The 55,650-nt window shown below is 69.6% G+C and carries 52 protein-coding genes (2 of these 52 running past the window's edge); 39 read left to right on the top strand and 13 right to left on the bottom strand.

Features of this window, described 5'->3' with window-relative positions:
• Positions 1-1,537, bottom strand: the 5' portion of a protein-coding gene (locus tag ACSQ2F_RS13045; RefSeq protein WP_436023428.1) for an HrpF/NolX family T3SS translocon protein. Its footprint begins 464 nt before the window's first position; 1,537 of the gene's 2,001 nt are visible here — the first part of the coding sequence; the start codon lies at positions 1,535-1,537; the stop codon falls past the left edge of the window.
• Positions 1,538-1,896: 359 nt separating this feature from the next.
• On the opposite strand from ACSQ2F_RS13045, the gene ACSQ2F_RS13040 reads away from it, so the two are divergent.
• Positions 1,897-2,148, top strand: a complete 252-nt coding sequence (locus ACSQ2F_RS13040) for a hypothetical protein (RefSeq protein ID WP_436023426.1) — start codon at positions 1,897-1,899, stop codon at positions 2,146-2,148.
• On the opposite strand, the gene ACSQ2F_RS13035 is transcribed toward ACSQ2F_RS13040, so the two are convergent.
• Positions 2,120-4,579, bottom strand: a complete 2,460-nt coding sequence (locus ACSQ2F_RS13035; protein WP_436023424.1) for an ATP-binding protein — start codon at positions 4,577-4,579, stop codon at positions 2,120-2,122. The two genes, ACSQ2F_RS13040 and ACSQ2F_RS13035, sit on opposite strands and share 29 nt — an antisense overlap.
• 155 nt (positions 4,580-4,734) lie before the next feature.
• Positions 4,735-6,018 carry a hypothetical protein gene (locus ACSQ2F_RS13030; protein ID WP_436023422.1) on the bottom strand — a complete coding sequence of 428 codons (1,284 nt, stop codon included), beginning with the start codon at positions 6,016-6,018 and terminating at the stop codon, positions 4,735-4,737.
• Positions 6,019-6,219: 201 nt separating this feature from the next.
• Here ACSQ2F_RS13030 and ACSQ2F_RS13025 point away from each other — a divergent pair, with 201 nt between their 5' ends.
• The 18 genes from ACSQ2F_RS13025 to ACSQ2F_RS12940 all read left to right on the top strand — a co-directional run bounded on the left by ACSQ2F_RS13025 (position 6,220) and on the right by ACSQ2F_RS12940 (position 21,228).
• A complete protein-coding gene (locus tag ACSQ2F_RS13025) occupies positions 6,220-7,749 on the top strand; it encodes a class I SAM-dependent methyltransferase (RefSeq protein ID WP_436023420.1) in 1,530 nt (509 codons plus the stop codon).
• 134 nt (positions 7,750-7,883) lie between these two features.
• On the top strand, positions 7,884-9,815 hold the full coding sequence (gene sctC / locus ACSQ2F_RS13020) for a type III secretion system outer membrane ring subunit SctC (RefSeq protein ID WP_436023418.1): 1,932 nt from the start codon (positions 7,884-7,886) through the stop codon (positions 9,813-9,815).
• Positions 9,812-10,888 (top strand): hypothetical protein, encoded by a 1,077-nt coding sequence (locus tag ACSQ2F_RS13015; RefSeq protein ID WP_436023416.1) that lies wholly within the window; start codon positions 9,812-9,814, stop codon positions 10,886-10,888. Before sctC ends, ACSQ2F_RS13015 begins: the two co-directional genes overlap by 4 nt.
• Positions 10,885-11,157, top strand: coding sequence for a hypothetical protein (locus tag ACSQ2F_RS13010; RefSeq protein ID WP_436023414.1), 273 nt, complete (start codon positions 10,885-10,887; stop codon positions 11,155-11,157). The genes ACSQ2F_RS13015 and ACSQ2F_RS13010 overlap by 4 nt, the downstream gene beginning before the upstream one ends.
• A gap of 52 nt (positions 11,158-11,209) precedes the next feature.
• Positions 11,210-11,662 (top strand): HrpB1 family type III secretion system apparatus protein, encoded by a 453-nt coding sequence (locus tag ACSQ2F_RS13005; protein ID WP_436023413.1) that lies wholly within the window; start codon positions 11,210-11,212, stop codon positions 11,660-11,662.
• Between the two features lie 86 nt (positions 11,663-11,748).
• Entirely contained in the window at positions 11,749-11,991 is a 243-nt protein-coding gene (locus tag ACSQ2F_RS13000; protein WP_436023411.1) for a hypothetical protein, read from the top strand.
• Between the two features lie 49 nt (positions 11,992-12,040).
• Positions 12,041-12,250 carry a hypothetical protein gene (locus ACSQ2F_RS12995; protein WP_436023409.1) on the top strand — a complete coding sequence of 70 codons (210 nt, stop codon included), beginning with the start codon at positions 12,041-12,043 and terminating at the stop codon, positions 12,248-12,250.
• 37 nt (positions 12,251-12,287) lie between these two features.
• Positions 12,288-12,740 carry a hypothetical protein gene (locus ACSQ2F_RS12990; protein ID WP_436023407.1) on the top strand — a complete coding sequence of 151 codons (453 nt, stop codon included), beginning with the start codon at positions 12,288-12,290 and terminating at the stop codon, positions 12,738-12,740.
• A gap of 109 nt (positions 12,741-12,849) precedes the next feature.
• The gene (locus tag ACSQ2F_RS12985; RefSeq protein ID WP_436023405.1) at positions 12,850-13,332 is read left to right on the top strand and encodes an HrpB1 family type III secretion system apparatus protein; all 483 of its coding nucleotides are present in this window, start codon (positions 12,850-12,852) and stop codon (positions 13,330-13,332) included.
• A 43-nt stretch (positions 13,333-13,375) separates the two neighbouring features.
• The gene (locus ACSQ2F_RS12980; protein ID WP_436023403.1) at positions 13,376-13,795 is read left to right on the top strand and encodes a hypothetical protein; all 420 of its coding nucleotides are present in this window, start codon (positions 13,376-13,378) and stop codon (positions 13,793-13,795) included.
• 14 nt (positions 13,796-13,809) lie between these two features.
• Positions 13,810-14,604, top strand: coding sequence for a type III secretion system inner membrane ring lipoprotein SctJ (gene sctJ, locus ACSQ2F_RS12975; RefSeq protein WP_436023401.1), 795 nt, complete (start codon positions 13,810-13,812; stop codon positions 14,602-14,604).
• Positions 14,601-15,302 carry a type III secretion protein HrpB4 gene (locus ACSQ2F_RS12970; protein WP_436023399.1) on the top strand — a complete coding sequence of 234 codons (702 nt, stop codon included), beginning with the start codon at positions 14,601-14,603 and terminating at the stop codon, positions 15,300-15,302. Before sctJ ends, ACSQ2F_RS12970 begins: the two co-directional genes overlap by 4 nt.
• The gene (locus tag ACSQ2F_RS12965; protein ID WP_436023397.1) at positions 15,221-16,045 is read left to right on the top strand and encodes a FliH/SctL family protein; all 825 of its coding nucleotides are present in this window, start codon (positions 15,221-15,223) and stop codon (positions 16,043-16,045) included. The genes ACSQ2F_RS12970 and ACSQ2F_RS12965 overlap by 82 nt, the downstream gene beginning before the upstream one ends.
• A gap of 107 nt (positions 16,046-16,152) precedes the next feature.
• Positions 16,153-17,472 (top strand): type III secretion system ATPase SctN, encoded by a 1,320-nt coding sequence (sctN, locus tag ACSQ2F_RS12960; protein ID WP_436023395.1) that lies wholly within the window; start codon positions 16,153-16,155, stop codon positions 17,470-17,472.
• Positions 17,473-17,479: 7 nt separating this feature from the next.
• A complete protein-coding gene (locus tag ACSQ2F_RS12955; RefSeq protein WP_436023393.1) occupies positions 17,480-17,998 on the top strand; it encodes a hypothetical protein in 519 nt (172 codons plus the stop codon).
• Complete coding sequence (sctT, locus tag ACSQ2F_RS12950) at positions 17,991-18,794, top strand: type III secretion system export apparatus subunit SctT (RefSeq protein WP_436023391.1); 804 nt, start codon at positions 17,991-17,993, stop codon at positions 18,792-18,794. The genes ACSQ2F_RS12955 and sctT overlap by 8 nt, the downstream gene beginning before the upstream one ends.
• A 303-nt stretch (positions 18,795-19,097) precedes the next feature.
• On the top strand, positions 19,098-20,579 hold the full coding sequence (locus ACSQ2F_RS12945; RefSeq protein WP_436023389.1) for a helix-turn-helix transcriptional regulator: 1,482 nt from the start codon (positions 19,098-19,100) through the stop codon (positions 20,577-20,579).
• Positions 20,572-21,228: a lytic transglycosylase domain-containing protein gene (locus ACSQ2F_RS12940; protein ID WP_436023387.1), complete on the top strand. Its 657-nt coding sequence runs from the start codon at positions 20,572-20,574 to the stop codon at positions 21,226-21,228. The genes ACSQ2F_RS12945 and ACSQ2F_RS12940 overlap by 8 nt, the downstream gene beginning before the upstream one ends.
• Here the strand turns inward: ACSQ2F_RS12940 and ACSQ2F_RS12935 are convergent.
• A complete protein-coding gene (locus ACSQ2F_RS12935) occupies positions 21,212-22,933 on the bottom strand; it encodes a hypothetical protein (RefSeq protein WP_436023385.1) in 1,722 nt (573 codons plus the stop codon). The genes ACSQ2F_RS12940 and ACSQ2F_RS12935 overlap by 17 nt on opposite strands.
• Before the next feature lie 194 nt (positions 22,934-23,127).
• Between ACSQ2F_RS12935 and sctU the strand changes: the two genes are divergently transcribed.
• From sctU to ACSQ2F_RS12880, 11 genes are all read left to right on the top strand, one after another.
• Positions 23,128-24,207: a type III secretion system export apparatus subunit SctU gene (gene sctU, locus ACSQ2F_RS12930; RefSeq protein ID WP_436023383.1), complete on the top strand. Its 1,080-nt coding sequence runs from the start codon at positions 23,128-23,130 to the stop codon at positions 24,205-24,207.
• A gap of 8 nt (positions 24,208-24,215) precedes the next feature.
• Entirely contained in the window at positions 24,216-26,270 is a 2,055-nt protein-coding gene (gene sctV, locus ACSQ2F_RS12925; protein ID WP_436026812.1) for a type III secretion system export apparatus subunit SctV, read from the top strand.
• A 178-nt stretch (positions 26,271-26,448) separates the two neighbouring features.
• Positions 26,449-26,913: a type III secretion HpaP family protein gene (locus ACSQ2F_RS12920; protein ID WP_436023381.1), complete on the top strand. Its 465-nt coding sequence runs from the start codon at positions 26,449-26,451 to the stop codon at positions 26,911-26,913.
• Between the two features lie 17 nt (positions 26,914-26,930).
• Complete coding sequence (gene sctQ, locus ACSQ2F_RS12915) at positions 26,931-27,977, top strand: type III secretion system cytoplasmic ring protein SctQ (protein WP_436023379.1); 1,047 nt, start codon at positions 26,931-26,933, stop codon at positions 27,975-27,977.
• The gene (gene sctR, locus ACSQ2F_RS12910; RefSeq protein ID WP_436023377.1) at positions 27,955-28,614 is read left to right on the top strand and encodes a type III secretion system export apparatus subunit SctR; all 660 of its coding nucleotides are present in this window, start codon (positions 27,955-27,957) and stop codon (positions 28,612-28,614) included. The genes sctQ and sctR overlap by 23 nt, the downstream gene beginning before the upstream one ends.
• A 7-nt stretch (positions 28,615-28,621) precedes the next feature.
• Positions 28,622-28,882, top strand: a complete 261-nt coding sequence (sctS, locus tag ACSQ2F_RS12905) for a type III secretion system export apparatus subunit SctS (protein WP_436023375.1) — start codon at positions 28,622-28,624, stop codon at positions 28,880-28,882.
• A 17-nt stretch (positions 28,883-28,899) separates the two neighbouring features.
• A complete protein-coding gene (locus ACSQ2F_RS12900) occupies positions 28,900-29,820 on the top strand; it encodes a hypothetical protein (protein WP_436023373.1) in 921 nt (306 codons plus the stop codon).
• A complete protein-coding gene (locus ACSQ2F_RS12895; RefSeq protein ID WP_436023371.1) occupies positions 29,817-30,272 on the top strand; it encodes a CesT family type III secretion system chaperone in 456 nt (151 codons plus the stop codon). Before ACSQ2F_RS12900 ends, ACSQ2F_RS12895 begins: the two co-directional genes overlap by 4 nt.
• Positions 30,273-30,442: 170 nt before the next feature.
• The gene (locus ACSQ2F_RS12890; protein WP_436023369.1) at positions 30,443-32,215 is read left to right on the top strand and encodes a sensor histidine kinase; all 1,773 of its coding nucleotides are present in this window, start codon (positions 30,443-30,445) and stop codon (positions 32,213-32,215) included.
• Positions 32,212-33,582, top strand: coding sequence for a sigma-54-dependent transcriptional regulator (locus ACSQ2F_RS12885; protein ID WP_436023367.1), 1,371 nt, complete (start codon positions 32,212-32,214; stop codon positions 33,580-33,582). Before ACSQ2F_RS12890 ends, ACSQ2F_RS12885 begins: the two co-directional genes overlap by 4 nt.
• Positions 33,583-33,916: 334 nt before the next feature.
• Positions 33,917-34,630 carry a response regulator transcription factor gene (locus ACSQ2F_RS12880; protein ID WP_436023365.1) on the top strand — a complete coding sequence of 238 codons (714 nt, stop codon included), beginning with the start codon at positions 33,917-33,919 and terminating at the stop codon, positions 34,628-34,630.
• A 34-nt stretch (positions 34,631-34,664) separates the two neighbouring features.
• Here ACSQ2F_RS12880 and ACSQ2F_RS12875 read toward each other — a convergent pair whose 3' ends face one another.
• From ACSQ2F_RS12875 to ACSQ2F_RS12855, 5 genes are all read right to left on the bottom strand, one after another.
• Positions 34,665-36,080, bottom strand: coding sequence for an ATP-binding protein (locus ACSQ2F_RS12875; protein WP_436023363.1), 1,416 nt, complete (start codon positions 36,078-36,080; stop codon positions 34,665-34,667).
• A 198-nt stretch (positions 36,081-36,278) separates the two neighbouring features.
• Entirely contained in the window at positions 36,279-38,366 is a 2,088-nt protein-coding gene (locus ACSQ2F_RS12870; protein ID WP_436023361.1) for a hypothetical protein, read from the bottom strand.
• A gap of 221 nt (positions 38,367-38,587) precedes the next feature.
• Positions 38,588-40,234: an alanine racemase gene (locus ACSQ2F_RS12865; protein WP_436023359.1), complete on the bottom strand. Its 1,647-nt coding sequence runs from the start codon at positions 40,232-40,234 to the stop codon at positions 38,588-38,590.
• A 31-nt stretch (positions 40,235-40,265) separates the two neighbouring features.
• Positions 40,266-42,254 (bottom strand): hypothetical protein, encoded by a 1,989-nt coding sequence (locus ACSQ2F_RS12860; RefSeq protein WP_436023357.1) that lies wholly within the window; start codon positions 42,252-42,254, stop codon positions 40,266-40,268.
• Between the two features lie 126 nt (positions 42,255-42,380).
• Positions 42,381-43,478: a GlxA family transcriptional regulator gene (locus ACSQ2F_RS12855; RefSeq protein WP_436023355.1), complete on the bottom strand. Its 1,098-nt coding sequence runs from the start codon at positions 43,476-43,478 to the stop codon at positions 42,381-42,383.
• A gap of 90 nt (positions 43,479-43,568) precedes the next feature.
• On the opposite strand from ACSQ2F_RS12855, the gene ACSQ2F_RS12850 reads away from it, so the two are divergent.
• From ACSQ2F_RS12850 to ACSQ2F_RS12820, 7 genes are all read left to right on the top strand, one after another.
• Entirely contained in the window at positions 43,569-44,366 is a 798-nt protein-coding gene (locus ACSQ2F_RS12850) for an amino acid ABC transporter ATP-binding protein (protein ID WP_436023353.1), read from the top strand.
• Entirely contained in the window at positions 44,366-45,016 is a 651-nt protein-coding gene (locus ACSQ2F_RS12845; RefSeq protein ID WP_436023351.1) for an amino acid ABC transporter permease, read from the top strand. The genes ACSQ2F_RS12850 and ACSQ2F_RS12845 overlap by 1 nt, the downstream gene beginning before the upstream one ends.
• Positions 45,013-45,699: an amino acid ABC transporter permease gene (locus ACSQ2F_RS12840; RefSeq protein ID WP_436023349.1), complete on the top strand. Its 687-nt coding sequence runs from the start codon at positions 45,013-45,015 to the stop codon at positions 45,697-45,699. The genes ACSQ2F_RS12845 and ACSQ2F_RS12840 overlap by 4 nt, the downstream gene beginning before the upstream one ends.
• On the top strand, positions 45,696-47,099 hold the full coding sequence (locus tag ACSQ2F_RS12835; protein WP_436023347.1) for an amidase: 1,404 nt from the start codon (positions 45,696-45,698) through the stop codon (positions 47,097-47,099). Before ACSQ2F_RS12840 ends, ACSQ2F_RS12835 begins: the two co-directional genes overlap by 4 nt.
• A gap of 26 nt (positions 47,100-47,125) precedes the next feature.
• On the top strand, positions 47,126-48,082 hold the full coding sequence (locus ACSQ2F_RS12830) for an ornithine cyclodeaminase family protein (protein ID WP_436023345.1): 957 nt from the start codon (positions 47,126-47,128) through the stop codon (positions 48,080-48,082).
• The gene (locus ACSQ2F_RS12825; protein ID WP_436023343.1) at positions 48,079-49,290 is read left to right on the top strand and encodes an FAD-dependent oxidoreductase; all 1,212 of its coding nucleotides are present in this window, start codon (positions 48,079-48,081) and stop codon (positions 49,288-49,290) included. The genes ACSQ2F_RS12830 and ACSQ2F_RS12825 overlap by 4 nt, the downstream gene beginning before the upstream one ends.
• Before the next feature lie 220 nt (positions 49,291-49,510).
• Positions 49,511-50,392, top strand: a complete 882-nt coding sequence (locus ACSQ2F_RS12820; protein WP_436023341.1) for a substrate-binding periplasmic protein — start codon at positions 49,511-49,513, stop codon at positions 50,390-50,392.
• Between the two features lie 46 nt (positions 50,393-50,438).
• Here ACSQ2F_RS12820 and thyA read toward each other — a convergent pair whose 3' ends face one another.
• Positions 50,439-51,335, bottom strand: a complete 897-nt coding sequence (gene thyA / locus ACSQ2F_RS12815; RefSeq protein ID WP_436023339.1) for a thymidylate synthase — start codon at positions 51,333-51,335, stop codon at positions 50,439-50,441.
• Between the two features lie 475 nt (positions 51,336-51,810).
• Here thyA and ACSQ2F_RS12810 point away from each other — a divergent pair, with 475 nt between their 5' ends.
• Positions 51,811-52,407, top strand: coding sequence for a hypothetical protein (locus ACSQ2F_RS12810; protein WP_436023337.1), 597 nt, complete (start codon positions 51,811-51,813; stop codon positions 52,405-52,407).
• Between the two features lie 120 nt (positions 52,408-52,527).
• Here the strand turns inward: ACSQ2F_RS12810 and ACSQ2F_RS12805 are convergent, their stop codons facing one another.
• The gene (locus tag ACSQ2F_RS12805) at positions 52,528-52,905 is read right to left on the bottom strand and encodes a hypothetical protein (protein ID WP_436023335.1); all 378 of its coding nucleotides are present in this window, start codon (positions 52,903-52,905) and stop codon (positions 52,528-52,530) included.
• Positions 52,906-53,078: 173 nt separating this feature from the next.
• On the opposite strand from ACSQ2F_RS12805, the gene ACSQ2F_RS12800 reads away from it, so the two are divergent.
• Positions 53,079-53,972 (top strand): transglycosylase SLT domain-containing protein, encoded by an 894-nt coding sequence (locus tag ACSQ2F_RS12800; protein WP_436023333.1) that lies wholly within the window; start codon positions 53,079-53,081, stop codon positions 53,970-53,972.
• Positions 53,973-54,062: 90 nt separating this feature from the next.
• Here the strand turns inward: ACSQ2F_RS12800 and ACSQ2F_RS12795 are convergent, their stop codons facing one another.
• The gene (locus ACSQ2F_RS12795) at positions 54,063-54,719 is read right to left on the bottom strand and encodes an OmpA family protein (protein ID WP_436023331.1); all 657 of its coding nucleotides are present in this window, start codon (positions 54,717-54,719) and stop codon (positions 54,063-54,065) included.
• A 123-nt stretch (positions 54,720-54,842) separates the two neighbouring features.
• Positions 54,843-55,650: the final stretch of an ABC transporter transmembrane domain-containing protein gene (locus ACSQ2F_RS12790; protein WP_436023329.1), read on the bottom strand. Its footprint extends 1,010 nt past the window's final position; the window shows 808 of its 1,818 coding nt (coding positions 1,011-1,818); its start codon lies off the right edge, out of view; the stop codon is at positions 54,843-54,845.

Below are 55,650 nucleotides of genomic sequence, written 5' to 3'. Positions count from 1 at the left end.
TGAAGGAGTAGGCCTTCAGGAAGAAGTTGGCGATGTCACGCAACTGCCCGCCCTTCTTCGTCTTGTTGTCGGGCTGGTTGTAGGTTCCGTCGGACATGTCCTGGGCGGCCTGGGCGGCTGCCGTGGGCGCGGCGCGCCCTGACTGCGCCGTCTTGGCGGTCTTCTCGGCGGCCGCGAGCTCGGCCGCGCTGGCCGTCTTCTCTGCCGGTGCAATCGTCTTGTTGCGCTGCTCCAGCACGCGGTTCAGGTCGCCCTGGCCGATGCTGCGGTCGTTGGCCGCGTGGATGATGTTGCCGCCATGGCCGTGCTTGCCGTTGTCCAGCATGGCATGGAGCAGCGAGCCCTTCTTGTCCTGCAGCGCGCGTGCGGCGTCGCGGACTTCCGGCTTTGCCGCCGGGTCCTCGGCGATCTGCTTGAGCTTGGCGTCCGTGAGGTTGCCCTTGCCGAAGAAGGTGCTGCGGTTCTCGTCGAGCACCTTGAGGGTCTTGTCCTCCTCGGCGGTCAGTTCCATCGACTTGGCAAAGCGGTTGCAGATGCCGTCCTTGCGAATCGACTCGTCCGGGCCCTTGCCCATGTCCTTTTCCCAGGCGGCCGGGTTGTCGACGTAGAACTTCGCGGCGGCCACGAGCTGCGGCGGGCACTTGCCCTGCTCGGCCGTGCCGTCGACGATCTTCTGCAGGCTCTCGCGGGACACATGCTTGGGCAGGTAGTCGGAGTAGCGGAACAGTTCGCGCTGGGCGTCGTTGTTGGTGATCGGCCTCGGCTTGGCGTTCGGATCCTTGTTGTCCGACGGGATGTAGGTCTGCTCGAAGTCCTCCGCCTTCTGTTCGGCGAACGCCTTGTTGGCCGAGTTCGATTGCAGGATGTTGATGTCCTTGGCGCTGATCTTGCCGTCGGTCTTGCCCGTCTTGGCCTTGTCCAGCGCCTCCATCATCTGCGGGTCGGCCTTGAGGTCCTGGATGGCGCGCTTGAGGTCCGGCGGCGTCTTCTCGTCCTTCAGCATTTTGTCGAGGCCGTTGCTGTCGACGGCCTTCTTGAACTTGCCTTCATGGCGACCGAGGATCGCGATGGTCTCCATGCGCTTTTGCTCCACCGCCGGGTCGACGGCATCGGCCTCGGGACGGGCCAGGCAGGGATCGCCCTCTTGTTGCGACTGCCCGACGCTGATGCCCGAGCCCGCGCTGAAGGCCGAGTTGCAAAGCTGGCGCACGAGTTCGACGAACTTGGCGAAATCGAGCTCGCCCTGTTGGGGCCGGGCCGCCGGCTTGTCATTCACATTCTCAAGCGCGGGCGAGGCCGTCGGCTTGTCGAGGGCGCCGCCGGCCGCACCGCAGCCGGCGCCAGCCCCCTGGGCGCCCTGGGCGCCTTGCAGCTGCGACTTGAGCATCATCATGGCCGCGCCCCAGATGGCGGCCGCCAGGGGAGACGGCATGGCGGGGTTGCGTTGCGAGGCGGGCTGCCGCGTGCAACCCTGCATCGCGGCGCCGTGCGCTGCGAACTGGGCCGATGGCGGATGCCGCGAGACGGTCGTGTTCATGGAAGGTCCTTCGGTGGTTGGAGGGGAACGCCGGTCGCGCCGGTGCGGATCGACGACGGCCGAAGCCGACGCGGACCAGCCCGGCGAGCGGGCCCTCCATGCCGCCTTGCGGTCAGTCGCGATGTTGGGACGGTAGGGGCGGGGCCCCGGACCGGACGTCCCGATCACGAAGCCGCGTTGCGCGGTCCGAAGTGCGGACCATGGGTGCGTCATTCGGCACAGGAATCTGCGCCCGCAGGACGGGCCGATCTTGCAATTCGACGCAGATCTTCAGAACGATTCATCCCGCTTTGAGGACGATTTAGCGCGATGTGCGGACACTCGTTGCTCAGCAGTCACAACAATTCCAGGAGTCGACGATGAGTTTTTCGCCCCTCTTCCAGCGGGACCTGTTCGCCGGCGACGCCGGACTGTCGGGCTGGCCGTCGGACGGGCTCGACGACATGCCGCCATCCCTGGGGGCAGCAGCGGAACTGCGTGCGTCTTCCGCCCAGGCGCTGCGGGTGGTGCTGGGTCGAGCCCGTCCGGACTGGCAGGAAGAGTTGGCGCTGGCACCCGCTGCACCGAGCCGCCCCCCGGACCTCAAGCCACCGGTGAATCCGGCGCGCTGACCACCAGCAGGCGGCGCACGTCATCGGCCTGAAGGCTTCGACCTCGGGCGCGGGTGGCGTCGAAGCGATCACTCCCCAGCGCTGGCCTCGCCAGCGCTTCTGCCTGACGCGTCGCAGCCAACTCGTTCGCCACGCGAGCCGTGTGATAGGCCTCGTAGCCCGCATCACCGAAGCCCAGGAGCAGCGCGGCGTCCGCGGGCCGTCCCGCCTTCGCGCAGGCCAGCGCAAGGTGGTCCGCCCAGTAGGGCTGAAGGCCTTCGGCCACGGCGAGGGGCCACGCTTCGCGTGCGAGGGCCAACGCCTCGCACGTCGCACCCTTGACGGCGTGGGCCGCGGCCAGGTTGAGCTGGGCCACGCCGAGGAGCCCGTGACGGCGTGCCTCCTTCAACTGGGCCACCACGGCCTTGCCCTGCGAGATCGCCTCATCGACACGACCCTGGCCCAGTGCGGTATCGAGCAGGTTGATGCGGGCGTTGGCCACGTTCAGCGAGTCGCCCATCAAATGGGCGAGGGCCAGCGTCTCGGTGAGGAAGGTCGTTGCGGCTTCGGCGTTGCCCTCGACCGCGGCGGCGATGGCGCGGGCCGATGCGGCGTGGCGCCTGGACTCGAGCGACAGGCCGGGTTGCATGCTGTCGGCGAGCCTCGCGCGCCGGGCTTCCACGCCTTCGCTCCGCCGTGCTGCCACGACCAGCAGCGCAGCAAGGGCGGCATGGTGGCCGTTGGCATCGCCGAGCGCGTCGAAGAGGGCGGCCGCGCGGGTGGCCGAACGATCCATGGCGTCGACGTCGCGGTTCCACCAGAACAGCGCCAGGCCCAGGTCCCAGGCGGCGCGCACCGGCACCGGGAGCTCGTCCTGCAGCAGCAACGCCGTGGCCTCCCACAGGGCGCGGATCTCCTGGAAGCGGGACTCCGCCGCGGCGAAGCTCAGGGCGGGCATCAACGAGCATGCGGCAACGGCGTCGTGCGCGAGACTCCACGCCATCGCCGCCATGGCATTGTCGAGGTCCGCTTCGAGTGCGGCCCTCAGGTGGTCGAGTCGCACCCCGGGCCGATGCAAGTCACCCAGCGCCGCGGCGAAGCGAGCGACCACCGCCCCGGCGTGTCGCTGCCGCATCGCGTCGAGCTCGCCGGCCTCCTGCAGGTGTTCCTGGGCGAGGGAGCGGGTGGATTCGAGCAGTCGAAAGCGCTCGGTGCCCGTGGCGTCGAGGTGCACGAGGGACTTGTCGACCAGCGAGCGCAATGCGGCGAGCACGGCTTCCGCGCCAAGTCCATCCGTGGCGGCCACCGTGACCAGCATGTCGCTCGAGAACCCGCGCTGGAACACGGCGGCACGCCGGAACACCACCCGTTCGTTGGGCGAAAGCATGCCGAGGCTCCACTCCAGCGCCGAACGCAAGGTGGCGTGCCGCGCCGAGATGGACCGGTTGAACGAGCGCAACAGGCGGAAGCGATGGTCGAGCAGGCCGGCCAGCGCACCGGTTCCCAGTGTGGGCGCCCTTGCGGCGGCGAGTTCGATGGCCAGCGGGATGCCGTCGAGGCGACGGCAGATGGTGATGACGTCGGCCACGTTGGCGTCCGTGAGGCCGAACCCCTCGGCGCCCTGCGCGGCCCGTCGCGCGAACAGCTGCACCGAGCCGTGTTCGAGCGCCTGCGCCGCCGTGGCCGTGGAGGCCGGGATCGACAAGGGCTGCAGCCGCAGCACCTGCTCGTCGTCGAGCCGAAGGGGCGACTGGCTGGTCACGAGAAAACGGACCCCAGGGGCCGCGCGCATGAGCAGGCTCACGAGGCGAGCCACTTCGTCGACCACCCGTTCGACCCCGTCGAGTACGAGCAGCAGGGAAAGCGGACGCAGGGCCTCCGCAATCGCCTCGGGCAGGTCGCCTGCTGGCTGGCGCAGCGCCAGCGCCCGGGCGATGCAGCCGGCCACGGACGCCGGTTCCACGACGGCATCGAGGTCGCACCAGGCCGCCCCGTGGAGGAAGGTGTCCCGATGCTCCTGTACGAGCCGCAGGGCGAGCGCCGACTTGCCGATGCCGGCGGCGCCCACCAGGCTGACGAGTGGCCGGTGGTGCACCAGCTCGCGAAGGGATTCCAGATCGAGGTCCCGACCCACCAGCGCGAGGGGCGGCATCGCCGGTGGCGCGCCCGGCGCCGACAGGCTCTGCGCCGCGGTCACCGGAAGGGTCAACCGGTAACCGCTGCCGGGCACCGTGGAGATCGCACCGGGCCCGAGCAGCCGACGCAAGGCGCTGATGTGGACCGCCAGATTGTTGTCATCGACGACATATCCCGGCCAGACCGCCGCCATGATGTCATTTCTTGTCACCACCTCGCCGGGCCGGGACAGCAGCGTCAGCAGGATGTCGAAGGCTCGGGAGCCGACGCGTACGCGGTCGCCATCGACCAGCAGTTGGCGCTGGTCAACGAGCACGGTACAGCGGTCGGAGAGGTGCAGGACGGTCAGGCGCTGGCATCCGACCGGATAGGCGCAGGGGACGGTAAAAACGAACGGGCGCGCGGTCGGAGCGGGCCGGACTTGCAACACACGTGCCATCGACGGCCGGGCCCGCGGCCGGCCGGCTCAGGTCATCCCGCGATGGCACGCCGATTCGCATCGTACTGGTTGAACTCGATCTCGTTGAGGTCGAGCGTGGTGAGGTTGGTGTCGAAGCCGCCGAGCCGCACCTGGACATTGGCCGGGCGCATCGGGTTCTGGCGCGACTTCTCCCAGGCCAGGTACTGAAGCACGTCGAAGTCGCGGTTGGCGATGCCGTGCTGCTGCTGGAATGCGCGGGTGTCCCGGCGCGACAGGCGGATCTCCACCGGCTGGCCGTTATACCGGCCGCCGATCATGGCGATCGTGTTGGGCTCGGGGCGCGCCTTCACTTCGCTCACCTTGGAGCCACCGAAGAAGCTGCGCAGCGCCTGGCGGAAGGACGAGCGCTTGGGTTGCGACTCCAGCGCATGGGGCCGCGCCGCAGCCACAGGCGTCGAGGCGGGTGCCGCGGCGGCCGCCGGCGTCTGCAGCGCCTGGCGCGGTGGCAGCACGGGAGGCCTCGGCTGAGGGCGCGCATGCGCCGGGTTCGCGGGGTCATGGGCGGAGACCCAGGTGCCGTCCGGCTTCATGAACGGCAGTGCATCCGGGTTGAGCGTCTGGGGGCGCGCCGGCCCGGGGCGCGCTGGGCGGGCAAACTGCTGCATGTCGGCGGGCTGGTCGAACGGGCGGTCGAGTCGCGCAGAGGTGAGCGGCGCGTCCTGGCGTCCCGCCGGCGCAGGCCGGTGATGGGCCGGGTTCGACGGGTCGTTCGCCGAGACCCACGTTCCGTCGTCCTTCATGAAGGGCAGGGCATCGGGATTGAGGTGCTGGGGCTGCGGTTTCGCGGCCGGCTGGTGCACCGCGGTCGGGACCTGGGCGGGCATGTCGAACGGCCGGTCGAGCCGCGCCGTCGTGGCGTTCGAATACGTGGGCGGTTCGGCCGGAAAGTTCGGCGGGCCATCCAGTCGCCCCGACATGGCCTGCTCATAGCTGGGCGGCAGGTCCGCATCGGTGGTCAACCGACCATGCCGGCCTGTCTGGGACTGTTCGTACGTCGGGGGCGGCAGGTCACCGGGCTGCGACTGTGACTCCGGTGCTGCATTGCGCACGACGAGGTGCTTGCGCGGCGCCATGGTCTGGCCGGTGCCGCTGTCGCTCGTACGCGCTGCCGGACGGCCATTGTCAAGTCCCTGCAGGGCCTTCTGGGTGAGCCGCTCGGCGGTGCTGGTGGCCGCGGTCTTGGCGATGTCGCGAGCGGTCTCCGACTGCGCTACGCGGGTGGCGAGTTGGCTGATGGCAGCGCCGGCGGCGCTGGCGGCGGCTGGAACCGGCATGGTCACGCTCCCGAAGTGATGGTGCAGCCACCTTAGGCGTCGGCAGCGGAGGCACGGGCCGCGGTGGCGAAGCGATGTGGTGGCGGGCGAAGGCGGCATCCCCGGTTCGCATGGCCGGCGTCCGCTTCGGTCCGTCGCTCCCGAGCGCCGCCCCGGCTCGCGAGACTGCGGTCACCGCAATCGACACAGAGGAGCGACGAGATGGCTTGGAACGAAGGCTACGTGGTCGAAGAGGCCTACACGAGCGGGTTCTTCCGCAAACAGAGCCCGGTCCACCTGAGCGTGGCCTGCGCGCTCAACGGGTTCGAGCCCGTCGACACCCGCAAACCGTTCACCTACCTGGAGCTCGGGTCGGGTCAGGGCTTCACGGCCAACGTGCTGGCTGCGGCGAATCCGCATGCGAAGTTCTACGCGGCGGACTTCATGCCGGGCCACGTGGTAACGGCGCAGGAACTGGCCGGCGCGGCATCGCTCGACAACGTGACCCACCTCGAGAACAGCTTTGCCGAACTGGCGGCCGGTGCCGCCGACCTTCCGCCGCTCGACTTCATCACGATGCACGGCGTCTACTCGTGGGTGAATCCCGAGAACCGGCGACACATCGTCGACCTGGTGGCGCGCTATCTCAAGCCCGGTGGCATTCTCTATGTCAGCTACAACGCGATGCCTGGCTGGTCGGCGGCGACGCCGCTTCAGCGCCTGGTGATCGAGCACGCACGTGCCCATCCACGGCGCCTGGGTGCCCAGGTCTCGCAGGCCAAGGCATTGATCGACCAGCTCGTCGACGCCAAGGCGTACTACTTCGCCTCCAACCAGGACAGCACGGTGCTGCGAAGCCGGCTCGATTCCTGGGCCAAGGACAAGCCGGTGTACCTGGCGCACGAGTACCTCAACGCCTCGTGGCAGGCGCTCTATCACGCCGACGTGGTACGCGACTTCGCCGCCGCCAAGCTGGACTTCGCCGCGTCGGCCGAGCTGTGCATGAACGTCGATCCGAAGCAGCTGCCCGATGACCAGCGCACCATCGTGGAAGCGATCGACGACCCGCTCCTGCGGGAGACCGTGCTCGACTACATCCAGAACACCGCGTTCCGCAGCGACATCTTCATCCGGGGCGCGCGCCGCATGAGCCCGGCGCGCCGCCAGCAGTGGTGGGACCAGATCGGCGTGGCGTTGACCGTGCCCCGGCGCTTCGCGACGCTCGGCCAGCCCGTGGACGACCCGAAGACCGGCTTTGCCAGCCCGCTGCTCGACATGCTCGAGGACGGCCCGATGTCGGTGCTCGAACTGGCCGAGCGCAACAAGTGCCCGCCCGACGCCATCGCCAACGTGGTGGCCCTCCTCGTGTGGCATGACCAGGGCGCCCCCTTCATCGTCAGCACCGAGTCGCCCGCCAAGGCGGCCACCGTTCGCCTCAACACCGAAGTGGCCCAGGACGCGGTGCTCAACGACCGCTACCAGGCGCTGGCCTCGCCCCTGCTCGGTTCGGGCGTGAGTTCCAGTGCGTTGCAGCGGCTGGTCTACCACGCGCTCTGCGAACGTGCGCATCCGGTCGACCGGCAAGCGCTCACCCAGTGGATCTGGCAGGTGCTCACCGACCAGGGCCCACCCATCATCCTGCACCACGAGCCGCTCCCGGACCGCGAGACCGAGCTGCGGGAGATCGGTCGCGCCGTGGACGACATCCTCGCGCTGCGCGCGCCGATCTGGCGCCAGCTCCACATGATCTGAGCGCACGCCCGGTTCGCCCAACCGGTGTCCGCTTCGTCCGGCGCGCCTCGCGCGCCGAGACCGGCCCCTAACGTAGAGCCCATCGAACGGCACGTCCCGCGTGCCACCTGAGGAAAACCGGAGTCCCTTCCGTCATGCGCTTCGCCAAACTCGTGGGTGTGTTGCTGATCGCGGTGACCCTGTCGGCCAACGCTGCCTTCCCCGGCAAGCGCTTCGTCTACCGGGCCGATGGCAAGCGCCTCACCGAGGTGCTGCAGGACTTCGCCGCCGCGCAGTCGGTGTCGATCGTGGTCGACGCCGGGGTCGATGGGTCGGTCAACGGGCAGTTCAACGCACGGCCCGAGGAGTTCCTCACGGCGCTGTCCAAAAGCTACGGAATCATCTGGTACTACGACGGCGTGACCCTGTTCGTCTACCCGTCGCGGATGATCGAGAGCCGGGTCTTCCGCATGCGCGGCTACAACCGTGCCGCCGTGCGACGCATGCTCTCGTCGATGGGTCTCGGAGACCCTCGCTATCCGCTGCGCTTCAACGATGCGGAGCAGACGCTGCTGGCGTACGGCCCGCCCCGCCACATCGAACTCGTGCAGACCGTGATCGACACGCTGGACGGCACCGCACGCGACCGCGTCGGCTCCGCCATCCGGGTGTTCCCGCTGAACAACGTGGTAGCCGCCGACCGCGTCACCGGGAACGTCCGCGTGCCCGGCCTGGCCAGCACGCTCAACAACCTGTTCTCCCGGGGCTCGCGGGCCGCCGGCGGCGCGCCCGAGGCCAACATCGCGCCCGGCAACGAGGTGTACACGGGCAACCCGAACAAGCGCCGCGCCATGGAGCAGACCTATGGTGCGCGGGCCGATGATCCGCAAAGCGGGCCGGCCCGCAAGGACGGCGTGCGCGATCCCGCCGGCCGCCTGGTCGTGCCGGAGGCCGGCATGGAGGCCGCACGCGACGACACCCCCTTCTTCCAGGCCGACGAGGGCTCCAACGCCATCATCGTGCGCGGTGTCCCCGAGCGCATGGGCCAGTACCAGGCGCTGATCCGGCAGCTCGACGTGGCGCAAGGCCTGGTGGAGATCGAGGCCACCATCATCGACGTCAGCACCGAGTCCTTCGAGTCCCTGGGCATCGAATGGGAGTACTCCCGCACCCGAGGCAGCGTGGCGGTGTCCCCGGGCAGCCCGAGCACCGGCTCGGGCACGGGCCCCTCGGTCAACATCGGCGTGCCCAACGTCACCACGCTCGTGGCCGATGCCGGGCGCTCGCTGCTCACGCGCATCCGGGCGTTGGAAGGCACGGGCAAGGCCCGCATCGTGGCGCGCCCGAAGGTGCTCGGCATGGCCAATCGAACCGCCAGCATGGTGGACAAGCGCCAGGCCTCGGTGCGGGTGGCCGGCAACCTGGACGCCAACCTGTTCACCGTCGAGGCCGGCACCACGCTGCAGGTCATGCCGCAGATCGTCACCACGCCGCAGCGGCGGGAGGTTCGCCTGTCATTGTTCATCGAGGACGGCAGCTTCGAGGGGGCGGTGGTCGACTCCATCCCCATCATCAAGAAGACAGAGATCCGCACCGATGCGGCACTGCTCGAGGGCGAGAGCCTCTTGATCGGCGGCATCTCGGTGGAATCGGACGTGGATGGCCGCAGCGGCCTGCCGGGACTCGCCCGTGTGCCGTTCCTGGGCGCGCTGTTCCGCCATGACGAGGGCAACAAGGTGCGCCGTGAGCGCCTGTTCCTCATCACCCCGAAGCTCGTGAACCAGGTGCCAACCCAGGCGCAGTCGCGCCCCTCCGGCGCGAGCGGCGCGACGGCGTTCCCGCCGGCCGCCGCGGCGGGCGCTCTGCCGGGTTCCCGGCCGGAGCCTGTCGGGCCCGGCGCACCGGTCGCACCGCCTGCACCCCTTGCACCTCCCGCACCTCCCGCACCGGCGGTCCTGCCGGCGCCTGCAGCCGTGGCGCCTTCTTATTCGTGGTGGCGCGGCCTGCCTGCACCGGCCACGCTGGCGGCAGTGCCCGGATCGCGACCGTCCACTGCCGAAGGCTCGATGCCGGAGCACACATCATGACGCGCCTGCGCATCCTCACCGGCCGACACGCCGGCGCTCATCTGGACCTCGCCGACGGCGTCCATGTGGTCGGCGCGTCCCATGACTGCGACATTCTGCTGACCGACTGGACCTTCGCGCCGCTCGAGCTCAGCGTGTCGAGCGGTCAGGTGGACTGCCGCTGGTTCGCCGCGCCGGGGGAAGCCGGTGGCCGGGCGGAAGGCGAGAAGCGCCTGGTGCTCGCGGACCTGGTGCCTCGCGAGTTCGACGGCATCGTGCTGTGTGTCGGCCCGGTGGACGGGGCCTGGCCGAGCGACGTGGAACTGCTGTCGCTCGTGTTCGCGCCCACCCCGAAGCGCGTGGCCCGCTGGGCACGCGACCGACTGCCCCGTCGGCTCGTGCCCGCCATGCTCGCCGCGGGCGTGATGTCGGCAGCGGTGATGGCCTGGCCCGGTTTCGAGGTGTCGGCCACGCCGCCCCCGTTGCCGACGCTGGAGGCGTCACGCGCACTCGTCCAGCACGAACTCGACCGGGTCACGGGTGGGCGCTTGGTCGCCGTCGCCGAGAACGGCACGCTCTATCTCACCGGGCTCGCTGAAGACGCCCAGGACGCCGCCGCCGGCCGCGCCGCCATCGAGGCCCTTCGCGTTCCCTACAACGTGGTGCCGCGCTTCGCCGTGGCCACGGCGATCGCCGAGACGCTGCGCGGCACCGGTGGACTGACCAACCCGACGGTGCGCCACGAGGGGGCCGGCGTGTTCTCTGTCACCGCCGAAGTGACGGATGAGCGGGCCGCAAGGGCTGCGCTGGATCGAATCGCGGCCGACCTGGCGCCCGCCGTCACCAAGGTCAACGCCAGCTTCGAACGCATCTTTCCGAACGATCCGCTCGGGCCGATCCTGTCGCGCTCGCAGCAGGAAGGTCTGTCGGTTGTCCAGACCCGCGATGGCGTCAAGCACATCGTGATCGAGGCCGTGCGCACCGCGCCGGCCGAACTGTTCCCGCCGCGACCGGCCGCGATGCCGGCCGCGGATGCCCGTCCCCCGGCGATGACCACCGCCCGTGCCACTTCCCTGAAAGGAGCCACCCCATGAGCACCGAAGCATTGAACCCGCCCGTGAGCCTGATCGACGACTTCAAGGACCTGCAGATGACCATCTTCCAGGACCGCGAGGGCGACAAGACGCGCCAGCTGGTGGCGTACTTCCGCCAGGCCGAGATCAAGAGCCGCGAGATGCAGCTGCGCACGACCGAGTACGAGCAGAAGCAGTACGCCCAGATGCTGGCCGACGCCTTCGCCGCCTCCAGCCGCATCCTGCTGGCGGCCTGGCAGAAGGCCCACGGCTCGGACCTGCACGTCTGAACCGCCGGCGCCGCGCCGACCCCGAACCCTCCGTTGCACTCAGGAGCCGACCATGATCGTTCTCGAGCGTTTCCATATGCCCTTCGCGTCGATGCCGCGGGTGGCCGAACCGCAGCCCCCGTCGCCGTTGATGTACCAGGTCGAGCTGGTGCGCAAGCTGATCTCCACGATGATGGTCGGCCAGATGCACGCCCAGGCCGATGACGTCGACAGCGTCTTCCGCACGCTCTCGGCCATGCTCGGCGACGGCCGTCACCTGCGCATCAGCTTGGCGCTCGCCAGCGCCATCGGCGGCAATGCGCAGCCTGCGCGCGACCTGCTCGACGAGGGCATGGACGACTGGCCCGGCGCCGAGCCGGCGAAGGTGTCGGTGGCCATGGCCCTCAAGATCGGCGGCGATCCGCAATGGGTCCAGGTGTGCGAACGCACGCTGGCCATCAGCAACGACGACGACGCCCGCCGCTTCGCGCGGCAGCTTCTCGACCAACCCTATCTCCAGGCTTAGGCGCCACCTGCAGCCGGCGCCAAGGCCGTCCTCCGCGAGAGGGCGGCATCGAGGCTGCAATCACTTCGTTCCCGAAAGGAAATTCCATGTCCGGTACCACCCTGGGTCAAGTGCTCGACCCGTCCACCAACGCCATGATCAACTCCGGCTCCGGCGCGCTCACCACCGCCGCCGAATCGGGCGCCGCCACCAAGGCCGGCGAGAGCATGGCCAATACGCAGATCGGCAACTCCGACAAGATGTCCAAGGCCAACGAGGCCATGAACACGCAGGCCATGCTGAACAACGCCCGCAAGGCTGCCTCCGAACTGCTCAAGGGCGCGATCTGATCTCGCCGCCTTCACGTTGAACCTCCACCATCGCTGAAAGGAACACCCCATGTCAGTTTCGACCGTCGGCAACTCCGCCTCTGGCGCCACCACCACCGCCGCCGAATCCGGCGCTGCAACGCAAGCCGGCGAAAGCATGGCCAACACGCAGATCGGCAACTCCGACAAGATGTCCAAGGCCAACGAGGCCATGAACACGCAAGCCATGCTGAACAACGCCCGCAAGGCCGCGTCCGAACTCCTCAAGGGCGCCATCTGAGCGTCCGCCCACCCTCGACTTTCATCTGGAGCGAAACATGAGCGACATGAAGATGGGCCAGATCAGCGGCTTCGCCACCGCCGAACCGGCCAACACCGGCAAGCTGGATGTCCTGAAGAACTGCATCGAGTGCCTCGAGAAGCTGAGCAAGGGCGACACCGCCGGCGCGCTGAACGAGCTGAAGGAGGCATGCGACGCGGCCAAGTCGGCCGCTGCCGGCACGCAGAAGCCGGCTCCGGGCCAGGGCATGGACCTGTACGAACTGCTGCGCCAGATCCTCGAGCAGGGCCAGAAGAACTCCGAGGCCAACAAGGCGGGCCAGGGCGGTGGCGCCCAGGGCGCCGGTGGTCCGCAGGGTGCGGGCGGCGCAGAGGGTGCGGGTGGCGCCCAGGGTGGTCAGCAGGCCGGCATGGCCGAGATGATCAAGATGCTGGTCGACATGCTGCTGCAGGACATGCAGAAGCAAGGCGGCATGAAGCAGGCCGCCTGAGATCGACCGTTCCGCAAGCCACGTCTCGGTCCTCGTGATCGAGCGTGGCGGCGACCACCGTCCCCACTTCATTGATTCGTGTGTCCAGGCGACTGGATCGGAGACCGACATGACTTCAGCCCCCACCGACAAGCCGCTCGTCGACGCCCTTGCCGCCATCTTCTACGTGGGCAGCGAGCTCGAGGCGGACGAGCAGACCCTGCCCGTGCTGCGCCTCATCCGCCGCCTGCGGCCCGATTCACCCAAGCTCGCCGTCGTCGAAGCGCAGCAGCTGATCGAGTGCGGCGACCTGCAGGGCGCCCGCCTGCTGCTCGACGAGGCCGATGAACGCAGCCCGGACACCGCCATCGTGAAGGCGATGCTGGCCCTGGTGCTGCAGCAGCAGCGCAACGGGCTGTGGGTCGCCTACGCGGAGGACGCGCGCGGGTTGCCCGCCGACCCGAAGGCCGACTCGATCCTCGAGTTCCTCGACCGCATTGCACGCGGCGATCCGTTCGAGGCGACTGAAGAGGCGGCCGAGGAGGAGGCGACGGCGGCGCCGGCGACGACGATGCCGTTCATGATGTCGCAGTACATGGGCGTTGCCTGTTGAACTGCGGCCGTTCGCTGTTCCTCCCTCCACAGGAGCCTTCGCCATGAACCCCGTCGAACCCGTCGCGGCGATCGCCGCCATCGGTCAGGTGGCCCCCCTGTCGGGCGCTGGCCCCGCCCAGTCGCTGTCGCAGCCCGCTCCGGGCGGCCCCTCCATCGAGGAGCTGACGAACCGCTTCCGCGCGATGATGGATGCGCCGAATCCGGTCGAGCCCACGCCGTCCGGCCCGAACGAGAGCCTGTTGACGCACATGATGGCCAACGGCGAGGAGTTCCTTCGCCACACCCACGAGAAGGTGGCCGAGCTGCGAGCCCAGTCGCCCTACATGAGTCCGCAGGAGTTCGTCGCCGCATCCATCGAAGTGAGCAACTCCGCATCCATCGGAGCCTTCCGGCTGCAGGCGGCCACGTCCGTGGCCTCGGGCACCAACAAGAGCATGCAGTCGCTGCTCAAGAACCAGTGACCATGAGGCCGAACATGCTCATTCCTCGCATCCCGCGGACATTGGCGTGCACGCTGCTGTTCATGCTGGCCTTCGCGTTGGCGGGCTGCAAGCAGGACCTGCATTCCAAGCTCGCCGAGGCCGACGCCAACGAGATGCTGGGCGTGCTGCTCACGGCGGGCCTGGACGCGTCCAAGAAGTCGCCTGACGGCAAGACCTGGACCATCTCGGTCGAAGGCGACCAGCTCGGCGAGGCCTTGTCCGTGCTGCGGGCCAACGGCCTGCCGGCCCAGGCCCATGCGAGCCTGGGCGAAGTCTTCAAGAAGGACGGCCTCATCTCCACGCCGACGGAAGAGCGTGTGCGCTTCATCCACGGGGTCTCTCAGGAGCTCGCGGCCACGCTCTCGGCGATCGATGGCGTCATCACCGCACGGGTGCACGTCGTGCTGCCCAACAACGACCCGCTGGCCGACAACGTGAAGCCGTCCAGCGCGTCGGTGTTCATCAAGCACCGACCGGAGGCCAACGTGGCCACGCTGGTGCCGATCGTCAAGAACCTGGTGATGCGCAGCGTGGAGGGACTCTCCTACGACAACGTGAACGTCACGGTCGTGGCGGCCGCGCCACTCTCCGCCGGCGTCCGCCAGCTGGTCGACAAGAAGCCGTTCGCCCCGCCCGCCGTGGTGGCGTTGCTCGCCCTGGTCGGCAGCCTCGTGCTGCTGCTGGCGATCGCGATGTTCCGTCCCGGGTGGTTGCCCGCGGCGGTGCGCGGCCCGGCCGGCAAGCTGATCGGCCGCGACGCCGGTGACGGGCAGGAAGTCTCGGCATGATCGACAGCGTTCGCCGCCTGCTGCAGGCCGTCGACCGCAAGGCGCGGGCCTGGCCGTCCGAGCTTCACCCCGCCTGGGTGGATGCGGCGACGGCCCGCCTCGGGCCGCACGCCGCCGAATGGTGTGCCCGCGTTCCGCCGCAACGGCATGCGAACCTCCTCGCCCGCACCTACGGCCTCGAGTGGCCGACGCTGGACGCGTTCCAGGCGCCGGCGCATCGCCTGGCGCTGCTCGACCGGGCGACGCTGCTCAAGGTGCTGGCCACCTGTGCCCTCGAAGGCCGACGCGACAGCGTGCGGCGTTCGGTGGGACGTCTCGTGCGTGACCTGCTGATCGAAGGCATCGGCGAAAGCGCCTATGAGAAGGTGCTGGACGGTCCGGTGCGCGGGCTGCAGAGCGCAGCCCCTCTGGGTGCCGTGGAGGTGAATCCCGAGCGGCTGGCCGCCGACGGGTTCCGCGCCTTGTGCGCCCAAGCGGCCTGGCGCCATCCGGTGCTGATCACGATGGTGCGCCTGAGTCTCCCGCCGGGCGTCACGGCGGACCCCGGCACGCCGGCAGCGGCCTCAGCTGGCGGCCGGGTCATCGATCGACTTCAAGACTACTTTCCGGAGTTGGCATGGTTGTTTGGTTCAGACATGGATCGTGCACTGTCGGTGTCGAGGACGGCCTCGTCCGCGCTGGCGACTTCGCCGCACTGACCGACCTGCTCGACGCGGCTCGATCGCTGCACACCGAACGCGAGCGCTTGCTGGCGGGGGTCGGTGCGGAGATCGACGCCTTGCGTGCCGAGGCCAGGGCCCAGGTGGAGGCCGAGCTGGCCGCGGCCCGTCTCGAGCGCGAGCAGGCCCGGGAGGCGGGTTTCAACGAAGGCATGGAGGCGGCCGCGGCACGCTGGACGGAGTCGGCGCTGCGCGAGGCCGCCTCCACGCAGCGCAGCCTGATCCGCCAGACGCAGCGCCTGAGCCAGATCGTGTCCCTCGCACTCGAGCGCATCGTGGAGCACGAGGACAGGGTGACCCTGTTCAACCGCGCCCTCGCCGCGATCACGAAACTGGTCCGCGACGTGCCGATGGCCACGCTGCGCGTCCACCCCGCCGAGCTCGACAGCGCGCTGGCCGCGGTGACCGCCTTCGCCCCCTGTGCCACCGGCCGCCTGCAGATCGAGGTGAAGGCGGACTCGGCCCTGCCCCCCGGAAGCTGCCTGTTCGAGTCGGACGAAGGCCTGATCGACGCCGGGCTCAAGACGCAGCTGGCGGCCATCCGCCGTGCGATGGAGCGTGCCGCCGAACACCTGTTGCTTGACGACGGTCCGGCCTCTGCGGTCGCGGCCCCCGCGGCGGCAGAGGTCGTCGGCCTGGAGACCTCCGCCGCCGGTGTCCAGGTGCCGCCCGCGCAGAACGACGAGCAGGTGCAGCCGCTGGCCACGTCGGACGCGGCCTGAGCGTTCGGCAGGGCGGTCGTGCCTTCGCCGGCCCGCCGGCGCCAGCCGCGCGGGGCTGCCACAGTGGCTTCACGATCCGCCACTGAGCGCCCACCCGGCGTTGCGCCATGACCGACCTGCTGCGTTTTGCCAGAGCCCTCGAGGACGAACTCAAGCACGAGTCGGTACTGACCCGCACCGGCAAGGTGTTCGAAGTGGTCGGCACGCTGATCCGGGCCAGTGGCCTGGACGTGCGCGTGGGCGAACTCTGTGAGCTGCAGGACACGCGGGGGCGCCGCATCCAGCGCGCCGAGGTGGTCGGCTTCGGCAAGGGAGGCGCCGTGCTCTCCCCGTTCGGCGGCCTGACCGGCGTGAACGATGCGACCCGTGTGCTCGGCACCGGCAAGCCGCTGTCGGTGCGGGTCGGGCCGGGGTTGCTGGGGCGGGTGATCAGCGGCCTGGGCGACCCGATCGACGGCAAGGGCCCCATCGCCGGTGTGGAGGACCGGCCGGTCTTCGCCGACCCGCCGGACCCCATGAGCCGGGCCATGATCGAGCACCCGCTGCCCACCGGCGTGCGCATCATCGACGGCTTGATGACGTTCGGCGAAGGTCAGCGCATGGGGATCTTCGCGCCAGCCGGTGCCGGCAAGAGCACGTTGATGGGCATGCTCGCCCGCGGCGCCCAGTGCGACGTGAGCGTGATCGCCCTCATCGGCGAACGCGGCCGTGAGGTGCGCGAGTTCATCGAGTTCATCCTGGGCCCCGAAGGCATGGCGCGATCGGTGGTGGTCTGCGCCACGTCCGACCGCTCCTCCATCGAACGCGCGAAGGCGGCCTATGTGGCTACCGCGGTGGCGGAGTACTTCCGCGACCAGGGGCAGAAGGTGCTGCTCATGATGGACTCGCTCACCCGCTTTGCACGGGCACAGCGGGAGATCGGCCTCGCCGCGGGCGAGCCGCCCGCACGGCGGGGCTTTCCGCCCTCGGTATTTGCAGAACTGCCCCGGCTCCTGGAGCGGACCGGCATGGGTGCGCGAGGCTCCATCACCGCCCTGTACACGGTGCTGGCCGAGGACGAGAGCGGCGGCGACCCGATCGCCGAGGAGGTGCGCGGCATCCTGGACGGCCACATGATCCTGTCGCGCCGCATCGCCGCGAAGAACCAGTACCCGGCGATCGACGTGCTCGGCAGCCTGAGCCGCGTGATGACGCAGATCGTGCCGGCCGAGCATGTCGCGATGGCCGCCACGCTGCGCCGTCTGATGGCCAAGTACGACGAGGTGGAGATGCTGCTGCAGGTGGGCGAGTACAAGCCGGGCAACGACGCCCAGGCCGACATGGCCGTCGAGCGCATCGAGCACATCCGCGCCTTCCTGAACCAGGCCACCAGCGACCTGCGCCCCTTCGACGACACGCTGGCGCACCTCGCGTCGCTGGTGCAGTGAGGCGCCCATGGCCGACAACGCGATCCGCAGCCTGCGTGTGCTCGCCGACATCCGCCGCCGGCGAGGCAAGGTCCTCGAGAAGACGCTGGCCGATCAGCGGGCGGCGATGGACCGCTGCGTGGCCGACACCGCCGCGGCGCGGGAGCGCCGTGACGATGCGATCGCACGTCACCTGCAGGCGGTCGAGGGACGCGCGCGACTGTTCGAGCAAGCCTTCACGCCCGCCCATGTGAAGGCCATCGACATCGCCATCGAGACCTGCATCGCCGAGCGGGCCGAGGGCGAGAAGGTGCTGAAGCGATGCGAGTCGAGCGAGCAACGGCAGGCGCAGGAGGTGCGCATCGCCCAGGCGGCGGTGCGGCGAAACAACGAACGCGTCGAGCGCTTCGAGGCGCGCATCGCCGAGGCGATCGCCCGCAAGCTGGTGGCCGAGGACGAAGCGGCCGACGAGGAGGCCGAGGAGATGGCCAGCGCACGCATCGGCGGGCGCCGCCGGGCATCGCAGGACACGGCCGACCATGCCTGAGCTCGACATGATGCACGTCGGTGCGGCGTTCGGCGACCTGCTGAAGACCGTGGCCCTGTGCAGCCTGCGCTTCTTCATCGTGTTCCTGATCCTGCCGGCCACCGCCGGCGACGCCATGCAAGGCATGGTGCGCAACGGCATGGTGGTGCTGTTCGGCATGTTCGTGGCGGCCGGCATGTCATGGCAGGATGCCGGCGCGTTGTCGGCCTCCACCTGGCTGATGCTGGCGGTCAAGGAGGCCATCATCGGCCTCATGCTGGGTTTCGCGGCCTCCACGGTCTTCTGGGTGGCCGAATGCGTCGGCGCCCTGATCGACACGCAGGCGGGCTACAACAACGTCCAGCTGACCAACCCGCTCAGCGGCCAGCAGAGCACGCCCGTCTCCGACACCTTGCTGCACCTCGTGATCGCGGTGTTCTTCGCCATGGGCGGCATGCTGGTGCTGCTCGGCGCGCTCTTCGAATCGTTCAGGCTGTGGCCGCTGCTGTCGCCGCTGCCGTCGATGCAGGGGTTCTCGGACGTGTTCTTCCTCAACGAGGTCGACGGCATGATGACCATGACGGTGAAGTTCGCCGCACCGGTGTTGCTGGTGCTCGTGCTCATCGACGTGGGCTTCGGGCTCGTCACCCGCGCGGCCGACAAGCTGGAGCCGAACTCGCTGTCCCAGCCGGTCAAGGGCGCCGTCGCGATGCTGCTGCTCGCCTTGCTGGCGGGTGTCTTCATCGCCGAGGTGCGGCAGTTCCTCCTGCCGACCGACCTGACGCCGCGCCTGCAGAACCTGCTGCCCGGCCGTTGACCGGGCCCCTTTGTAAAAGTCAGGCGGATGCGGACGCGCGCCGGCGCGCGTCGCGCCCTTCGACAATCGCATCCTTGCGAGGCGGTGACTTCGGATTTCCGGACGGTGCTTCGGCGGCGCCGTGCCCGGCGGTGGAGGGGGCGGTCGGGTGCTTGGTCTTTCTCACGAATGCGAAGAAGAGGCCAGGTCGTTTCTCACGCCGGGTTACGAGATTCGCCTGACGATTCATGAAATTTCGCACGACTTGTCGCTCCTAGCATGGGTCCATCCCAGCCACCCGCACACCCGACACAAGGAGCGATGATGTACTTCTGCCTGCTGACCGCGATGACCCGGTCGTCCGCCGCGCGAGACCTGCTGCCCATGATCCTCGACGGCCGCGCCAAGGCCGCCGCGTCGCTGGCCCTGTCCACCCTGGAGACCATGGCCACCCGGCAGGGCGAGGCGGCGGTGGAGCTGTCCAGCCTGAGCGCCGACCTGATGCTGGCGCAGGACTGCGCCGAGGACGCCGAGGACCTGTACCGCCAGGCCCTCGTCGCCGCGACGGCCTCGCCCCGCGGCCAGGTCCGCGTGATCTCGTGCCGCAACATCGGCATGCTGAGCCTCTACCAGCGCCGCTTCGGTGCTGCCGCGAACAGCTTCCAGCGCGTGGTGGAGGACGATGCCGCCACGCTGTCGCAACAGGTCGAGGCGCTGGCCGGCATGGCCCTGACCCACCATGCCCTCGGTCGGGGCGAGATGGCGACGCTGGCCCTGGGCGACGCGGCCGCCCGCCTGGATGGCGCGGGCGCCGCCAGCGCCCCCGGTGTTGCCGGTGCGTTGCGCCTCTTCGTGCGCATGGTGCGGGCGGAACTGTCCGCCCAGTGCGCGATTCGCACGAACGGCGCGCTGGCGGACCACGCCTTCTGGCAGTCCGAAGCCGCGCATGCGGGCGCTCGCCTCGATGCCGGCGCCGTGGTGTCGGAGCTGCACGCCTGCCTCGCCGCGGCCGTCGGGCACGGCCTGCTCACCCAGCGGCTTGCCCACCTGGCGGTGCTGGTGCGAGCCGGCGCGGGCGACGTGCGCAGTCTCGGCTCGGTGCACGACTACCTCGCCTGGCTGCGTCGCATGCACCTGGCCGGGCCCGAGCGGGAAGGGCGCCTGGAAGGGGCGCTGGTGGCCATCGCGACCCATCACCCGGAGCTGGCCCGCAGCCTCATCGAGCCGCTGGGCACGGCGCACGATGCCGGCCCGCAACGCTGGAACTTCGAGCTGTCGTACTGCCGGGCCAAGCTGTGCGAGATGACGGGCCAGGCCGACGAGTGCCTCCGGCACTACCAGCGCTACGCCCTCGAATCGGCCCGCTGCCTGCGCAGCGAGACGCAGGCTCCGGCTCCCGTGGCCACGGCGAAAGGCCGGGTGACGGAGACGCGTGACGCGGCCGAACTCGCGCTGCCCGCCAAGTACCGGCGCGCCTACCGCTACCTCGTCTCGCAGATGGACCGCGCCGACCTCAGCGTGCGCGAGATCGCGGACCACATCGGCGTGAGCGAGCGCGCGGTGCAGTCCGCGTTTCGCATGCACCTCGGGATGACGCCCGTCGAGGTGCTTCGCCGGTGCCGCGTCGAACGCATCCGGGACGATCTTCTGAGCGCGGAGGGATGCGGCCCGACGGTCATCGAGACGGCCGCACGCTGGGGCATCCGCAATCGATCGACGCTCGTATCGTCGTACCGCAAGCACTTCCGTGAGACCCCGGCCGACACGCTGGCGCGCCGTGAGGTGCCGGCGGCCATCCATGCGTGAAGGGCTCATCCTCGGCTGGCTGCTGATGCTGCCGTGCCTCGGCGCCGAGGCCTGGCCGCGCAAGGGGCTGGTGCTGGCCCCGCCGGCGGTGGGCAGCGCCTTGCAGCTGGAGCCGGACGAAGGCTGCGGCACGGTGACGGCGCGGCCCGACGACGTCTGGGGCGGCGGGCTGACCCTGGCCGGGGCCAGCGTCCGCCGCAGCGCACGCGTGGACGGCACGCTGGCCCGCCTGATCGAGGAGGCGGCGGCGGCCCATGGTCTGGATGCCTCGCTGGTCACGGCCATCGTGCGGGTCGAGTCGGCCTTCAATCCGCACGCCGTGTCGCACAAGGGCGCGATGGGGCTGATGCAGATCATGCCGGCCACCGCACGCGGCCTCGGGATTTCCGACCCCGCGCGCGATCTGCTCGACCCGCACACGAACCTGCGCGCCGGCGCGCGCCACCTGCGCGGCTTGCACCAGCGCTATCCCGGCCGCCTCGACCTGGCCATTGCGGCCTACAACGCCGGCGAAGGTGCAGTGGCGCGGTGGGCCGGCATTCCGCCGTACCCGGAGACGCGCCAGTATGTCGAGTCGGTGCTGTCCTGGTACGAGGTCTACCGCGCAGGCGGTGCCTCGGCGCCGCCTCGGGTCACGGGCTGCTCATGATGGGCAGCCGCAGGTGCAGCTTCACCCCGGAACCGGGCGCGGCTTCGCAGCGCAGCTGACCGCCCACCTCGTGGGCGATCTCGGCACACAAGGTGATGCCCACCCGGCCCGCGACCCGCGCCAGTTCACCGCTGCCGCAGCAGATGACCATGTCGCATGCGGCCTCGTCGCTGTCGATGGTCGCCAGGAGGTCGCGTGGCGCCGCGACCCCGTCGGCTTCGATCAGCAGGATGCGCAACAGCACCGCGAGCCGCTGGGCGTCCACGTTGACGACCGGCCGCTGACGTGCGTCGATCGTGAGGGTGCGGGCAGCGCCCCGCCGCCAGAGTGACGCATCGTTCCAGGCCTGCTCCAGCGCCAGGCGGAGGCTGACCTCGCTCGGCTGCGGCGAGGCCCGGTAGGAGAACATCTTCAACTGGCGCACGAGCGCGGCCGCGGCATCCACCTGGGCAATGACGTCGTCGAGCGCGCTGCGCAGGCGGGCAGGATCATGCGGCAGGCCGGAGGTGGCGAGCAGCTGCTGCAGCGTGGCGCGTGCCGCGGCCAGCGGTTGGGCCAGGGCATGGTGGATCTCGGCGATCAGGCGTCCGATGACATCCAGCCGCTGAACGTGCACCAGCACTTCGTCCCTCAGGTGGCGCCGGCGCTTCGCGTCGCGGTCGGATTCGGCGAAGCTCCAGCGCACCTCGTTGCGTTCGGCCTGGAGCCGGCTGTTGTCCGCCTCGGCCAGGCGAAGCCAGCGCAGGGCCTCTTCGTGCCGGCCCAGCCCAGCCTGCAGCGCGGCCAGCCGCCGCTCGGTGGCGCCCAGGTGCGACTGATTGCGGGCGGCGCGAAGCTTGCGCACGGCGTTCTCGAGACACAGCACGGCGCGCCCCGGGCGCTCACGACCCAGGTGGTAGTCGGCCAGCGCAAGCATGGCGTACGTGCGGTACCGCTCGCTGGACCGGTTGCGCCGCGCCTTGGCGATGCAGATGCGGGCGGCTTCGGCGGCTGCAGCGAGATTGCCGAGCCGCGAGTGGATCGACAACCAGGTCTGCAAGGCCGCCGGGGCCGCATCGGCCCGCAGCGGCGGGAGTTCGTCCGCGGCCGCGTTGCGGAGCCGCTCGGCCGCGGCGTCGTCGCCGCGCGCCGCCGCGGCTTCGGCGAGTGCCAGGTGAATGCCGGCCGAATTGACGTGGGCGAAGAAGGCGCCCGGTCCGCCGTCGGGCAGCGCATCGTGGAGGCGAGCGGACTGGCTGAGGCATGCCAGCGCCTTGTCATGGTCGCCGACCATCTCGAAGACGACCGACTGGTTGTGCAGCAAGGTGGCGCGCTGGAAGGAATCGCCCAGGGCTTCAGCCAAGGCGAGCGCCCGGGTCGAGTGCTCCATGGCGCGCACCAGGTCGCCGGTCTCGATGCTGGTGATGAAGCAGTAGTTCAGGGCACGCCCTTGCCCCGCGCTGTCGCCGCAGCGGGCCAGTGCGGCGCTGGCATCCAGCGCCGAGGCGTAGGCGAGCGCGTAGTCGAACAGGCGGTAGGCGTAGTGCGCCTGCCGGAGCAAGGCATGCCCGAGCACGTCGTCAGGGGCACCGTCGCGGCGCGCGTCGCTGACCGCCTGCGCCGACAGCCGCAGCCCTTCGGGCAGGTCGCGCACCGGCGCGATGGCCGGGCTTGGCAGGGCAAGCGAGGCATCGACGCCGGGCGTATCGGCATGGGGCGCGGTCATCGGTGCGGGTCACGCAGGGGCATCGCGCCAGCGTGGCGCGGGTGCGCCGGCTTGTCAAGACAGCTTGCCGTCGCGTTTCCATACCGGGCTTCGGCTGTGCGGCCGGGCGGCGGTGCAGCGGACCCTAGTCTGCGCTGGTCGGTGCACGCATGGCCGGCCCGCCAGCCCACCGTCCTGCCTCAACCCGAGACGACATGTCCGACGAAAAGACCGAAGAGCCGACCGAGCACAAGCTCGACAAGGCACGCGAGAAGGGCGAGGTCCCCAAGAGCCAGGACGTGGCGGTGGCCAGCTCCATGCTGGGCGTGATCATCGTCCTGCAGGTGACCGCCGACGGCATCGCCCAGCGGCTCAGTCGACTGCTTGGCCGCGCGCTCGATTTCGGGGACGGCGACATGCCGCTGCACGAGATCTTCGGACGGATGAAGGAGATGGCCCTGGAAACGGCGATCTCGGTCGTCCCGCTGGTGATCGTCGCGGCCGTGGGTGCCGCCCTCGGGCTGATGAGCCATGTCGGGTTCCTGGTCGCGATGGAGGCGGTGGCCCCCAAGCCCGAGAAGCTGGACCCGGTCGCCGGAACGAAGAAGCTCTTCTCGGTCAAGTCGCTGCTCACCTTCCTCATGATGCTGGCCAAGGCGATCATCATCGGCGTGGCCGTCTGGCAGGTGATCCTCATGCTGCTGCCGTTGATCGGAGGCGCCACCTATCAGTCGGTGGCCGGGATCGGCACCATCGCCTGGTCGGCGATTCTCAAGATGCTGATGATCGCGCTGGTGCTGTTCATCGCACTCGCCCCGGTCGACTACGCCATGCAGCGCTGGCTCTTCATGAAGGACCAGCGCATGTCCAAGGACGAGGTCAAGCGCGAACACAAGGGCCAGGAGGGCGACCCGCAACTCAAGGGCCAGCGCAAGCAGCTGCAGCGCGAGAACGCCAACGGCCCGCCACCCAAGAAGGCGGTGGCCTCGGCCAGCGCGGTGATCGTCAACCCGACCCACTACGCGGTCGCCATCCGGTACGACCCGGACGAGACGGGACTGCCCGTCGTGGTGGCCAAGGGCCTGGACGAGGAGGCCCTGCGCATCCGCCGCCTGGCCGAGTCGCTCGGCGTGCCGGTGTTCGCCAACCCGCCGCTCGCGCGGGCGCTGCACAAGGTCCAACTCGGCGCGGCGATTCCCGCGGAACTGTTCGAGGCGGTCGCCGCGGTCCTGCGCTGGGTCGACCGCATGGCACGCCGCCCGGGCGACACCAACGCAGGAGGGGCCGCAACGTGAGCCAGACCATCACCCGCCCGGTGGGCAAGAAGGGCTACGGCGAGGAGATCGGCACGCTGGCGGCCATCGTGGCGATCCTGGCCCTGATCGTCTTCCCGCTGCCCACCTTCGTCATCGACGTGCTGCTGGGCGTGAACATCACCGTCAGCGTGCTCCTGCTGATGGTGGCCCTCTACATCCCCAATGCGGTCGCGCTGAGCTCGTTCCCGTCGCTGCTGCTGTTCACCACCCTGTTCCGCCTGGCGTTGAACATCGCCTCCACGAAGCTGATCCTGCTGCACGCCGATGCGGGCCACCTCATCGAGGCCTTCGGCAACCTGGTCGTGGGCGGCAACCTCGTGGTGGGCATCGTGGTGTTCCTCATCATCGCCATCGTGCAGTTCATCGTGATCGCCAAGGGCTCCGAGCGCGTGGCCGAGGTCGGGGCGCGCTTCACGCTCGATGCCATGCCCGGCAAGCAGATGGCCATCGACGCCGACCTCCGGGCCGGCCACCTCACCGGTGACGAGGCCCGCATCAAGCGGGCCCACCTCGCCATGGAAAGCCAGCTGCACGGCGGCATGGACGGGGCGATGAAGTTCGTCAAGGGCGACGCGATCGCGGGGCTGGTCATCACCGCGATCAACCTGCTGGCCGGCATCGTCATCGGCATCACGTACCACAACATGCCCGCAGCCGAGGCCGCCAACCTCTTTGCCGTGCTGTCCATCGGCGACGCCATGGTGTCGCAGATTCCCTCGCTGCTCATCTGCGTGGCCGCGGGCGTGATCATCACGCGCGTGGCCGACGACGCCAAGAAGCCCAAGGCGCTGGGCGCCGAGATCGCGGGACAGATGATGTCCAACCCGCAGGCGCTCTACTTGGCGGCGGCGCTGCTGTGCGGCTTTGCCGCGGTACCCGGCTTTCCCTGGTACGTGTTCGTCGTGCTGGCCGTGGTGCTGGTGCTGGTGGCGCGCAAGCTCAAGGGCGGCAGCCGCGCCGACCCGGAGGCCAGCCCGTTCAAGGGATTGCAGCGGGAAGGGGCCAAGGGCGAGGCGGGCGGCATCGAGGATGCGCCGGCCGCCTTCAGCTGCCCGCTGGCCGTGACCTTGTCGGGCACGCTGGCGGCCTCGCTGGATGGCGCCTTGCTCGGCGCGGCGTTCGAGCGCGAGCGCAGTTCATTGCAGGAGCGCCTCGGCCTGCCGTTCCCGGGCATCCGCCTCTGGCGCCAGGCGGCGCTGGCCGACAACACCTACGAGGTGCTGGTGCACGACGTGCCGGCGAGCGAGGGCAGCCTGCAGCCCGGTCGCCACCTCGTCGTGCAGCCGTCGACCGAACTCATCGCCCGCTGCGAGATAGGCGGTCCCGCGGGCGGGGAGAGCGAGAGCTTCTGGATCGCGGACTCCGACGCCGCGGCGCTGGTGAAGGCCGGTGAGCCGGGTGTGCTGTCGCATGAGCAGGCCATCGCCCGGCATGCGGTGCAGGTGCTTCACGAGCAGGCGCACCTCTTCCTCGGCATCCAGGAGGTCCAGTGGGTGCTGGAGCGGGTGGGCGTCGACTATCCGGGACTCGTGGCCGAGGCGCAGAAGGTGCTGCCGCTGCAGCGCATCTCCGAAGTGCTGCGCCGGCTCCTGGAAGAGCAGCTTCCGATCCGCAACATGCGGGCGATCTGCGAGAGCCTCATCGTCTGGGGCCCGAAGGAAAAGGACATCCTCATGCTCACCGAGTACGTGCGAGGGGACCTTGGCCGCTACCTCACGCACCGGGCCACCGGCGGCACGGGCGCGCTGTCCGCCGTGCTGCTCGACCCGATGGTGGAGAAGATGATCCGCGAGGCGATCAAGCCCACGCCGGCGGGCAACTACCTGGCCCTGCCGCCCGACACCATGGGCGCCATCGCCGGCAACATCCGGCGCATGGCGGGCGACGAACCGCAGCCGGGGCTTGCCGTGGTGACCTCGATGGACATCCGCCGCTATGTGCGCCGCATCGTCGAGTCGGAAATGAAGTGGCTGGCGGTGTACTCGTTCCAGGAGCTCGGTCCCCAGGTCCGGCTCGAGCCGCTCGGGCGCGTGACCCTCTGACCCTTCGGTCGCGATGACGAAGCCCGCCGTCCGGCCCGCTGCCCCCTTGCCCGCCGCCAGTCCGCAAGGAGCGACGCGCGGGCTCGCGCCCACCGGGCCGACCCTGCGGTTTGCCGAGCTCCTGCAGCAGCGGCGGCCCCTGCCGGCTGAGGTCGTGGACTCCGATGCGCTTGCGGCCATGGACGGCGGTGCCGGCGGCTGCCGGCACGAGATCGAACGCGACCCGGACGACGACGCCGCGCTGCATGGGGAGGAGGTCGAGCCGACTGCCGACTCGTTGGTCGGCGAGCCGACCGCGCCGCCCGTCGCACCGCCGGCTGCCTTTGCGCTCGCGGCCGCCGCGCCCGAGGCGGCCTGCCGTGACGCCATGCGGGAGGTGGCGCTGACGATCGCGGGCTTCTGCAACGACCGGGCCGTGAACAACGGGGAGTTGTGGCAGGTCCGCATGGGCCTGCGCGCCGACGTGCTGCCTGCGACGACCTTGAACCTCGGTCTTTCGCCCCACTGGCTCACCCTTCGCTTTGAGGTCGGCGATCCGACCGCGCTCGACCTATTGTCGAGGGGACGAGAGGCGCTGCTGCAGGTCCTCCAGAACACGATGGCGCGCCGCCGCGACATCTCCATCACCTTCGAGTCCCCATGACACCCACCGGCCTTCCCGTGACGACCCCCCTTGCCAAGCGGCTTGTGCGGATCGAGCCCGCCGCGGCGGCGGCGAGCCGGCTCTGCCATGACCGCCGGCTGCGCGCGGCGTGGTGGGATGCACTCGATGGCCTCGAGTTCGTGCCCTTGGCGGCCGCACCCGCCGATCCGGTTCACCGCCTGTCGCTCGTGACGGCACAGGGACCGGTGGAAGCCTGCTTCTGCGCACCGGAGCTGGCCTCGCTCGCTCTCGCGGCCGCGATGGGATCGGACATCCCGGCGCCGCTGCAGGCCCTGGCCGCGGAGGCCGTCATGCAGCCACTGGTCGAGGTCTTCGGCGCCTTCGGCCTCCATGACGTTCGCGTCGCCGGGCTGGTGGCGATGCAGGACCGCCACGACGAGGTGCCGGCCGGCGGCTGGGTGCGCGCCATGCGGCACGGCCAACCGGTCGGGAGTTTCGTCTGCACCCGGTTGCCGGAGGTGCTGCTGCAGGGGTTTCGGCAGCGGCTCGAGCCGCAGCGCTTCGTGTCCCGCCTTGCGCATGCCATGGCCATGCCGGGGCGGGTGCTGCTGTCGCGACGCCCGGTTCGCCTCGCGATCCTCGACTCGATCGCGCCGGGCGACGTGCTGCTGCTCGCGTCGGGCGGAGCAGACAGCCGGGTGGCCTGCAACGTCACCTTCGGCGCACCGGCTGGCCGACGGTGGTGTGCCGACGCCACCGTGGAAGACACATTCCTCACCATTCAAGGAGCAGGACGCATGATCGACGAAGACGAGGCCGACGCGGGGTCGGGGCTGGCCGAGGAGGACCTGTCGTCGCCTCCGCGTGATCTCGAGGTGCCTGTGCGTTTCGAGGTGGACACTGCCGCGGTGCCGCTGTCCCAGCTGGAATCGCTGGGGCAGGGCTACGTGATCGAGCTTTCGGCGCCGCTTGCCAGCGCACCCGTCCGGCTCGTTGCCTGTGGCCGCGTGATCGGCCTGGCCGAGCTGGTGGCCGTCGGCGACCGCCTGGGCGCACGCATCACCCACCTGGCGCCGCGCGATGCAGAACGAACCCGCCATTGAAGTCGTTCCGCTGCTGGCGGTCATCTTCGCGATCGGCTTCCTGCCGTTCGCGGCGATGATGGTCACCTCGTACACGAAGATCGTCGTGGTGCTGGGGCTCGTGCGCAATGCGCTCGGCGTGCAGCAGGTGCCGCCGAACATGGTGCTCAACGGCATCGCCATCATCATGTCGGTCTACATCGTCGCGCCGATGTTCATGGACGCCTTCGACGCGCTGCAGCGGCAGCAGCACGAGCCGGGCGGTGGCACCCGTCAGGTCGCCCAGGTGATGGAGGCGGCCCGCGAGCCGGTTCGCAAGTTCCTTGCGAAGCATGCCCATCCCCGCGAGAAGGCGTTCTTCCTCAAGTCGGTGTCGTCAGTCTGGACGCCCGAACGCGCCAAGCAGGTGCGTGAGGACGACCTCATCATCCTCGCGCCCGCCTTCACGCTGTCGGAGCTGACCGAAGCCTTCAAGATCGGTTTCCTGCTCTACCTCGCCTTTGTCGTGGTGGACCTGGTGGTAGCGAACGTGCTGCTGTCGCTCGGCCTGTCTCAAGTGACGCCGACCCAGGTGGCGATTCCGTTCAAGCTGCTGCTCTTCGTGGTGATGGACGGCTGGTCGGTGCTGCTGCACGGCCTGGTGCTGACCTACCGGTAGCGCGGCCATGGGAACCGAAGACATCTCGCGGGTCACCTCCGAGGCGCTGCTGCTGTGCCTGCTCGTGTCGCTGCCGACGGTGCTGGTGGCGGCGACGGTCGGCCTGCTGATCGCCTTCGTGCAGGCGGTGACGTCGCTCCAGGAGCAGGCGATCGGGCAGGGCGCCAAGATGATCGCGGTGCTGATCACGCTCCTGTTGGCCGCCCCGTGGGGCGCGCGCATGATCCTCGAGTTCGCCAACTCGATGATGCGCCTCGCGATGGCGTGACCCCTCGAGGAGAACCGATGCACACGAACGCGACCCATGGCATCCGCGCCGCCACGGTGGCCCACACCTCGCAGCAGCCCGCCGGCCAGGGTGCCGCCGCGCCTGGCCACCGGCCGGGCGACCAGGTGGCTCACTACAAGGGTGCGACCTTGCGCACCTCGTTCGCCATGGTGCGCCCCGGCGGCATGGCGAAGGCGATGCTGGCCAAACTCAAGCCTCGCTCCGGGCCCCCGGGCGGCGTGGCCTCCGCCGAAAGCCAGGCGCTGCAGACAGCGATCGAACGAGACGGCCGGCGTTCCGATGTCATGGACGGCGGCAACGAGGAGACCGGCGGGCAGCGGGTGCACCGGCGAGACGGCGAGCGCGGCGGACAGCAGGGATCGTCCGATGACGACCGTCCTTCCCGCGAGGAGGATTCGGCGCCAGCCGCAGGCGCCGGTCGACGACGCGCCTTCGCACGGGGTGTCACGTCCGCCGTGGCGGCCGACCGGCCAGGCGCCGCAGCCGTGCTGCGGGCCGACTGGGCGGCTGCCGCGCTCGCATCCGGCGGTGAACCGGCGCTGCGGCGGGCACTCGCCACACGGTTGTTCCAGGTGGCGAGAGGGCCGGGCACCGTCGGATGGCGACGGCCGTGGCTGGGCCAGGTCGGTGCGGTGCACGCCGCATCGCCTCATCCAGGGGCAGGCCTGGACGAGCGGGGGCTGGGGGCGGTGCGGGCGGTGCTGGTCGGGCTGTCGAACGGTGCGGCGGGCCACCGCCTGCTCCCCAATCCGATGCGCGAGACCTTGTTCTGCTTGCTGCCCCTCGTGCTGCTCGACCTGCAGCGGCCGCGCACGGCCGCCCAGCGGCAAGACACGCTCGTGCGCATCGCCGTTCTCGCGCGCATGGCGCAGCCGCTGTCCCGCGCCTTGCGACCCCTCCGGGAGCCCGAGCGATGACCTACGAACGATACGAAGCCCTTGTCACCGAACTGTGCACCCACACGGAACTGGGTGACCCGAAGGTGGTGCTCGAGACCAAGACGCTGGAGGTCGAGGGCTTCACCGTGCTGCTCGACCACTTCGAGGACGATCCGACCGCCCTGTACATGCAGTTCGACTACGGCATCGTCACCGCCGGTCGCACCCTGCGCGTCTTTCGCATGATGCTGGAGTCCAACCTGCTGGTGTACGCGCAGGACCAGGCGCAGCTCGGCGTGAACCCCGACACCGGTGGCGTCCTGCTGATCCTGCGCGTGCCGATGGGCGACGAGATCGACGGGGCCTGGTTCGCCGACACCCTCGTGCACTATGCGGAGCACGGCCGATACTGGCGCGACCACATGAGCACCTCGGTCGACGACATGTTCGAGGGCATCGCCGCCGGGGACTACGCGTGGCTTCGCGCCTGAAAGTTTGTTAGGCTCGGAACCGAATCCACTGCAGCGCGACCTTCTCGCGTTCCGCGCTGGTCCCCACCGGTCCCCACTGTCCGCCGCGCCGCGTGCCGCCCGCCCTCTCGTCCCTTGCCGCCCCTGAGGATCGTCCATCGCTGTGGCCCCATCGGCCGGCGGAGGACGGCTTGTCGGACGACCTCGAGTCGCTTCTGGCCTCGGCGGAAACGCATGCCACCACCGACGTCGCCCTGGCGCGCCGCCTCCTCCGCCACGCCATCTCGACCGCCCGCATGCAGGCCGATGACCGCGTGCTTCCGCACTGCCTGCACCGTGCGGCCGTGCTGCTGCTGAGGTGGCACGACGCCTGTGGGGCGTACGCGTTGTGCATCGAAGGCCAGCCGCTGCTGGAGCGGCTGGACGACCGATGGGGCGCCACGCAGGTGCTCAAGCTTCGCGGCCGGTGCTGCCTGGAGGTGGGCGAGCACGAGTTGGCCGAGACGCTCCTCTCCGAAGCGCGCGATCGTTTCGAGCGGATGGGCCTCGCGACCGAAGCCGCCCGGTGTGAATCGCTGCTCGCGTCGGCCTATCGCGGCGAGGGCAACCTGCTGGCCGCGGTTCATTTCGCGGGGCATGCCCGCGCGCGCCTTGATCCCGCGCCGACGCACCTGCTGCATCGGCTGGGGGCCGGTGAGGCGTACAGTCGCCTGCTGCTGGCGCGTCGGCTGAAGTCCGTGGGCGAATCCGACGGTGCGCAGCAGCAGCTGGACGCGGCGGCGGCGGTGCTGCCGGACCCTGCCGAGGTGGACGACGCCTCCAACGGACAGGCCGCGCTGGTGCATGACATCTCGGCCATGGTGGCGGCCGAACGCGGCGACGGCCCGCGACAGCGCGCTGCGCTGGCCCGCCTGCTGCGCATCGCGCGGCGGCTGAACGCGCCCGATTGGCTGGGCCTGGCCTGGCTGCGGTTGTCGGAACTGCGAGCCTCGCAGGGTCGGGTCGCCGCCACCATCACCGGCGCCCGCAGCGCCGTGCGTCAACTCGCGCGGACGGCCGGGGTGGCCCGCCTGGCGGCGGCCGAGCGACTGCTGGCCGATGCGCTCGAACGTCACGGCGACAGCCAGGGGGCCTACGAGGCCTTCGCCTCGGCGCTGCGCCATGACGCCGAGCAGGAGCGGGTGCAGGTGGCGGTCCGCCTGGAGTTGCTGGCGCTGCACGCGAGGGCGGAGCAAGACCTGCGGGATACCGAGCAGACCCTGGCCTATGCCCAGCGCTTCTCGAACGTCGGCTATCTGGTCGCAAGCGTCAATCACGAGCTGAACCAGCCGCTCGCGTCGATCCGGCTGCTCGCCGAGACGACCATCGAACTGGCGGCCCATGGACACGCGGACGAGGTGCGCGAGAGCCTGCGCTCCATGCACCAGTTGGGCGAGCGCCTGGAAGTGGTCGCGTCCAAGCTCGCGGCCTTTCCGGTGCGGGAGAACGCCCCGCTGCGGCCGGTGGCGCTCGGCCGTGTCGTGGACGTCGCGCTCGAGCTGCTGCAGGCTCGCCTTGCGCAGATTCCGTGCGAGGTTCATCGCTTGCGGGAAGACGTGTGGGCCGAGGCGGACGAGGCCCAGGTGATCCACGTCGTGGTCAACCTGGTCAACAACGCGATCGATGCGCTGGCGGCGCAGCCGCATCGGCGCATCGACTTCAGCTGCACCCTCGGCGCGCGGCAGGTGAAGCTGACCGTGCAGGACAATGGCCCGGGCCTTCCTCCTGCCGTGCACGACCGGTTGTTCCATCCGTTCTTTTCCACCAAGGCCGCCGGACAGGGCCTGGGTCTCGGCCTTGCGCTGTCACGAGACGCCCTTCGGGCCATGGGCGGCGACCTCACCGCGCGCACCGGGCCCGGGACCGGCGCGGCCTTCGACATCACGCTGCCGCTGGCCGCAGCGCCCCACCCGCCATCACCATGACCCCATCCATCGCTGCCCCAGACACCTTCCCCTCGAGGCGCGTGGTCGTCATCGAGGATGAACAGGCCTTCCTGCACACCGTCCAGCGCTCGCTCGAACTGGCCGGCTTCTCCGTCCTGCCCTGCGGCTCGGCCGAGGCGGCGGTCGAGCTGCTCGCGGCTGGTCCGGTGTCGGTGGTGCTGACGGACCTGCGCCTGCCCGGCGCCGACGGGCTGTCGGTGCTGGAGCGGGTGAAGGCGATCGACCCCGAGCTGCCGGTGGTGCTGATGACCGGACACGGCGACATTCCCACGGCCATCCAGGCCATTCGCGCCGGCGCCTACGAGTTCCTCGAGAAGCCGTTCAGCCGCGAACGCCTGCTGGCGGTGATGACCCGGGCGGCCGACCGCCACACCTTGCTGCTGGAGAACCGGCAGCTCAAGCGCCAGCTGGCCGCGGCCTCCGGGATCGGCGAAGTGTTGCGCGGCGACAGCCGCGCCATGCGGGAGCTGCGCGACCTCGTGTTGCGCCTCGCGCCCACCCCGGTCGACGTGCTCGTGCAAGGGGAGACCGGCACGGGCAAGGAACTCGTCGCCCGCTGCCTGCACGACTTCTCGCGCCGCATGGGCCACTTCGTGGCGGTCAACTGCGCAGCGATTCCGGAGGCCTTGTTCGAGGCCGAACTCTTCGGCAACGAGTCGGGCGCCTTCGCCGGGGAAGGGCGCCAGCGCATCGGGAAGATCGAGTACGCGAACCAGGGCACCTTGTTCCTCGACGAGATCGAGGCCATGCCGCTGGCGTTGCAGGCGAAGGTGCTGCGGGTGCTGCAGGAGCGCGAGGTCGAGCGCCTGGGCAGCAACCAGGCCGTGCCGGTGGACTTCCGCGTCGTGGCCGCGACGAAAGTGGACCTGGAGGCCCTGAGCCGCAAGGGACTGTTCCGGGCCGACCTGTTCTACCGCCTGAACGTCGTGGCGCTGACCGTGGCGCCCCTGCGAGACCGGCTCGGCGATGTGATTTCCCTGTTCGAGAACTTCGCACGGCAGGCGGGCATGCGCTACGAGATGTCGGTGCCGCCGCTCACGGCCGACCACCATGAGCTGCTGCTCAGCGCCCACTGGCCGGGCAATGTGAGAGAGCTCAAGAGCTGTGCGGAGCGCCATGTGCTCGGCCTGCCTCTGTCGGTGGACGGGCGCGACACTGCCGCGGCCTCGCGGTCGTTCGAGGAGTCCATGGCCATGATCGAGCGCAGCCTCTTGCAGGCGGCGCTTCGCCAGCATGGCGGCTCGGTCCGCGAGGCGGCCAAGGCCTTGCGCATGACGCTCGCCACGGCCTACCGCAAGCTCAAGGGGCTCGACATCGACCCGGCCATGTACAAGGTGGACGGTTGAGCGCTGGCCGCACCGGGCCTGACGCGCCATTGCAGTGCAGGCGGGCGCCCGCGAAGACACACGCCTTTCACGCGCCCTCCCCACAATGGGCGCACGCCGGCCCCGGCTCGCGGTCGGCGAGCCGGATTTCTCGAAAACGAGACGCCTTTTGCAAGCAGCTTCCCAGTCTTGGGATGACGCGCATCATCTGACCCCCTCGAGCCTCGTGTTTTCACGGTGGCGATGAAGCGTCGATGGCCCGACAGTGTTGGCATGGCGGTTGCGATGCACGTTGCAAGGCGACGCACGCGACACCGCACCCGCGGACAACGGCGTTCATTGACAGGAGTAGGTCTTGGAACGAGCTGGCGTGTTGATGATGGAAGGCGGCGGGCGTGACCATTTCCGCTCCCTGCTGACCACGGTGGGGGTGGAGGCGGTGGCCTTCAACGGCGTGGCGGCCTTGTTGCGAGGCTGGCGTCGCGAGATGGGGCGTCTGCTCTTCCTCGACGTGGACCTGCCCGAGGACGACTGGTCCGGCCTCATCTCGCAATTGCACGACGTGTCGGGCCGCACCACCGCGGTCGTGGGCATCGGGGCGACGGCGCCGTCGGCGGCGGTCGCGCTGGACGCGGGGGCCGACGAGTTCGTGGCCTTGCCTTGCGGTGCGCCGGAGCTGGCCGCGCGCGTGCATGCGGCCCTGCGCCGTGCCGGCACGACTCGGGCCGAGGCCGCCGCTCCCTCGTGTGGCCCGTGCACGCTGGACGTGGCGGGCCAGCGCCTGGTGGCCCCGCGCGGATGCGTCGAACTGACCAGCCGTGAGATGGCGCTGGCCCGCTGCCTCTTCCAGTCGGCGGGCGCACTCGTCACGCGGCGCCGGTTGGCGCACATCTGGGAGGCCGACGAAGACATCGCCGGTCGGTCGATCGAGCAGCACGTTTACCAGCTGCGCCGCAAGCTGAAGCGGTGCGCGGGCGACGCCGTCGTGCTGCGCAGCGTGTACGCCCGCGGCTATCAGCTGGAGGCCCTGGCGTCGGCATCCGCGTCTGCTTCAGCTTCCGCGAACTGAGTCGCCAAGGTACCGGCCCGCTGCGCGGGCCGGTTCAGGCGGACTGCAGATGCGGCGCGTGGCCCGTCGACGATGTCGGGTCGACCGACATCGGCGACGGACGATCGGGAAGGGCCAGCGCCATGCGGTGGCGTCGCTGGTACGCGGCGAACTCTCCCGACGCCGACAGTTGGGCGGCGGCGAACCTGCGCGTCGACGCGAGCAGTCGATAGCGCGGTGGCTCGCCCGGTATCACGGACAGCAACGAGCGGTCCACCAGTTCGGTGAGGGCGTCGAGCACCGCCCAGGTGTCGAGGGCGCCGTCGTCGCCCGCGGCGACGGCCAGCACCCGTTCGAGCGGCATGTCGTGCTCGAAGACGGAGAGTCGGCGCAACAACGCGCGTTCCCGCTCGGGGAGGAGGTCATGGCTGCGTTGCAGAGCCAGCTGAAGCACATCGGGCCCTTCCGCCGGCGCGGACGCGGCCCGGTCGATGGCGAGCGGAAGGCCATCAAGGGCACGGCACAACGCGATGATCGGTCGCACGTTGTGTTCGTCGAGCACGAAGGCCGGGTCCCTGAGGGCAGCGCGTGCGGCGTACAGAGCCACGGCAGGGAAGCCGAGCGCCTGGTCGGGCGGCACGTCGTTGACCGGTACCGGCAGGCCCTCGAGCCGCAGCACCTGTTCGTCGCGCAGGCGCAGGCGCATCTGGCCGACCAGCAGGAAGGAGAGTCCGGGTGCCCGACGCAGCAGCAGCTGCACGGCACGGGCCACCTCGTCGGGGGCGGCTTCCACCGCATCGATGACGACGAGCACCTTGCGAACGGGCAGCGCCTGGAGCAGGTTCTCCAGGGGATCGTCCTTGCAGGGTTCGATGCCGAGCGTCCTCGACAGGCTGCGGAAGATTGTGGCGTCGATGTCGTTGGGCGTGAGATCGATCCAGACGGTGCCCTGGGGATAGCGGTGGGCGACGTCGCACAACAGCCGCTGGGCAAGGCTCGTCTTGCCGACGCCTGCCGTGCCCGTCAGGGCGACGACGCGGTGCTGCGACAGCAGGTCGGCCAGACGCCGCACGTCTGCCGAGCGACCGAGGAGCGCCTTGCCCGCATCGCGAACCGCCGGCGCGACTCCGGGGGACGGCGCGGCAGCATGGCCTGGAGCCGGCACCGTGCGCACCATACCTCCCGAGAACTTGTAGCCGCGGCCGGCAATGGTGGTGATCGCGGCGGCGCCAAGCACCTTGCGCAGCGAGGCGATCTGCACGGCGACGTTGTTCTGTTCCACCACGAGGTTGGGCCAGACGGCGTCGAGCAGCTCGTCTTTCGAGACGACCCGATCGCGCTGGGCGACCAGGGTCATCAGCACATCGAAGGCCCGCGCGCCCAGCGGCTGCGGCTTGCCATCGATCAGCAACCGGCGTTCGCCGGCCCTCAATTCAACATTGTCGAACGCATGGCAGGTGGCTTGTTGCACGGTGAACTTCCATCGTGAAAAGGGACGCCTGGTGTCGCGGGCCGTCACCCCCATCGGGGGTGGCGGCAGGGCAGAGAATAGGCCGACCCTGACCTCCGGACCGATACGCTCCGGAGGTCACCGATACTTTCATGCGTGAACAACCCTCCGAACGTGGGATTCACCTGCGGCAGGCGATGGATCGCCGCGGCGACCGCCTCAGCCGCGCGGGGGTGAGCCGGTGGGCGCAGGGTTGCTCGCCTCGGCGAGCGGCCCGTCCGGCACGTCGGTCAGGACCCGCCGGTCGTGCTGCAGCGCGGCATGACCCGCCTGCGTTGCGGCATGGCCGGCCTGGGTGGCATGGCGCTGCCACAGTGGACTCACGATGCCCCGGGCGACCTGCGCAAGCAGCCCGGCGTCGTCTCCTTGACGGTCGCGTCGCGCGTTCTTGACGTTGACGGCCGTGTACTGCGTGAGGGCCGAGAACGCGCCCAGCACGCCGGCGCCGACCGACAGTGCGACCTGCGCCCCCGCCGCCATGGTGCTGGTGCCGCCCACCGCGGCGCCCACGCCCCGCACCAGGCCGACCGCGCCTGCGCCGCCGGCGCCGATGAAGGCGAACTGCGCAGCGAACCGTTGACCGAGCTGCGCGGAGTATTCGAGCGGCGAGCGAAGCTTCGCCACGCCCTCGCGCCAGGCGAAGGCCACCGACGTGTCCTTCATGACATCGGCCAGCAGTTGGCGGGCATGCCCGCCGGCGCTGAGGTCGGTCACGTTCCCGGCCTGCAGCAGGCCGATGTCGTGCTCGCATTCGGCGATGCTCGCGCGCAGCGTTTCCACCTCGGGCCGGCCTTGCTCGGCATCGTCGTCCGTGGCGGCGTGGGGCCCCAGGGCATCGAGTCGGGCCTGCAGGTCGTCTCGGTGGACCGCGAGGTGGGCGGCCACCCGGCCGGCAATCGTGGTCTCCGGTTCGGCGATCAGGTTGCGGAACTTCGCTTCATCGATCCCTGCGGCGGTGACCGGTCGTCCGGCGTTCCAGTCGGCCTGCCCTTGCGGGGTGAAGAGATCGCCATAGAGCAGGCCGAGCTTGTGCTCGTCGGCCTGGGCGGTTTGCTCGTCGAGCCCCGCTGCATGATGCTGACCGGCGATGGCGGCAAACGCGAGCACGACGGACGTCGCGGTCACCGCGGCGGCGGGCGCCCCCGCGGCCTGCAGCGCCGGTGCATAGATGCCGCTCATGGAGCGGGCGACCCGCCACGGCGCCTGGGCGAGGGTGGAGTTGAACTGCCGGTCCTGCATGCCTTCGAGCCGGAAGGCATCCATCACCAGGAGTCCGACCTCCACCGCCCGGTCCGTCTGACGCTGCTGGAGGGCCTCCAGTTCGCTGCGCTCGTCCGGTGACAGGGCGGCGAGGAACGCGCCGATCGCTTCCTCGCCGGCCTCGGTGCCGGTGTCATGGCGGGCATGCCTTGCCGCCAGCCGCTGCATCAGCGCGTTCATCTGCCGAGCGTCTTGCGCGGCGTCCGCCTCCAGCGTCTTGATCTGCCGCTCGATTTCCGGAAGCGTCTCCTTCGCCTTCAGGTTGCCCGGCATCTTGACCATGGGGGCGCCCTTCTGCCGCATGAGCGTGATGGCCGAGACGATGGGTGTCTGCAGGCCGGCCGTCACGAAGGGTTGAGCCACCAGCGCCGCCAGGCTCGCGTACAGCACGTGCACCGGCGACGCTTTCAGGGCGGCGAAAGGGATGGCACCGTAGAGCGCCGCCTGGAACGCCGAGCCGCTCGTGGGGATCCAGCGGCCGCCCTGGGCCGCGACGCGTGTCATCGCAGCCTCCTGCTCGGCGGAGAGGCCGAGTGCGCGATTCCAGCGCGTGATCATGTCGGGCGTGGCGCGCGCTGCCAGGTCCTTGTGGGCCTTCGGCGCCTCGCCGCCCGCCAGCGGGTTGTGCCGCACCGCGTTGATGACGGCGGCGGCCTCGTCGAGGTTCACCGGGCGGTTGCGTTGCGCGTCGAGCCGGCGCTGGAACTCGGGCAGGGTGCGGGCGAGGCCGACGTCGACCACGGGCGCGGCGGCGTCGGTCGCGACCGCGGCGCCGGTGCGATCGAGCGGCACCAGCGCCACCGATTGACGCGGACGGATGGACAGGTCGCCGGACGATGTGCGGGTGGGCGCCGCACCATCCGTGCGATGCGCCAGCGAGTTGCTGCGCGACGGCGCCTGGGTCGACGCGCGCGGAGCGGCGGGCGATGCCGGGTCTGCAGGCGTGGCGGGGCGGGCGCTTCGGATGGAAAGGTTGTCGTGGGTCATGGCGTGCGGTGTGTGGAGGGCTGCATCACCCGCCAACGTAGGGCGCGTTCGTGACGCTCCGTTGACCCGCGCGGCCTCGCTTCGCTGCGCCTGACCTGCCCTCGTTTTCCCGAACATCACCCGCCCATGAGCAGCCCCCTTGTCCTCGCGTGACGATTGAAACGGCCGCGGGCCCGGGGCGCATCGCGCCACGGGCCCGCGGGCAGAACGGTCGGTGCGGGTCAGACCGGCGCCGCGACGCTCGGCGCGCTGCGCGCCGCGCGGCCCGCCTTCGACCAGGGCGACGCCTCGACGACCGGCTCGGCAGCAGGGGAGGGGAACGGTTCCGTCTCGACGTGGCTGATGGCCACGCGGTCGCTCGCGATCTTCGTCTGCAGGTACGAGGCGCCCACGCCGAACTGGGCGGCGAACTGGCCCGTGCTCACCTTGTCGTCGATCAGCACCACGTCGAGGCCTTCCTTCAACTGGTCTTCCGGGATGTCCGAGAGGTTGATCTCGCACATGTCCATCGAGAACTTGCCGGCGAAGGTGCACGGATGAAGGGTGCCGTCGGGCGTGCGCAGCCGCACGGTCGGCAGCTTGCCGCCATCCCCTTGGTGGTTCCAGCGGTCGCCGGGCGGGAGCAGGTCGCGGTAGCCCACCGGGATGGTGCCGAGCACCTCGCCACCGGGGCGCGTCACCGTGTAGGTGCCGTCGTAGCCGACCTTGGCGCCGGGCGGGTACTTCTGGAACGGCCCGAGCTTCGAGGTGACGGTGAGGGTAGGCTCGAGCGGGTTGGTGTCGGTCTCGAACGGTGCCTGCGCATGGAAGGTGGCACCCATGCGGACCATGTTCTTGTGCAGGTCCTTGCCGAGGAAGACGGTGGACGAGGCGCCCAGCGACTCCTGGATGCCGGGGTAGTGCTGCTTCAGGCGGGCCGCGATGTCATCGAAGCGGGCCAGCTGGGCCAGGGTCTTGTCGCCCGGGCTGCGCTCCTTGGTGGCGGGGTTCTCCGTTGCCGGATCGGCGTCACCGGCCGCGGCCAGGTGGGACATCATCAGCTGCGGGGCGATGTGGGGCAGCTCGCCGTTCCTGATGGCCGCCAGCAACGCATCGACCTGGTCGCCGCCGATGCCGGTGCGGCTCATGCCAGAGTCGAACTGGAGGATGCAGTCCAGCCCTTGCGGCGGCAGCTTGCCCTCGGCCTTCAGGCCGGCGGCGATGTCGTTCCACTTGCGCACCTGGGCCACGCTGTTGAGCACCGGCGTGATGTCGTGGTCGATCAGCCATTTCGGGTTCACGTCCATGTCCAGTCCGCCCAGCACGTTGATGCTGACGTCGTCCGCCAGGTCCGGCCGTTCCTTCTTCAAGGCCGCGCGCAGCTTCACCGCCTCGCTGAGCTCCGCCACGAACATGTCGCGCACGCCTTCGGACACCAGCACCTTGGCGATGGCCGCCGGGTTGCTGCCGTTGAGGCCGTAGCCGTCGGCCTTGAGCACGGCGCCGCCGCGCGCCGGGACGCGGGTCACGCCGTCGCTGCCCACGAGGGCGAGGCCGCGGCGGATGTTGCGCCGCACCGCGCTCATGTTCAACACGGCGCGCGTGCGGGCGGTCTCCTGCAGCATCGCATCGACGTCGAGGGAGGCCTTGGGGGCCGGCGTCGGCAGGGGCGTGGCCGCCTTCTTGCCGGCGATCAAGCTCGTCAGTCCGCCGATGGCCGTGCTGGAGCGCACCGGGGCGCCGCCGTGCAGGCTGGACGTTCGCGAGGGCGTGTCCATCCCCGGGCGCTGCGTCGACTTGCCCTTGTCGGCAGAGGACGTCGAGGGGGCATCGACCAGCGGTTGGCGGGACGACGAGGCGATGGACTGGGTGCTGACGGGTTTGAACATGATGGCTTCTCCAGAAGGACGGGCAGGGAGGTCAGATGGCGTTGCGGAGCAGGGAAGAACCGTCGGGTTCCTCGATCTCGGGCGTCACGTCGACCGCTGAGAGCTCGGCCGTGCGCGGGTCATCGAGGTCGAGCTCCTCGATCTCCAGCGAGTCGGTCGAAGGCGTGGGCGCGGTTGCGGCCGAGGGTGAAGGCGACGACGAGGACGAGGCGAGATCGTCCAGCGGATGCCCCTCCTCGATGTCCGGCGAGCGAGGTGTGACCTTGGGCTGCGCCGAGAATCCCTTGGCGAACGGCCAGTACTGCACGCCGTTGATGAGCCCGATCATCAGCGCGGTCACCATCAGGATCTGGTTGGACGACTTGCCGGCGTCGGTCATCTTGGACGCGATCAGCGGCACGAAGCTCTGGGCCTCGGAGATGATGTCGCTGCGCACCGACTGCTGGCCGAGCAGCGCGTTCACGAAATGGCGCTGCCTGAAATCCACCTGCAGACCCACCTCGGGCGCGTGGCCGGCGCGGATGGCCCGGTTGCCTTCGTTGGCCAGGTCCTCGGCCATCTCGCCGCCGGTGTTCAGGGCGGCCCGGATCGCCGCGGCCTTGGCCACGTCGGCCATGCCGAGCCCGGCGCGTGCGGCACGCGCACCCGAGTTCGGCGCGAGCATCAGCATCAGCATCGGCACGATCATCTGGTCGAGGCCGTAGAACACGCTCATGAACATGAAGTGCGTCTTGTCTTCCGGCGGGTCCTGGGCGGCGGGCAAGCGGAGCCACGACTGCACCCCGACGTCGCGCGCATGGGTGTACGCGGTCATCGCCACATGGGTGGCCGTGGTGGTGTGGGACAGGCCGAAGGCCTCCTCCGCGAAGAAGGCGCCGAGTCCGGTGGCGACCGAGATGCCGCGGCCGATCAGGGCGTCGCGGAGCTGCTCCTTGCTGGCGCCGCCGTCCATCACGTCGCGGTACGCGCCGATCAGGTGCGTGAGGGTGGGATACCCCGGCCCGGCCAGTGCGCTGATGCCGCGGCGCACCGGCTCCGACACGCCGTGGCGTTCGAGCGCCAGTTCGATGCCATACGCAAGGAACTCTCGACCGAAGGTCGTCACGCCGACCGATGCGAGGTTGCGCAGGAACACGTTGCCGGTCGTGGCCAGCCACTGCGCGGTCTTGCTGTCGAAGTCCCGGTTGTTCATCACCCGGGCGAGAAAGTCCGGCATGTCCTTGATCGCCTCGGTCAGGCGGTCCACCGCCGTCTTCACCTCCTCCGGAGGGAAATGCGCGTGAAGCGAGGCGTTGTCGTCGGCACCGCCGGCCGGGCTCGGGGCCTCGGGGGGCTCGGCGGACGTCACCGAGCTGTCGCTCGACAGCTCCTCGATGCGGGACTCGTCGGGGGGCGACACGCTGCCCGTGCGGATCTGGTCGATCGCATCGAACAGCCGCTGCAGCGCGGCGTCGTCCGCCGGCCCGGCCGGCCGCTGCAGCGCGGTCGACGGGCCTTCGCCGTTGCCCAGCGCCGCCATCATGGTGCGGTCGGCCGCCTGCATCGCATCGGTGACGATGCGCTCGCCGTCAGGGATGCCGGCCTGTGCGAAGAGCCGCAGCAGTCGCTCCTGTGCGGGCGCCTGCGCGCCGAGCAGCCGGGAGACGTTGTTCTCGAAGTACGTCCGCACGGCCGCGGGTTCCAGCGAGCCGATCTCCTTCATGGCCAGCCTCTGGATCTGCTCGGCCATCTGGGCGGCGGCGCGGTCGGTCTGGGCCTTGGCAAGTGCGGCGCTGCTGCGCCGACGGGTCGCGGTCACGGCGCTGCTGGTCGACGCCGCCGACGTCGCGGTGGCCGCCTCGCTGCCGTTCAGCGACGTGCGGCGCGACGGCAGCCCCGGCGTGCCCTCGAAACGAACCAGCGCCTTGCTGGCCGGCGTGCTGCCCCCCGGACCTGATGGCGCAACGTCCGGGTGCGCCGTCGGTTGCACAGACGTCGGCAGGGGTGGCGTGCTCGGACGCGAGACGGTGGGATTGGGCATCGGCGAACCTCGTGGTGTCGTGTGACGATCGGATGACACCAGTCTGGAGACCGCACGCCCGCCGGGACGGTGGTCGAACGAAGGCGCGACGCGGCAGACGAAGCCGCGGGTCGCGCTGCAGCCCGCTCAGACGGCGGGCGTGGCTCCGCTCAAGGCCTTGCGCAGCCGACCCGGCGCCATGCCGTACAGCTGCTGGAAGTGGCGGATGAAGTGCGACGCGTCCGAGAAGCCGCTCTCCCCGGCAATGGTGACGACCGGCAGGTCGGTGGTGGTGAGCAGGTAGCGTGCGTACTTGAGGCGCGAGTTGCGGTAGTACTCGGACGGACTGGTGCCGGTCTCCGCAAGGAACACGCGTTCGAGCTGGCGGCTGCTCGACTTCACGAGCTTGGCGATCACGGCGATCTCGAGGGGCGTCGTGATGTTCTTTTCCATCAGCACGATGGCCTGGCGGAGCTTGTCATGGTCACTCGTGTCGTAGCCCAGCGCATGGGCCCGCGACATGTGCGACGCGGTGCGTTCCGCCGTGACCGTCATCTGGTGCACCACCTTCGCCGCGCGGTCGGCGCCGCAGTGCACCCGCACCAGCTCCGCGGCCAGCTCGACGATGGAAATGCCACCCGGGCAGGTGATGCGGTTGGAGCCGATCGCGTAGTGGGACCGGGTCTCGAAGGCCAGCGACGGGTGCAGGCTCTCCCAATCGTCCACATGGAAGGGGTGGATGCAGGGGGCGTGACCGTTCAGGAGATCGAAGCGGGCGAGCACGAAGCTGCCGGTGCAGATGCCGATGAGGGGCACCTGGCTGCGCGCCACGTCGCGCAGGAAGGCCACCTGGGCCGGATCGACGCTCGCGATCTGCGGCAGCAGCCCGCCGATGACGGCGATGTAGTCGTAGTCGAGCGGCGCCGAGAACGGCAGATCCACCGGCACCTTCACCCCGCAGCTCGCGGTGACCGACTCACCGGCCTTGCCCAGGATGGCCCACGAGCATCGGTTCTGGCGGCTCTGGTCGCCCAGGTCGGCGGCATGGCGCAGGCCGTCGCACAGGCCCGCCAGGGACAACAAGGGGAAGCCCGGCCACAGCAGGATGCCGATGCGCAGCTCGGCCTGAGAGGCGGGCTTGCGGCCCGGGCGCGTGACCGAGGGCGCCTGGTCGAGGCGGTTGACGATCAGGCGGGGGGCGTCGTCGGGCAGGAGGTCGGTTGGTGTTTTCCCGGGATGTCGCATATGTTCAATGTCGCCGCACCGCCCTGCCATCGGGTTTGCGCAAACGTTCCTAGGATCGCGTTGTCATCTTCTGATTGGCGAGGCGATTTTATGAACGACATACTGCTGACGGTCAAGGGACTGAAAAAGAGTTACGGCCCGATCGAGGTGCTGAAGGACATTTCGTTCGATCTGCGCAAGGGAGAGACGCTCTCCCTGATCGGCCCGAGCGGGTCAGGCAAGTCCACCTGCCTGCGCTGCGTGAACTACCTCGAGAAGCCGAGCGGCGGCGAGATCGTCCTCGAGGGCGAACACATCGGTCAGGTGCGCACCGCGGGCGGGCGCATCCGCACCATGACCGACCGCGAGCTGGCACCACAACGCAGCGAGATCGGCATGGTGTTCCAGCTGTTCTACCTGTGGCCGCACCTCACCGTGCGCGACAACGTGGCGCTGGCCTCCATCAAGTCCGGGCGATTGTCGCGGGCCGAGGCCTACGAGCTTGCCGAGGCCATGCTCGAGAAGGTGCACCTGCGGCACAAGGCCGACGAGTATCCCGAGCGGCTGTCGGGCGGACAGCAGCAGCGGGTGGCCATTGCCCGTGCACTGGCCCAGAAGCCCAAGTTGATCCTCTTCGACGAGCCCACGTCGGCGCTCGACCCGGAGCTGGTAGGCGAGGTGCTGGGCGTGATCCGCGAGCTGGCCGAGGAGGGCCTGTCGATGATCCTCGTCACGCACGAGATCCGCTTCGCCCGTGATGTGGGCGACCGCGTCATCTTCATGGACGGCGGCGTGATCGTCGAGGAAGGCCCGGCGGCCGAGGTGATCAACCATCCGGCCAAGGAGCGCACCCGCGCCTTCCTCGGCCAGGTGGGCCACGGCGACCCCACCATTGCCAGGGCCGCGTGATGATGGACGCATTTCCCAACATCATCTCGGCGCTGCTGGCCGGCGCGCTCACGGCGGCCCAGGTGGCCGTTGGCGCCGGACTCATCGCGTTCGTCCTCGGCCTCCTGCTGGCGCTGGTCAACGTGTTCACGCAGGTCCGCGTCGTGCGCCTTGCCATTGCCGCCTACATCGAGTGGATGCGCAACGTGCCGGCGCTGGCCCACCTGTTCCTGCTCTACTTCGGCCTCGCCTCGGTGGGGGTGCGCTTCTCGCCGAAGACGGCCGCCATCATCGGCCTGGGCCTCGTGGGCGCGGCCGTGCTATGCGACGTGTTCTCCGCCGGCATGCGGGCCCTGCACGTCGGCCAGCGGGAGGCGGCGCTCGCCGTCGGCCTCACGCCGATGCAGGCGCTGCGCAGCATCGTGCTGCCGCAGATGCTGCGCCTGACACTGCCGTCGATCGGCAACTACGCGAGCCAGCTCATCAAGGACACCTCCATCGCCTCGGCCATCGCCGCGCCGGAGATCATGTTCTATGCGCGCAGCCTGGTGACCTCGACCTTCCAGACGCCGCTGATCTACGCGAGCGCCATCGCGCTCTATGCCAGCATCGTCTTTCCGGTGAGCTGGATGTTCAGCCGCATGGAGCGCCGCATGGGGGTGGGACGATGAACGACTTCCTCCAGGTCTACCGGGACCACCTGCCCGAGTGGTGGCCCCGGCTGCTCGATGCGGCCCGCATCACGGCGGAGATCTCCACCTTCGGCTTTCTCCTTGCGCTGGTGCTGGCCGCCGCATTGGTGGTCATGAACCGGTCGCGATTCGCGCCGTTGCGGGTGGCCTCCAACGCGGTGGTCGAGTTCCTGCGCGCGGTGCCGCTGCTGGCCTTGCTGCTCGCGCTGTACTTCGGCCTGCCGAGCTTCGGTCTCACGCTGTCGGGCTACTGGGCCGGCGTCATCGGCCTCGGGCTGCAGGGCGCGGCGTACGTGGCCGAGGTGTTTCGCAGCGGGCTGGACGCGGTGCACCGTGGCCAGCGCGAAGCGGGCCTGGCGGCCGGCATGTCGCCGTTCCAGATCTTCACCGCCGTGGTGCTGCCGCAGGCCCTGCGGGTGATGCTGCCGCCGCTGGTGAACTGCTACGTGTCGCTGCTCAAGGACAGTTCGCTGTGCGCGCTCATCGCGACGGATGAGCTCATGCTGGCCGCGAGGGCGATGTCGAGCGAGTACTTCCTGCCGTTGCACATCTTCGTGCTGGTCGGGCTGATCTATTTTGCAATCGCGTTTCCGCTGTCGATGCTCTCTCGCCTGCTGGGGCAGAAGCTGTCGCGCGGCCGGCGCGCCCTGGGGACGACATGAGCACGATCGAACGTTTTGCGCACGCCTCGCTGGAAGACACCGCTGCCGCGATCAGCGACGGCCAGTTCACCAGCGAGCAACTGGTGGAGTACCAGCTCTCACGGATGGACCGGCTCGAGCCGCGGCTCAAGGCCTTCGTCGAGGTGTACCGGGACGAGGCCCGCCAGATGGCCCGCGCCCTGGACGGCATGCTGCGGGCCGGCGTTCGGCTCGGGCCGCTGCACGGCGTGACGGTGGCCATCAAGGACCTGTTCGAGATCGAGGGTCACATGCTCGGCGCCGGCTCGCGTGCCCTGCCGGCCAAGCTGTCGAGCCTGACGGCCACGGTGGTGGACCGTCTGCGTGCGGCCGGCGCGGTGATCATCGGCAAGACCCAGACCGTCGAGTTCGCCTTCGGCGGCTGGGGAACCAACACCGTGATGGGCACGCCGTGGAACCCTTGGGACCTGCAGACGCATCGCGTGCCCGGCGGTTCCAGCAGCGGCTCGTCGGTGGCGGTTGCCGCGGGTCTGTGCACGGCGGCCCTTGGCACCGACACGGGCGGGTCCGTGCGCATCCCCGCGGGCTTGTGCGGGCTGGTGGGGCTCAAGACCACCCACGGGCTGGTGAGTCGGCACGGGCTCGTCGAGCTGTGCCCGACGCACGACACCGTCGGGCCCATCACCCGCAGCGTGCGGGACGCCGCCCTGATGCTGGACGTGATCGCCGGTCCCGACCCGCGTGACACGGCAAGCCTGCAGGCGCCGGTGCGGCGCGTGCTCGGCGGCATCGAGCACGACGTGAGTGGAACCCGCGTGTGGGTGCTGCCGGCGTCCGAACGGCACTCCATCGAATCGGACGTGCTGGCGCTGTACGACCGCGCGCTGTCGACGTTGGCTGGTCTCGGCATGCAGCTCGTCGAACGGCCGCTGCCCCAGTCGCTCACCGAGTCGATGCGCATTGCCGGCAAGCTGATGAGTGCCGAGGGCTATGCGAACCTGGGTGAGCTCTTCGAGCAGGACCTGGTCTTCGACCCGAACGTGCAGCGCCGCATCCTCGCGGGCCGCGACATCGATGCGGCGCAGTACATCGAGTTGCTCAAGATGCGGGACAAGGCCCGCATGGCGATGATCGATGCCATGGAGGGCGTGGACGTGTGCGTCATGCCGACGAACGCGATCACCGCCATCCCGGTCAGCGAGGTGGACGAACAGTCCACGCCGCTCTCCCGCTTCGGACGCTTCGTCAACCTGCTGGACCTGTGTTCCATCGCGGTCCAGGCCGGCCAGTCGGGGCAGGGCCTGCCGGTGTCCGTGCAGTTCATCGGGCGCCCCATGGCCGAGCCCCTGATCCTTCGCGTGGCCCATGCCTTCGAGAAGGCAACGCCGTGGCACAAGGCGGTTCCGCCGGGACTCGACTGACCCTCTTTGCATCGAATCGAGACGACATGCTGCACATCTCCGACGCCCAAGTGGCTGAACTGCTCGACTTCCGCGGCGTGACCGAAGTCCTCGCCCAGGCCTTCCAGGACCTGGCGGAGGGGCGGGCCGCCGTGCACCCTCGCCAACGCACCGACTGCGCGGGCATGAAGCTGAGCTCCATGGGGGCCGTCTGGGCGGCCCGCAACGTGGCCGGGATCAAGGTCTATCCGACGGTGGGCGGGCAGTTCAGCTTCTCCGTCATCCTCTTCGACCTGGCCACCAACACACCCATCGCCGTGCTCGACGGGAACGAGCTCACCCGCTTTCGCACGGCCGCGATCACGACCATGGTCGCGGCCCGCGCGGTGGCGCCCGGGGCCCGCAAGCTGGCATTGTTCGGTGCCGGTCTGCAGGGCCGCTCCCAGGCGCAGGCCCTGTGCGAGCGGTTCCGCTTCGAGGACATCGCGGTCGTCGACCCGCTCGCCAACCCGGCGTGGTGCAAGCGCCTGGAGCAGGCGACCGGTGCCCGCGTGCGCATCTCGGCCGCCGAGGCCGCCGTGCGCGATGCCGACATCGTCGTCACCGCGACGCGCTCGGCCGAACCGGTGTTCGACGGTGCCTGGCTTGCACCGGGCGCCTTTGTCGCGGCCATCGGCACCAGCACGCCCAAGGTGCGCGAGCTGGACGACACCACCATGTCGCGCGCCGAGCGGATCATCGTCGAGTGGAAGCCGCAGAGCCTGGTGGAAGCGGGCGAGATCGTGCTGTGGAGCGAGCGCCACCAGGCCGGCCGCTACGTCGACCTGCCGCAGCTCTTCGGCGGCGAGGCGCCCTGGCACCTGGAGCGGCGGGGCATCACCGTCTTCAAGTCGGTCGGCGTCGGCCTGGCCGACGTGGCCACGGCGCAGCTCGTGCTGGCGCGCGCCCGGGAGGGATGGCTGCTGACCGACCATGCGGACACCGCCATGGGTGCGCTCACATGAAGGTCTGCATCATCGGCGCGGGCCTCGTGGGATGCGCGAGTGCCTACCAGCTCGCCCGGACCGGTTTCGAGGTGGAGTTGATCGATGCGGCCGCGGAGCCGGGGCTCTTGACCAGCTTCGCCAACGGCGCCCAGTTGAGCTACAGCTACGCGGAACCCTTTGCGTCTCCGGGCACTCTGCGGTCGTTGCCCAAGATGCTGCTCGAACCCGACTCGCCCGTGAAGTTTCGCCTGCGTGCCGACTGGCGGCAGTGGGCCTGGGGGCTGCAGTTCCTGGCGGCCTGCCGACCCGGCACGGCCCGGCGCGGCACGGCGATGCTGCTGCACCTGGCCCAGCTGAGCCGCCGCGTGCTCGATGGCTGGATGCAGCAGGAAGGCTGGTCGGTGGGGTTCGTGGAGAACGGCAAGCTGGTGTTGTGTCCGGACGAGGCGACGTTCGCGCGACAGCGCGCGCTCGTGGCCTTCCAGGCCAAGCTCGGCTGCCGGCAGGAGGTCCTGTCGCCCGCGGAGTGCCGTGCGCGCGAGCCGGCCCTGGGGGAGCGGCTCGACGGCGTGGCCGGGGGCATCTGGACCGCCGACGAGTGCGTGGCGGACCCCTACCGGCTGTGCCAGGCGCTGGTCGATTCGATGGGCGCACTCGGGGGACGCACCTCGTTCAACACGCGCGTGAACGGCTTCGTGAGGGAGGGGCGTCGCATCGTTGCCGCGCGCACCTCGCGTGGCGACGTCTCGGCCGACGCCTTCGTCCTGGCCGCCGGCCCGCATGTCGCGGCGCTGGCGTCCGAGGCCGGATTCCATCTGCCGGTGTATCCCGTCAAGGGCTACAGCATCACGCTGCCGTTCCGGGGCGAGGCCCGGCCGCGCGCGAGTGTCACCCACCTCGGCCGCAAGACGGTGTTCGCGCCGCTCGGCGACGCGCTGCGGGTGGCGGCCATGGCCGAGATCACCGGCTACGACATGAGCATTCCCGAATCGCGGGTGCAGGCCATGATCGACAGCGTCGAGGCGGTGTACCCCGGCATGTGCCGGACCGAGTCACCGAAGCCCTGGTCGGGCCTGCGACCGGCGACGCCGGACTCGCTGCCGCGCATCGGGCGCCTGGCCTCGACCAACCTCTTCGTGAACGCAGGGCAGGGCGCGCTCGGCCTCACGCTGGCGGCTGGTAGCGCTGCCAAGCTGTCCGACGAACTGGTGCGCTTCGCGGCCTGAAACACCTTTATCTCTGCCAGGCCCCGCCGCTGCTGCGCCGGGGCCTTCTTTTTTGTCCGCGGCACGGGCACAGTGCCGCACCGAATCGAGGCCTCGGGGGTTTCCCGCGCTGTCGCAAACGTGCAATTCCAGCGTCAGCACCTGCAATTCAGACGAGGCCGCCATCCCTATATTTCGCTCACGTTCTGATCCAGGGACGGCACCCATACCAGGAGTATCCATGTTGAATCGACACATCCGCATCGCCGTCGGGCTGGCCGCGCTGGCCACCTTCTTCACGGCCACCACGCCCGCCATGGCCCAGAAGGTCGAGACGATCGAGAAGGGCATGCTGACCGTCGCCTTCACCGGCGACATGCCCGGCACGGGCTACCAGGACGGCAAGATGGTGGGCTACGACGGCGAGATCCTGCAACGCATCAGCGAGGCCGCGCAGCTCAAGGTGAAGCCGGCGTTGATGGAGTGGTCGGGCACCATCGCCTCGGTGCAATCCAAGCGCGTCGACGTGATGGCCGGCACCATGGGCTGGACGGAGCAGCGCGCGAAGATCATGGCGCTGAGCGACCCCATCCACTACTTCAAGAACGGCATCACGCAGCTCGACAAGAACAACTGGTCGAGCCTCAAGGACCTGGAAGGCAAGAAGGTCGGCACCATCACCGGTTTCTCCTTCATTCCGGAGATGCGCAAGATCAAGGGCCTGCAGGTCGCCCTCTACGACACCTCGGATGCGGCCGTGCGTGACCTGCTGGCCGGGCGCATCGATGCCGTGATCGGCGACCCGCCGGTGATGCAGTACGCGATCTCGCGCAACCCGCAGTGGAAGCTGAAGTTCAACGCCTTCACCGACAACTCGCCGGAGTTTCCGCTGCTGACCGGCCTCGGCCAGGTGGTGTTCGGCCTCAGCAAGGACAACCCCGAGCTGGTGAAGGCAGTGAACGCCGAGATTGCCAAGATGTGGCAGACCTGCGAGCTGCGCAAGATCGGCAAGAGCTACGGCCTCGTGCAGGACGTGTGGTTCGTGCCTTCGGGCCAGAACACCCGTGCGGGCGTCGATCGCCCGGCCAACTGGTCGCTGCCGTCCTGCAAGCCGGCCGCCTGATCCACGGGCCCGGAAAGCCCGCCGCCTGCGTGGCGGGCTTTCCGCTTCAGACGGCCACGTCGGCCTTGATCGGGGGATGCGGGTCGTAGTCCTCGACCACGAAGTCCTCGACGCGGTAGTCATCGATGCTGTCGCGCTGCACCGCCAGCCGCATGCGGGGCAGCGGGCGAGGGGCGCGCGAGAGCTGTTCGCGCGCCTGCTCGACGTGGTTCTTGTACAGGTGGACGTCAGCCCCCATCCAGACGAAGTCCCCCGGCGTGAGGCCGGCTTGCTGGGCCAGCATCAGCTGCAGGGCCACGGCGCCCGTCCAGTTGAACGGCACGCCCAGCAGAATGTCCGCGCTGCGCTGATAGAGGATGCAGCTCAGCCGTCCCTGGCTCGACACGTGGTACTGGTAGAGCAGGTGACAGGGCGGCAGGGCCATGCCCTCGATCTCGCTGACGTTCCAGCCATGGAAGAGGATGCGGCGGCTCGACGGGTTGTGCCTCAAGCTGTGGATCACACCGGCGATCTGGTCATGGACCTTGCCGTCCGCCCCCAGCCAGCGCCGCCACTGCTTGCCATACACCGGACCCAGCTCGCCCCACTGTGCAGCGAAGGCTTCGTCGTCGAGCACGCGCTGCTCGAAGTCGGCCTGCGAGAGGTCGTGGCCGGTGGCCTGCCGGTACTTCTGGAGCGGCCAGTCCGTCCAGATGCGCACGTTGTCCTGGAGCAGCTCACGGATGTTCGTCCCGCCGGTCAGGAACCACAGCATCTCCTTGACCGCGGTCTTCCAGAACACCTTCTTCGTCGTGAGGATGGGTACCTGGCCCGAGGAGAGATCGAACCGGGCCATCTCGCCGAAGAGCGAAAGCGTGCCCACGCCCGTGCGGTCCACGCGAGGGTCGCCGGACTCCAGCACGCGGGCCAGCATGTCGAGGTATTGGGATTCAGGGTGGCGCATGAAAGGGGCAGCTGCGGTTCGGCGCGCCTAGCGCCGTGCACCGGCAAGTCGATCGCCGGCATGACCGGCGATTATGGCCGAGCCCGCCTCGAAAGCGCCTGCCCCCGTGCTACACTGCGGGCTCCTGGCTCGAACTGACGAGCCAGCGCCTGTACAGGCAAAGCCGGACTTGCAGCGGCGCGTCGATGTTCGAACGACGAGAAAAACAAGAAGAGCACACGCAATGTGCCGTAAACGTGGGCCGCGAAAGAGCCCACGACCAGATTCCCGAAGCCCGCCTTGCTGCGGGCTTTTTCACGTTTGGAGCCCAACTGCGGCGCTCGAGTGGCGGCGCGCCGACCGCGATGCTGGATCTAGCCGACGGCAGCGCGGGTGCCCTTGGCACTATGGGATCGGCGCCGGTGTAACTCGGATCGTGGATTCCGTCACACGTAGCCGGGGCGACTGGACGAAACCAGAACAATCTCCCCGAGGATTGCTGTCGTTGCGCCAATACGATGCGCGCGCCAACACCAACCGGACTCGATCAGCGATGAACTTCCGTTCTCTCTCAGTTGCGCTTCCAATTGTGCTCACCGCATGCGCTTCCCAGCGCCCCTATGAGATTCCGCCCACGGTGACAGACCGCGCGCACCTGCAGGTGGAGTTTGCAGAAGAGAGCGTCTTGTCCGGTGCGGTTCGCGTGGACCGACGTATTGCCGCGCACTCGTGCGACGGGGCATTGATGAACCCCTTGTTCGTCGACTCTGAGCAACTCGTTGTGGTCAGCAAGGGCAATCCGCTTCTGTCCAACCTGAACTTGACAGGCGTGTGGATTCCAGCGGGAGAGAAGGCGGTGCTTGCAATCATGTCGCTCCGCGATGCCCGCAGTTGCAGTTCCGTCGTCGCCTTTGATTCCGTCAAGGACCGGCGATACGCACTCCGTGTCGGGGCGCCGGGGGCTGGGGCGCAATGTCCGCTTCAGCTTGTCCAACGGAGCGCCTCGGGGGAGGACAGCAGCGAGATACCTGTCATGCTTGAACAACTGGCTTGTGTGCCCCGGGGAGCCGCCAGACCGAAACCCGGGTTGTGACTTCCCCGATGGAGCCCACGGACCGTTTGAGCAAGACTGGCTTCACAGGGCGCGGGTATTGTCTCGGCCTTCGTTGCGAGGAACAGCGGCGAGTGGAATCCGCCCGGCCATGTCCTCGCCTCACGTCGGCCCTGACGCTTCAATGAGGTACGCAAGCGAGCGCAATGCAGGCTCGCTGCTGGTGGCGAGCACGTGGTCCACCGGCCGGCGCCACGCGTCGCCGTCGCCCGCCAGTCGATCGGCGAGCGCGAACACCAGGGTGCCGGCGTCGGCGTCGCCTGACAGGCGTTCACGGGCAAGCTCGGCCTGGGCCGCGGTGGCGTCGCCGCGCAGCAGCGTGCCGATGGCCGTCAACACGCGCACTTCGCGCTCGCCGTTGAAGGCGCGCACGAGTGCCGAGGTGATGGGTGCCGTGTCGTCGGACTGGCCCAGTTGATGCCCCAGCAACAGGCATGTCGACAGTTGGTGCAGGGGCGGGCGGGCTTCGAGCGTGGTCATGGTGGGGCCTCCACCGGCGAGCGTGCATGTCGCGTGCGCGGCGCGCAGTCCCGGAGACGAAAGGGCGTCGCGAGGGGCGAACTTTCGGACTTCCGTGCACCGCTTCGCTTGCCCACGCCGGATGACGGTGCCGCCTGCGCAGCATGGAACCTCCCGATTCCAGGAGACCTCCGATGCACCTCGCCGTACAGCAGCAACCCATTGCGCCCCACCTCCTCGTCGGCCCGTCGCAGTTTCCTGCGATGGCGCCATCCCGGCCTGAGGACGTTCAGGCGAGGATCAACGACGCCATCCTGCAGGCGGTCGCTCAACTCGTGACGGAGATGATGAAGGACCCGCAGGTCATGAAGGGCCTGAGCGACCTGCTGGAGAACTTCGGCGCCGGGGCACAGCCTTCCACGCCGGACGCGTTCTCCTGCCAGCGACCGCCGAAGCCTCAAGGCGCCGGTGGTTCGGCCGGCGAACCGGCGCCGGCGCAGGGACAGGCAGGCGCAGCTCCCGCGGCAGCATCCCCGGCACCTGCGGCGGCGCAGGCCCCGGGCGGTGTCACAGACCCGGCCCCGGCCGGGCTGGATCGCCCCGCCGCGCAGGCGCAAGCGCCGGCCGCCACGCACGCGCCTCTCGATGCGGGCAAGGGCCCGGCGGGCATGTCGTCGGAGCAGTGGCAGAGTTGCGTGGAGGCCGGCAAGAAGACCGGCGTCGACCCGTTCGTGCTGGCCGCGCAGATGGAGAAGGAGAGCCGGTTCGGCAATGGTCTGGCCGGCAGCCCGAGTGCGGGCGATGGGCTCATGCAGGTCGAGCCCACCACGCGCGACGCCTATGCCGGCAAGTTCGAGGCGAGCATGGGGCACGCCTACGACCATGCGAACCCGAAGGACCAGGTCGCCATGGCCGCCGTCATCCTGGCGGACAAGGGCGGCGACACGCAGAACATGCTCCAGAAGTACAACGGCGGGGACAACTGGGCGCCCGGCACCACCGACTCGTATGGTCGGGTGATCAAGGCCGATGAGTACGCAGCGACCGTGATGGCCCGGGCGGATGAGATGAAGAAGGCCGCGGGCTGATGGGGCGGTGCCGCGACGAGGGCCGGCCCGTGCGGTCGCCATGAAAAAGGGCGCCCCTCGGGCGCCCTCGTTCGTAGGCGGTGAAGCCGATCAGGCCGGTTCGCGGATGAAGATCTCGACCCGGCGGTTCTGCGCGCGGCCGCTGTCGTTGGCGTTGCTGGCCACCGGCTCGCGTGCGCCACGGCCCGCCGTCTGGATGCGGGACGCGGCGACGCCGCGTGCGGACAGGTAGTCGCGCACGCTTTGGGCACGGTCCAGCGACAGCGGGTTGTTGATGGCATCGCTGCCGGTGCTGTCGGTGTGGCCGATGATGGTCACCTCGGCGTTCGGGTCGCCCTGCAGACTGCTGGCGAAGCTGTCGAGCACGCCGCGGAGCTGCGGCTTGATGGCGGCGCTGTTGACGTCGAAGGACACGTCGTTCGGCACGTTCAGCTTGAGCTGGTTGTCGGGCGTGCGGGTCACGTCGACGCCGGTGCCGGCGGTGGCCTGCTCCATCTGCTTGCGGCGGTCTTCCTGGCGCTTGGACCACAGGTTGCCCGCGACGGCGCCGACGGCCCCGCCGATGACGGCACCGGTGCCGGCCTTGCCGCCGGTGGCCGCGCTGATGACGGCACCGCCGACGGCGCCGATGCCGGCGCCTTGCGCCGTGCCCTTCTGGCGTTCACTCATGTTCTCGCAACCGGCCAGGAACAGGGCGGATGCACTCAGCCCCAGCACGGCGGCACGGATGGATCGGGTATTGTTCATCTTGGTATCTCCTCAAACGGGTACTTGGGGGCCCGGCTGAGCGCAGTATCTGGCCGCTCCCACCGGGCGTCTGTCGGACACCTGTAGCGTCGCCTGTCGGCCGAGGCCTACGGTTGCGTACGCTCAAGCATCGAATTGAAGCGCGGCCAGCCGGGAGTAGAGGCCGCCCGCTGCGGCGAGTTCCGCATGGGTGCCCGTCTCCACGATGCGGCCATGCTCGAGCACGACGATGCGGTCCGCCTTCTGCACGGTGGCAAGCCGGTGGGCGATGACGATGGTGGTCCGGTCCTTCATGGCGGATTCGAGCGCCGCCTGCACCATGCGCTCGCTCTCGGCATCCAGGGCACTGGTGGCTTCATCGAGCAGCAGCAACGGCGGGTTCTTCAGCATGGCGCGGGCGATGCTGATGCGTTGCCGCTGGCCACCCGAGAGCCGCACGCCGCGCTCGCCGAGGAAGGTGCGATAGCCCTGGGGCAGGGCACGGATGAACTCGTCGGCGAAGGCCGCGCGTGCGGCGGCCATCACGTCCTCGTCGGTGGCATCGGGCCGGCCATAGCGGATGTTCTCCATCGCGTCGGCGGAGAAGATGACGCTGTCCTGCGGCACGATGCCCACGCGGGCGCGCAGGGCTTCCAGGGTCAGCTCGTTCACCGGCACGCCGTCGATGCACACGCGGCCGCGCGCTGCGTCGTAGTAGCGCAGCAGCAGCTGGAGCACGGTCGTCTTGCCTGCGCCGCTGGGCCCCACCAGGGCCACGGTCTCGCCGGCGCGCAGGTGGAGGGTGAAGTCGGCAAGCGCGGCATGCTGCGGGCGCGACGGGTAATGGAAGTCGACATGATCGAAGGTCACCGCCGAGCCACCGCGCACCAGCGGCAGGCTCGCAGGGCGCGCCGGCGAGACGATCGGAGAGGTCGCGGCGAGCAACTCCATC

This window comes from Rhizobacter sp. LjRoot28 (assembly GCF_964253025.1).
GTDB lineage: Bacteria > Pseudomonadota > Gammaproteobacteria > Burkholderiales > Burkholderiaceae_C > Rhizobacter.
This window is presented reverse-complemented; position numbering and strand designations above follow the sequence as displayed.

Excerpts from the sequence above, each read along its gene's own strand:
- ACSQ2F_RS13040 (WP_436023426.1), top strand. The coding sequence starts at position 1,897 with ATGAGTTTTTCGCCCCTCTTCCAGCGGGACCTGTTCGCCGGCGACGCC.
- ACSQ2F_RS13030 (WP_436023422.1), bottom strand. The coding sequence starts at position 6,018 with ATGCCGGTTCCAGCCGCCGCCAGCGCCGCCGGCGCTGCCATCAGCCAA.
- ACSQ2F_RS13025 (WP_436023420.1), top strand. The coding sequence starts at position 6,220 with ATGGCTTGGAACGAAGGCTACGTGGTCGAAGAGGCCTACACGAGCGGG.
- sctC (WP_436023418.1), top strand. The coding sequence starts at position 7,884 with ATGCGCTTCGCCAAACTCGTGGGTGTGTTGCTGATCGCGGTGACCCTG.
- ACSQ2F_RS13015 (WP_436023416.1), top strand. The coding sequence starts at position 9,812 with ATGACGCGCCTGCGCATCCTCACCGGCCGACACGCCGGCGCTCATCTG.
- ACSQ2F_RS13010 (WP_436023414.1), top strand. The coding sequence starts at position 10,885 with ATGAGCACCGAAGCATTGAACCCGCCCGTGAGCCTGATCGACGACTTC.
- ACSQ2F_RS13005 (WP_436023413.1), top strand. The coding sequence starts at position 11,210 with ATGATCGTTCTCGAGCGTTTCCATATGCCCTTCGCGTCGATGCCGCGG.
- ACSQ2F_RS13000 (WP_436023411.1), top strand. The coding sequence starts at position 11,749 with ATGTCCGGTACCACCCTGGGTCAAGTGCTCGACCCGTCCACCAACGCC.
- ACSQ2F_RS12995 (WP_436023409.1), top strand. The coding sequence starts at position 12,041 with ATGTCAGTTTCGACCGTCGGCAACTCCGCCTCTGGCGCCACCACCACC.
- ACSQ2F_RS12990 (WP_436023407.1), top strand. The coding sequence starts at position 12,288 with ATGAGCGACATGAAGATGGGCCAGATCAGCGGCTTCGCCACCGCCGAA.
- ACSQ2F_RS12985 (WP_436023405.1), top strand. The coding sequence starts at position 12,850 with ATGACTTCAGCCCCCACCGACAAGCCGCTCGTCGACGCCCTTGCCGCC.
- ACSQ2F_RS12980 (WP_436023403.1), top strand. The coding sequence starts at position 13,376 with ATGAACCCCGTCGAACCCGTCGCGGCGATCGCCGCCATCGGTCAGGTG.
- sctJ (WP_436023401.1), top strand. The coding sequence starts at position 13,810 with ATGCTCATTCCTCGCATCCCGCGGACATTGGCGTGCACGCTGCTGTTC.
- ACSQ2F_RS12970 (WP_436023399.1), top strand. The coding sequence starts at position 14,601 with ATGATCGACAGCGTTCGCCGCCTGCTGCAGGCCGTCGACCGCAAGGCG.
- ACSQ2F_RS12965 (WP_436023397.1), top strand. The coding sequence starts at position 15,221 with ATGGTTGTTTGGTTCAGACATGGATCGTGCACTGTCGGTGTCGAGGAC.
- sctN (WP_436023395.1), top strand. The coding sequence starts at position 16,153 with ATGACCGACCTGCTGCGTTTTGCCAGAGCCCTCGAGGACGAACTCAAG.
- ACSQ2F_RS12955 (WP_436023393.1), top strand. The coding sequence starts at position 17,480 with ATGGCCGACAACGCGATCCGCAGCCTGCGTGTGCTCGCCGACATCCGC.
- sctT (WP_436023391.1), top strand. The coding sequence starts at position 17,991 with ATGCCTGAGCTCGACATGATGCACGTCGGTGCGGCGTTCGGCGACCTG.
- ACSQ2F_RS12945 (WP_436023389.1), top strand. The coding sequence starts at position 19,098 with ATGTACTTCTGCCTGCTGACCGCGATGACCCGGTCGTCCGCCGCGCGA.
- ACSQ2F_RS12940 (WP_436023387.1), top strand. The coding sequence starts at position 20,572 with ATGCGTGAAGGGCTCATCCTCGGCTGGCTGCTGATGCTGCCGTGCCTC.
- ACSQ2F_RS12935 (WP_436023385.1), bottom strand. The coding sequence starts at position 22,933 with ATGACCGCGCCCCATGCCGATACGCCCGGCGTCGATGCCTCGCTTGCC.
- sctU (WP_436023383.1), top strand. The coding sequence starts at position 23,128 with ATGTCCGACGAAAAGACCGAAGAGCCGACCGAGCACAAGCTCGACAAG.
- ACSQ2F_RS12920 (WP_436023381.1), top strand. The coding sequence starts at position 26,449 with ATGGACGGCGGTGCCGGCGGCTGCCGGCACGAGATCGAACGCGACCCG.
- sctR (WP_436023377.1), top strand. The coding sequence starts at position 27,955 with ATGCAGAACGAACCCGCCATTGAAGTCGTTCCGCTGCTGGCGGTCATC.
- sctS (WP_436023375.1), top strand. The coding sequence starts at position 28,622 with ATGGGAACCGAAGACATCTCGCGGGTCACCTCCGAGGCGCTGCTGCTG.
- ACSQ2F_RS12900 (WP_436023373.1), top strand. The coding sequence starts at position 28,900 with ATGCACACGAACGCGACCCATGGCATCCGCGCCGCCACGGTGGCCCAC.
- ACSQ2F_RS12895 (WP_436023371.1), top strand. The coding sequence starts at position 29,817 with ATGACCTACGAACGATACGAAGCCCTTGTCACCGAACTGTGCACCCAC.
- ACSQ2F_RS12885 (WP_436023367.1), top strand. The coding sequence starts at position 32,212 with ATGACCCCATCCATCGCTGCCCCAGACACCTTCCCCTCGAGGCGCGTG.
- ACSQ2F_RS12870 (WP_436023361.1), bottom strand. The coding sequence starts at position 38,366 with ATGACCCACGACAACCTTTCCATCCGAAGCGCCCGCCCCGCCACGCCT.
- ACSQ2F_RS12865 (WP_436023359.1), bottom strand. The coding sequence starts at position 40,234 with ATGTTCAAACCCGTCAGCACCCAGTCCATCGCCTCGTCGTCCCGCCAA.
- ACSQ2F_RS12860 (WP_436023357.1), bottom strand. The coding sequence starts at position 42,254 with ATGCCCAATCCCACCGTCTCGCGTCCGAGCACGCCACCCCTGCCGACG.
- ACSQ2F_RS12855 (WP_436023355.1), bottom strand. The coding sequence starts at position 43,478 with ATGCGACATCCCGGGAAAACACCAACCGACCTCCTGCCCGACGACGCC.
- ACSQ2F_RS12850 (WP_436023353.1), top strand. The coding sequence starts at position 43,569 with ATGAACGACATACTGCTGACGGTCAAGGGACTGAAAAAGAGTTACGGC.
- ACSQ2F_RS12845 (WP_436023351.1), top strand. The coding sequence starts at position 44,366 with ATGATGGACGCATTTCCCAACATCATCTCGGCGCTGCTGGCCGGCGCG.
- ACSQ2F_RS12840 (WP_436023349.1), top strand. The coding sequence starts at position 45,013 with ATGAACGACTTCCTCCAGGTCTACCGGGACCACCTGCCCGAGTGGTGG.
- ACSQ2F_RS12835 (WP_436023347.1), top strand. The coding sequence starts at position 45,696 with ATGAGCACGATCGAACGTTTTGCGCACGCCTCGCTGGAAGACACCGCT.
- ACSQ2F_RS12830 (WP_436023345.1), top strand. The coding sequence starts at position 47,126 with ATGCTGCACATCTCCGACGCCCAAGTGGCTGAACTGCTCGACTTCCGC.
- ACSQ2F_RS12825 (WP_436023343.1), top strand. The coding sequence starts at position 48,079 with ATGAAGGTCTGCATCATCGGCGCGGGCCTCGTGGGATGCGCGAGTGCC.
- ACSQ2F_RS12820 (WP_436023341.1), top strand. The coding sequence starts at position 49,511 with ATGTTGAATCGACACATCCGCATCGCCGTCGGGCTGGCCGCGCTGGCC.
- thyA (WP_436023339.1), bottom strand. The coding sequence starts at position 51,335 with ATGCGCCACCCTGAATCCCAATACCTCGACATGCTGGCCCGCGTGCTG.
- ACSQ2F_RS12805 (WP_436023335.1), bottom strand. The coding sequence starts at position 52,905 with ATGACCACGCTCGAAGCCCGCCCGCCCCTGCACCAACTGTCGACATGC.
- ACSQ2F_RS12800 (WP_436023333.1), top strand. The coding sequence starts at position 53,079 with ATGCACCTCGCCGTACAGCAGCAACCCATTGCGCCCCACCTCCTCGTC.
- ACSQ2F_RS12795 (WP_436023331.1), bottom strand. The coding sequence starts at position 54,719 with ATGAACAATACCCGATCCATCCGTGCCGCCGTGCTGGGGCTGAGTGCA.